This is a genomic window from Arthrobacter sp. 05T45 (assembly GCF_056395875.1).
In genome coordinates this window covers 57,672-112,337 of the sequence record NZ_JBFTKI010000010.1, presented here as the reverse complement: position 1 = coordinate 112,337, position 54,666 = coordinate 57,672, and the positions used below count along the sequence as shown (strand labels likewise).

Genomic DNA, 54,666 nt, shown 5'->3' with positions numbered 1-54,666 from the left:
AACCAGCTGATCGTGGGAACCACGACGGCGGCGCTCGCCGAGGCCGCGGAGCTCGCCGAACGCTCCGGCATGGAGGTGCCCGCCCTTTACGAGGTGCTCGCGGGCGGACTGGCGGGCAGCCGGGTCCTGGACATCGTGGGGCCACGGCTCGCCGCCAGGGACTACGAGCCCACCGGGCCCGCCAAGTTCATGCACAAGGACCTCTCCTTCGTGCTCGAGAGCGCCGCGGCCGCGGGTGCCGCAGTGCCGATGGCGGCCGCCGGCGCCGAGCTCTACGCTGCCCTGCTGCGCCAGGGGCTGGGGGACCGGGACCTCGCCGTCGTGCGGCAAACCATCGCCAATCTCAGCGACAACACACGTGACAACCCCAGCGACAAGCCAACAGCCAACACAGCAGCAAAGACCAATGAGGATCAGTGAACCATGAGTGGACTTTTTGACCTGACCGGGCGTGTGGCCCTGGTGACCGGTTCGAGCCGGGGGATCGGCAACGCCCTGGCCCGGGCCCTGGCCGACGCCGGCGCCACCGTGGTGCTCAACGGCATCAACCCCGAGCGGCTCAAGGCCGCCGAGGCCGCGATGGCCGCGGACTACGCGCCGGGCCGGGTGCACAGCTGCGCCTTCGACGTCACCAGCGACACCGGGGCCGCCCGGGGCATCGCCTGGGTGGAGGAGAACGTCGGCCCGCTGGACATCCTGGTCAACAACGCCGGCATCCAGCACCGGGTCCCGATGCTCGAGCTCGACGTGGTCGACTGGGAACGGGTGATCTCCACGGACCTGACCAGCGCGTTCCTGGTGGGGCGGGAAGCGGCCCGGCACATGATCCCTCGGGGCCGGGGCAAGATCATCAACATCTGCTCGGTCCAGACCGACCTCGCCCGGCCCACCATCGCGCCCTACATCGCGGCGAAGGGCGGCCTGCGGAACCTGACCCGGGCCATGACCGCGGAATGGGCCGCCTCGGGCCTGCAGATCAACGGGATCGCGCCGGGCTACATCCACACCGAGATGACCCAAAACCTCGTCGACGATGAGCAGTTCAACGCCTGGATCCTGGGCCGGACCCCCGCGCACCGCTGGGGGACCGTGCAGGACCTGGCCGGACCCGCCGTGTGGCTGGCCTCCGACGGGTCCGACTTCGTCAACGGCCAGACCATCTTCATCGACGGCGGAATGACGGTGGTGGTCTGATGGGCGGCGTGGCAGCACTTCCGGCCACGGCCGCGGCGGTGGTGGCCCACGCCGCGGGCGACCTGCGGATCGAGGACATCCCCGTGCCCGCGCCGGCCCCCGGTGAAGCCGTCATCGACGTGGCCTTCGGCGGCATCTGCGGCTCCGACCTGCACTACTGGCTGCACGGCGCCGCGGGCGAATCCGTCCTCAAGGCTCCCATGGTCCTGGGCCACGAGATCGTAGGGACCGTGATCCGCGCCGCCGCTGACGGCTCCGGGCCGGGGCCCGGCACGGCCGTCGCGGTGCATCCCGCAACGCCGGGCCCGGGCGGCGCCCGGTACCCGGCGGAGCGTCCGAATCTGTCGCCGGGCTGCACGTATCTGGGCAGCGCCGCACGGTTTCCGCACGCGGACGGAGCGTTCAGCCGGTATGTGAACCTGCCGGCCCGGATGCTCCGGCCGCTGCCGGCGGGGCTGGACCTGCGGACCGCGGCACTGGCGGAACCGGCCAGCGTCGCCTGGCACGCCGTGTCGCGCGCCGGCGACGTGGCGGGAAAGACGGCGCTGGTGATCGGCAGCGGTCCCATCGGGGCCCTGGCCGTGGCCGTGCTCAAACGTGCCGGCGCCGGCCGGATCGTGGCCGTGGACATGCACAAGCTGCCGCTGGAGATAGCCCGTGCCGTGGGGGCCGACGCGGTCCTCAAGGGGGACGACGCCGGGGCGATCGCCGCGGTTGAGGCGGACGTCGTCATCGAGTCCTCGGGCAGCCACCAGGGCCTGGCCTCGGCGATCACCGGCGCGGTCCGTGGCGGCAGGGTGGTGATGGTGGGGCTGCTGCCTTCGGGCCCGCAGCCGGTCCTGATCTCCCTGGCCATTACGCGCGAGTTGGAGCTGGTGGGCTCCTTCCGCTTCAATGACGAAATCGATGAGGTCATAGCGGCGCTCGCCGACGGCTCTCTGCGGGTGGACCCCGTGGTGACCCACACCTTTGGCCTGGACCGCGGACTGGAAGCGTTCGAGGTCGCCAGGAACGCGGCTGTTTCGGGGAAGGTGCTGCTGGACTTCAGGCGGGCCCCTGCGTGAGGAGCTCCGCCGTCGGGCCCGGGACGGCCAGTGGCGGGTTAGTGGCGCTCGACCGGGACAAACACCCGCGGCTGGTTCTTCCAGCTCGGCTCCATCTCCGAGATGGTCTCGCGCATGATCCGGTTCGAGGCCTCGCGGGCGGCGGCGGCATCCCCGGCGGCGATGGCCTCGGCGACCTCCACGTGCCAGCGCAGCGCCGTCTCGCGCGGGTGGTCCGGCATCAGGCCGTGGATGGTGCGGCCGGTCAGCGTCTCGGTCACCTGGCCCACCATGTTGGCGAACATCTCGTTTCCCGAGCCGGTCAGCAGCAGGGAATGAAACAGGATGTCCAGCTCGAGGAACCGGGGCACGTCCCCGGCCTGCCCGGCGTCGCGCATGGCGTGCGAGATCTCCACGAGTTCGCGGCGGAGCTCCTCGGGGGCGTTGGCCGCGGCCAGTTCGGCGGCCACCGGCTCGACGGCGGTGCGGAGTTCGGCCAGGGAGCGCAGCTGGGCGCCGCGGCCTTCGCCGGCCAGCCGCCAGCGGATCACGAGCGGGTCGAAGGGGTTCCACCGGTTCGAGGGCAGCACCCGGATGCCGACGCGTTTGATGGTCTCCACCAGGCCCAGGGACTGGAGGACCCGGACCGCCTCCCGGACCACCGAGCGGGAGACCTTGAGTTCGTCCTCAAGGTGCTCGGCAAGCATGACGTGCCCGGCCGGAAGCTCGCCGGCCACGATCCGGGTCCCGAGGTGCTCAATGGCACGGTGGTGGAGGCTGGTTGACATAGTCGTAAGCATAATGCGGTGGGCCCGGTCCGGGCCGACCGGAGGGGCGGACGCCGGTGATCATAGACTGTTTATGACGCGCAGCATTCCGCTCCGTGGGCGCGGCTTTCCCGCGGCCCGCGGAAATACATATGGTTTAAGGACAGCCACAATCCTCAAGAGTGGGTTCCGCCCTCCGCGGCGCAACCTGCCGAGTCCTAGATGAACGTCTGAGACGAATCGCCGTACACGTGGTCTACAGAAATCATCGTGTACAAAAATGAATTGGAGTTTTTGATGTCAGCACACATCGGTGTTACCGGCCTCGCGGTGATGGGGGCCAACCTCGCACGCAACCTGGCCCGGAACGGCTTCACCGTTGCCCTGCACAACCGGTCCGTGGAAAAGACAGACACCCTGCTAGCCAAGTATGGCGAGGAGGGCGACTTCATCCGCACCGAGACCCTCCAGGAACTCGTTGATTCGCTGGAGAAGCCGCGTCGCGTGCTGATCATGGTCAAGGCCGGCAAGCCGGTCGACTCCGTGATCGAGCAGCTCGAGCCGCTGTTGGAAGCGGGCGACATCATCATCGACGCCGGCAACTCGCACTACGAGGACACCCGCCGCCGCGAGGCTGCGCTCGCCAAGAAGGACCTGCACTTCGTCGGCATCGGTGTCTCCGGTGGCGAGGAGGGTGCCCTCAACGGTCCCTCAATCATGCCGGGCGGTTCCAAGGAGTCCTACGACGCCCTCGGCCCGCTGCTGGAAAAGATCGCCGCGCACGTGGACGGCCAGCCCTGCTGCGCCTGGATCGGCACCGACGGCGCCGGCCACTTCGTCAAGATGGTCCACAACGGCATCGAATACGCCGACATGCAGGTCATCGGCGAGGCCTTCGACCTCCTGCGCTCCGGCGCCGGGATCGAACCGGCCGAGCAGGCCAAGATCTTCGAAGAGTGGAACAAGGGCGACCTCGCCTCCTTCCTGATCGAAATCTCCGCCGAGGTCCTCGGCCACGTCGATGCGAAGACCGGCAAGCCGTTCGTCGACGTTGTGGTGGATGCCGCCGGCCAGAAGGGCACCGGCCGCTGGACGGTCATCTCCGCCCTTGAGCTCGGCTCCCCGACGTCGGGCATCGCCGAGTCCGTCTTCGCCCGGGCACTGTCCTCCCAGGCCGAGCAGCGCGTGCTGGCACAGGAGCTGCTGGCCGGCGGCGAGGCCGCCGTCGAGGTCCCCGAGAGCTTTGTCGAGGACGTCCGTCAGGCGCTCTACGCCTCCAAGCTGGTCTCCTATGCCCAGGGACTGGACATGCTCACCTCCGCGGCCAAGGAATACGGCTGGGACCTGAAGCTGGATGAAATCGCCTCGCTGTGGCGCGGCGGCTGCATCATCCGTGCGGAACTGCTCAAGGAGATCACCAAGGCCTACGCCGCTGCGGAGAAGCCGGCCAACCTGCTCTTCGCCCCGGCGTTCACCAAGGCGATCGCCGAAGTCCTCCCGGCCTGGCGCCGGGTGGTGTCCACCGCGGTGCAGCTCGGCATCCCGGTGCCGGTGTTCTCCTCCTCGCTGGCCTACTACGACGGCCTGCGCCGCAAGCGCCTGCCGGCCGCCGTCATCCAGGGCCAGCGTGACCTCTTCGGGGCGCACACCTACGGCCGCGTCGATGCCGAGGGCACGTTCCACACCCTCTGGGGCGAGGACAAGTCCGAGATCGAGGCAGTCGACACCCACTGACCCACCCCGTTCCGACGCGACGGCCGGTACTTTCCAGATACGCTGGGAGGCGCCGGCCGTCCGTGTTTCCGCACCGCTCCGACCCCAGGAGTTCAGCGCCCAAGGAGTTCAACTCATGCCCCAGCCCGTAGCGTTTGTCACCGGTGCCTCCACCGGCATCGGCTTCGAAACCGCGAAAAAGCTTGCCTCGGCCGGCTTCACCGTCTATGCCGGGGCCCGCCGGGTGGAGCTGATGGAGCCGCTGAAGGCATCCGGCGTCAAGGTGGTGGCACTGGACGTGACCGATGAGGCCTCGATGAGCGCCGCCGTCGGGGACGTGCTGGCCGCGCACGGCCGGATCGACGTCCTGGTCAACAACGCCGGCTACGGGACGTACGGTTCGCTCGAGGAGGTCGAGCTGGCTGAGGGCCGGCGGCAGTTCGACGTGAACGTCTTCGGTCTGGCGCGCATGACGCAGCTCGTGATCCCCGCCATGCGGGCCGCCGGTGCGGGCAGGATTATCAACATCTCATCGATCGGCGGCAAGATGTACGAGCCGTTGGGCGCCTGGTACCACGCGACCAAGTTCGCCGTGGAGGGCCTGAGCGATTCGCTGCGGCTCGAGCTCAAGCCGCACGGTATTGATGTGGCCGTCATCGAGCCGGCCGGGACGCAGTCCGAGTGGGGCGCCATTGCGGCGCAGGGGCTGCTGGCCAGCTCCGGAAACGGCCCCTATGCGGGCCAGGCCAAGGTGGTGGCGGCGGCGCTGGGCACCACGGACAACCCCGCAACGTCGTCGCGGCCCGAGCTCGTGGCCGAGGCGATCCTGCACGCAGCGACCGCCCGGCGGCCCAGGACCCGCTACCCGGTGGGTGCCAGCGCCCGCGGGATCCTGCTGCTGCGCCACCTGCTGCCGGACCGGGCGTTCGACGCCGTCCTGTGGAACATCTACAAGCGGTTCCCGGGTAGGGCTGCCTAGATACCGGTTCAGCCGGGAGCCGGTCCAGGGCCTGGTCTAGATCCGGTATTCGATCAGGTACTCGGCTGGGTCGACGGCGGGCTTCGTCTCGCGCTGCGCGTCGCGGTGCCGCCAGGTGGCCGGCACGCCGGTGACGATTGATTCGGCCGGAGCGTCCTTGACCACCACGGCGTTGGCGCCGACGGCGCTGTCCCGGCCGATGGTGATGGGGCCCAGGATCTTGGCGCCCGCGCCGATCACCACACGGTCTTCGATGGTGGGGTGGCGTTTGATCTTGGCGAGCGAGCGGCCGCCGAGGGTCACGCCGTGGTAGATCATGACGTCCTCGCCGATCTCGGCCGTCTCGCCGATGACCACACCCATGCCGTGGTCGATGAAGAAGCGCCGGCCGATCGTCGCGCCGGGGTGGATCTCGATGCCGGTCAGGAACCGGGCGAGCTGGGAGATCAGCCGCGCCGGGAACCGCAGCGCCGGGTTTTGCCACAGCCGGTGCGTCAGGCGGTGGAACCAGATCGCGTGCAGGCCGGAATAGGCGAAGAAGTTCTCAAAAGAACCTCGAGCCGCCGGGTCGTGGGACCGGGCGGCGTCGAGGTCTTCCTTCAGTCTTGCGAAGAAGCTCACAAAGACCTTTCTGGGCAATCGTGGGTCAGCGGACTTAGCCGCGGATGTCGTCGTACAGCACGGTGGAGATGTAGCGCTCACCAAAGTCACAAACCACAGCAACAATGAGTTTACCGGCGTTCTCCGGACGCTTGGCGAGCTCCAGGGCCGCCCAGACGATGGCGCCGGAGGAGATGCCGCCCAGGATGCCTTCCTTGATGCCGAGTTCGCGCGCCACCCGGACGGAATCTTCCAGCGTGGCGTCGATGACCTCGTCGTAGACGTTAGTGTCCAGGATGTCGGGGACGAAGTTCGCGCCGAGGCCCTGGATCTTGTGCGGGCCCGGGGCGCCGCCGTTGAGGATGGCGGAGTCCTTCGGCTCGACGGCCACGATCTGGACCTCCGGCTTGCGTTCCTTCAGGACCTGTCCGACGCCGGTGACGGTGCCGCCGGTGCCGACGCCGGCGACGAAGATGTCCACCTTGCCGTTGGTGTCGGCCCAGACTTCCTCGGCCGTCGTGCGGCGGTGGATCTCCGGGTTGGCCTCATTGGCGAACTGCTGGGCCCAGATGGAGTTCTCCGTGTTGGCCACGATCTCCTGGGCTTTCTCCACGGCGCCGCGCATGCCCTCGGAACCGGGGGTCAGGACAATCTCGGCGCCGTACGCGCGCAGCATGACCCGGCGCTCGGTGGACATGGTTTCCGGCATGGTCAGGATGACCTTGTAGCCGCGGGCCGCGCCCACCATGGCCAGCGCGATTCCGGTGTTGCCGGACGTGCCTTCGACGATGGTGCCGCCGGGCTTGAGTGCACCGGACTTCTCGGCAGCGTCAACGATCGCGACGCCGATCCGGTCCTTGACGCTGTTGGCCGGGTTGTAGAACTCCAGCTTGACGGCCACGGTGGCGTCAAGGCCTTCGGTCAGCCGGTTCAGACGGACCAGCGGAGTTCCGCCTACCAGCTGGGTTACATCGTCATAGATCGGTGCCATGTATGTATGCCTGTCTTTGAAGAGGGTTGACTGAGGTCAGCCTAACGAGCGCCTACAGGCCCTAGCTAAGCATTAAGCCATGCAGAGTAATATTTCCTCGCCTTGGCCAGCTTGGGGTTAATGATGACCTGGCAGTAGCCCTGCTCCGGGTATTTGGCGAAGTAGTCCTGGTGGATTTCCTCGGCCATATGGAACTGGGGCAGCCGGCTGACCTCGGTGACGATCGGGTGCCGCCACAGGGCCTGGTTCCGCTCGATCGCCTCCTCGAACAGGATCTTTTCCTCGGTGGTCTCGTAGAACATTGAGGAACGGTACTGGGTTCCGACGTCGTAGCCCTGCCGGTTCAGCGTGGTGGGGTCGTGGAGGGCGAAGAACATGTCCAGGATGACCTCGGCGGGAATGACGTCCTCGTCGAACGTCACTGCCACCACCTCGGCGTGGCCTGTGGTCCCGGAACACACAGAGTAGTAGTCGGGGCTGCGGTCATGGCCTCCGGTGTAGCCCGACACGACCGAGCTGACGCCCTTGGTTTTCTGGTAGACGGCGTCGAGGCACCAGAAGCAGCCTCCGCCGAGGACAAAAGTTCTCATGATCTCTTCAATGGTTCGAGGGCCCCGATGATTCCCCACCCACCTTACGAGAGTGTTACGAGTGACCGGGCCGCCCGCGGATAGGGTAAAAATGGGGGTATGGAACCTGTGAACACCGATGTTTCAGCGGAATCCGACCGCCCTGCTGCCGCCGTCGACGCCGGTACCGGCACCGGGGAGGACACTGGCGCCGCGACGCTGGGCCTGATCCAGCTGGCGGTGGAGGAGCTCTGGCCCGAATCCCTGGCCGAGGACTGGGACGAGGTGGGTCTGGTGGCCGGCCACCCGAACGCCGAGGTGCGCCGGGTCATGTTCGCGGTCGATCCGACAATTGACGTGATCGAGGAAGCGATCGACTTCGGTGCCGAGCTGCTCATCACGCACCATCCGCTGCTGCTCAAGGGCGTGACGTCCGTGGCCGCGAATACGGCCAAGGGCAAGGCCGTGCACCGCCTCATCGAGTCCGGGACCGCGCTGCTGACCGTGCACACCAATGGTGACTCCGCCGTCGGCGGCGTTTCCGACGTCCTGGCCGACGCGCTGGGCCTGCAGAACGTGGCCCCGCTGACGCCGGCCGCGAACGGGCTCCCCGAGGAGGGCATCGGCCGCGTCGGTGACCTCGACGAGGTCCTGACGCTGGGTGATTTCGCGGCCCGCGTGTACGGCATCCTGCCCTCGGTGGCCGGCGGCGTGCGTGTTTCGGGGGACCGGGACGGGCTGATCCGGCGGGTGGCTGTCTGCGGCGGCGCCGGCGATTCCCTCTTCGGCGAGGTGCGGGCGAGCAACGCGGACGTCTACGTCACGGCGGACCTGCGGCACCACCCTGCATCGGAAGCCCGGGAGGCGGCGGTCAACGACCGGCCGTACCTGATCGACGTTTCCCACTTCGCCAGCGAATGGCTGTGGCTGCCTGCGGCCGCCGAAGCGCTGGGCAATGTGCTCACCGACCAGGGCCACGACGTCGAGATCCGGGTCAGCACCACCAACAGCGACCCGTGGGACTTCATTCTGACTCCGGGCTAAGCCTGGCGTGCGAGGGGCCCCGGGTGAGCGTAGCGAGGCCGGGGAGTACGCTAGGCGCTAGAGTCTAAGGAGCGCCGGGACGGTGCCCGGCTTCGGCCGGATTGGATTTAGCGGAGGTAAATAGTGGCCAAGGCAGCACCGGCGGAACAGTTGAAGTTGCTCGAATTGCAGGGACTCGATGCCAAGCTCAAGTCCTTGTCCAACCGCCGGCGAAGCCTTGAAAGCGATTCCCGCATCACGGACCTGGAAGCCGCCCTCAGCGTGGCCAACGGTGAGCTCGGTGCCGCGAAGGTGGCCGTCCACGATGCTGAACTGGAGCTCAAACGCTCAGAGGCCGACGTTGAGCAGGTCGCCTCCCGGATCGAACGCGACGAGGCCAGGCTCAACAGCGGCACGGGGCTGTCCAAGGACCTCGTCGCCCTGCAGCGGGACCTCGTCTCCCTGAACAAGCGCCGCTCGGACCTCGAGGACGTGGAGCTTGAAGTCCTCGAACGGCTCGACTCGCTCCGCGCCCGCCAGGCGGCCCAGCAGCAGATTGTGGACGACATCCAGGGCTCCTTCGGCTCCATCCGTGCCGAGCTGGACGAGCAGCTGGCCGAGATCGCCGCCGAAGCCACGGTGGTGCGCGGGCAGCGTGCCGAGTTCGCCGCCGGACTCGACGCCGGAATGCTCGCCGTCTACGAGAAGACCCTGGCCAAGCGTGGCGTCGGCGCTGCCCGGCTCTTCCACGGCACCTCGGAAGGCTCCGGCATGCACCTGAGCCCGGGCGACCTGGCCGAGATCAAGGCCGCGGCCGAGGACGACATCGTGTTCTGCCCGGACTCCGGCTGCATCCTGGTGCGCTCGTCCGAGTGGGCCTAAGCACCCGCCTGCACGTCAGTTCGGCAGGATGATGTTCAGGGTGTGCGGCTTCCGGGCCGTGCCCTCAACGAGTTCGGCAACCCACTTCTCCGCCGCCGCCTTCTGCAGCTGTGCGGGGGTTTGGGGCGCCTTGCCCCGGCGGCTGAGCAAATGCCGTGCCAGTTCGCCCCGGGTGTGCTTGGCAAAGTGGCTGACCACCTTGCGCACGCCGGCGGTCTCGGTGAAGACGTTCACGGCCACCGTCTGTTCCGGCGGGGGAGTCCAGGCCGCGGCGTAGGTGCTGGACCGGCAATCCATTAACAGCTCACCCGTAGTTGCCGCCGCCAGTGCGTCGTTCAGTTGCGGCTTCCAGAATGAGGCGAGCCGTCCGACGTCGGGCAGCGAAGTCCCCATCGACAGCCGGTAGGCGGGCACGCGGTCGGCGAAGCGGATGGCGCCCCACAGGGCGGAGACCACCAGCACCGATTCGTCGGCCTTCCTCCGCTGCGCCGGGGTCAGCGTGTTGTAGCCGAGGGCGTCAAAGAGCACCCCGGAATACACCTGGTGGGCCGGGGCGGCAGGTTCCGCGTGCAGCCGTGTATTGCGTTCGACGTCGGCGCTCAGTGAAGCGCCGACGCCCAGCAGCGCCAGCGCGTCCTCGTGGGCGCTGACGGTGCCGAGCGCCTCCAGGACCTTGGCGCGGGAGCTGTTGAGGGCGGGAAAGCTCAAGGCGCCCCAGTCGGCGGCGTCCCCGCGCACAGCGGGAGTCTTGCCCTCGGAGGGCGGCAACAGAATTAGCACCGTACGATCCTACCGGCGGCGCGTGCCGTGGGTTCCGCGATAATTAGGTCTGGCGGTCGGGGCTACGCGGCCTTGATCGGTGGTGCCGGCGTCGTTGTCGGTGCCTCTGGCGTCGCCGTCGCCGTCATCGCCGTCTTGGCCACATGGTCCTCGCGTGCCAGGAAAGCGGCCAGTTCGGCGATGGTGCTCATCAGGGGCGCCGGGAAGACGACGGTTGAGTTCTTGTCCACCCCGATCTCCACAAGGGACTGAAGATTCCGCAACTGCAGGGCGACCGGGTGGGCCATCATCGTGTCAGATGCCGCGCCGAGCGCCACGGCGGCGATCGCCTCTCCTTCGGCCGAAATGATCTTGGCCCGCTTCTCCCTCTCGGCCTCCGCCTGCCGGGCCATCGCCCGCTTCATGCTCTCCGGGAGCTGGATGTCCTTGAGCTCGACGAGCGTCACTTCGACACCCCATTCCAGGGTCATCGCGTCCAGAATTATCCGAATGTCGCTGTTGATGCGCTCAGTCTCCGACAGCGTCTGGTCCAGGCTGTGGCGGCCGACCACTTTCCGCAGGGTGGTCTGGGCGATCTGGTTGATGGCCGCGGCCACGTCTTCGATCGCCACGACGGACTTCACGGAGTCGATCACCCGGTAGTACGCCACTGCCGAGATATCGACGCTGACGTTGTCCTGGGTGATGATGCCCTGTGACTGGATCGGCATTGTCACGATCCGCAGGCTCACAAGCTGAAGCCGGTCCACCACCGGGATGATGAACCGCAGGCCGGGCATCCGTACCGCGACCACCCGGCCCAGGCGGAACAGGACGCCCTGTTCGTACTGGCGCACAATCTTGATCGACATCTTGGCGAGAATAGCCACCAGGACGATGGCCAACAGCCAGATGATGATGGCGGTCCAGTTCATCGGGATCACTCTTCCTTGACTAGCAGGAACCCTGCTTAAATTCTCCCACCGGCAGCCCCGAAAGGCTGCGGTGCGGCTGTGCCGGCCGGGAGAACGTAGAATGGACAGCGGATGGGTTGACCAGGCGGCCGCGCGTCACGCAAGTGGCTCGAGGAACGTCCGGGCTCCGCAGAGCAGGGTGGTGGGTAACGCCCACTCGGGGTAACCCGCAGGCCAGTGCCACAGAGAACAGACCGCCTGCATGCGGCGTGTGCGTGCACAGGCCACAGGGCAGGTAAGGGTGAAACGGTGGTGTAAGAGACCACCAGCTTCCCGGGTGACCGGGAAGGCTAGGTAAACCCCACCCGGAGCAAGGCCAGACAGGACACGTTTGAGGGCTGCTCGCCCGAGTGTTCGGGTAGGCCGCTGGAGGGCGTCGGCAACGGCGTCCGTAGATGGATGGCCGCTACTCCCGCGCCGGCAACAGCGCGGGAACACAGAACCCGGCGTATCGGTCAACCCATCCACCCACTTGGCCCGGTCCGTTCCGCCGTGTGCCGCCTACCGGCGGCTGTGCACGCCAGCCCCGGATGCTTGACATCATGGCCGCGGAACTAACACACTTCAATCAACGCTTCAAGGAGCGGTAGCTTCGGCGATGGTTGAGGAGTCATAGTGCCGGACGATGCTGAGTACGACTATGTGATCGCCGGGGGTGGTACCGGCGGCAGCGTTCTGGCTGGCAGATTGAGTGAAGACCCCTCAGTCCGTGTGCTTCTGCTCGAGGCGGGCAGGTCCGACCGCCATCCCTTCATCCATATGCCCGCGGGCTTCCCGAGATTGAAGGGAGGACCGTACCAGTGGGCGTATAGCAGTGTTCCGCAAAAGCACAGCAACGGCCGGAGCATCCCGCTCCCTCAAGGCCGCGGGCTTGGCGGCGGCGGGTCCATCAACTCCCAGGTCTTCACCCGGGGAGTGGCTGGGGACTACGACGGGTGGGCCGGGGACTATGGATGTGAGGGCTGGTCCGCCGCCGAGGTGTCCAAGTATTTCATTCGCTCGGAGTCAAACACCAGGCTCTCCGGACCCCACCATGGAACCACCGGGCCGCTCGGCGTCTCTGACCTCCGGCGTCCGCACACGCTCTCGGCGGCATTCGTGCAGGCGGGCCAGGAGTTCGGGCTGCCCTACAACAGCGATTTTAATGGGGCGAAGCAGTTGGGCGTTGGCTTCTACCAGACCACCACCAGGAATGGGCGCCGGTGCAGCGCAGCCGTCGCGTATCTGAAACCCGCGCGCAGGCGGCCCAATCTCACTGTCCGCGTCAACGTGACCGTCTCCAAGGTGGTCATCAAGAATGGCCGCGCCGTCGGCATCCAGGCGATTGAAGGCGGAGTCGCGCGAACCTACGGTGCCCGGCGCGAGGTGCTGATCGCCAGCGGCGCGTTTGGCTCGCCCAAGTTGCTGCAGCTTTCAGGCATCGGCGACCCGGCAGACCTTGCTGCCGCCGGCATCGACGTGATCCACGCCCTGCCCGGGGTCGGGAAGAACCTGCAGGACCACCTTGACCTGGACATCATTTACGAACTCACCGATGACCACAGCCTGGACCGGTTCAATCGGGTGCGCCCGGCGACAATGCTGGCGGGCCTCGAGTATCTGGCTTTCCGCTCGGGACCGTTCGCGTCCAACCTCGTCGAGGCCGGTGGCTTCAGCTACGCCAACACAGATGAGAAGACCCCGGACCTGCAGTTCCACTTCCTGCCCGCGGCGAGGTCGGAGCCGGGCATTGCGTCGCTGCGGCCCGGATTCGGGGCGACGCTCAACTCGTACTTCCTGCGCCCCCGCAGCCGGGGGACAGTTCGCGTCGCGTCCTCAGATCCCACAATGACACCGCTCATCGATCCGAATTTCCTGGCGGATGACTACGATCTGGAGATGACGATCGCCGGGGTGCAGCAGAGCCGGCAGATCATGGAGCAGTCATCGATGGCGGCGTTCATTCAGAAGGAGCACATCGGCGACGGCTCCCGGGTGGCAACCCGCGACCAGTACGTGAATTTCGTGCGCTCCTACGGGCGGACCTCGTACCACCCGGTCGGCACTTGCGCCATGGGTACCACCGATGATTCCGTTGTCTCCCCGCGGCTGAAGGTCCACGGGCTGGAGGGATTGCGGGTCGTTGACTCCTCGATCATGCCCCGGCTGGTCAGTGCCAACACCCAGGCACCCACCATCATGATCGCGGAAAAGGCCGTCGACATGATCCTTGAGGACGCAGCGGGGCTGACGCCCGGCGCGGATGGTTTTGCCGACTTCGACGTGGCCCCGGACAGTGTGTGAGTCAATTCACGCGCAACAGGCACCCGACCCTGCCTGGCCGCCCGTAGAATTGATGGTGAACGTAGAAGTTCTGCCGCCGGGTCTGCGTTCGCAGCCGGCGGTTTTTCTTTGCGCTCGATGAGGCGCCCGGGGTGGACCGAATCCCCGCCGGTGCCCGGTACCGGACACCCTCCGGCGGCCGACTTCCCCCTACGAGGACGTAGGGGGTGGATTCTAGGAAGGTAGTTCTGTGAGCCAGACGTCAGATTCTTGTCTTGATACGTGGATGGGCCGTGAGGCACTCGCCGAGGCGATGATCCCCGTGATCGGCCGGCTGTACCGCGAGAACAACGTGGTGACCTCCATCCACGGACGCAGCCTGATCAACAAGTCCACCATGAATATCCTCAAGGCCCATCGCTTCGCCCGCCGGATGAGCAAGGAAGAACTGCGCCTCGAGGAGACCGCCCCGCTGCTGGAGGCCCTGACCAAGCTGGACCTCGGCGCCGCGGCGATCGACATTGCCCGCCTCACCGAGAAATACCGCGCCGAGGGCGACGGCGCCAGCCTGGATGAGTTCCTCCGCGCCGAACTCGCCGAGGTTGTCGGCAAGCGCGGCGGCGACGACCGCACCAGCACCGACGTCGTCCTCTACGGCTTCGGCCGCATCGGCCGGCTCCTGGCCCGGCTCCTGATCGAAAAGGCAGGCGGCGGCCACGGCCTGCGCCTGCGTGCCATCGTGGTCCGCCGCGGTTCAGACAACGACCTCAGCAAGCGCGCGAGCCTGCTGCGCCGCGACTCCGTCCACGGCTCCTTCGAAGGCACCATCAAGGTCGACCTCGAAAACGACACCATCACGGCCAACGGCGTCCAGATCCAGGTCATCTACTCGGACAACCCCTCCACGGTGGACTACACCGCCTACGGCATCCAGGACGCGCTCGTCGTGGACAACACGGGCCGCTGGCGCGACGCCGAGGGCCTGTCCCAGCACCTGTTGAGCAAGGGTGTTGCCCGCGTTCTCCTCACCGCACCGGGCAAGGGCGAGTTGAAGAACATCGTGCACGGCATCAACCACGGCACCATCGACGACTCGGACACGATCGTCTCGGCGGCGTCCTGCACCACGAACGCCATCACCCCTGTGCTCAAGGCGATCAACGACCGCTACGGCGTGGTGCACGGCCACGTGGAGACGGTCCACTCCTTCACGAACGACCAGAACCTGATCGACAACTTCCACAAGGGCGACCGCCGTGGACGCTCTGCCGCGCTGAACATGGTGATCACCGAGACCGGTGCCGCCAAGGCCGTGGCCAAGGCCCTGCCGGAACTGCTCGGCAAGCTCACGGGCAGCTCCATCCGCGTCCCCACCCCGGACGTCTCGCTGGCCATCCTGAACCTGAACCTGGAGAACGGCACCACCAAGGACGAGGTCAACGACTACCTGCGGGAAATGTCGCTGCACTCCGAGCTGCGCAAGCAGATCGATTACATCGATTCGCCCGAGGTTGTCTCCACGGACTTCGTCGGCTCACGCCGGGCAGGCATCGTCGACGGCCTGGCCACCATCTCCAACGAGAAGAACCTCGTCCTGTACGTCTGGTACGACAACGAGTTCGGCTACAGCTGCCAGGTGGTCCGCGTCATGGAGGAAATGGCCGGGGTCAACCCGCCGTCCTTCCCCGCCAAGGACGCTGCGTCCATCCTCGAGGCCGCAGGGCTGCCCGTCGAGGTCTAGTCAGGGCGAATGTCCCTGACCGGGACATGTTCCTCCTTTCCCGGCCGATGCACTGGAATCGGCCGGGAAAGGGAACCACAATGGAGCCATGGAACCGAACCCGGCTGTTGAACACGAGACCACCCTGGAACACGCGCTGGACGTCGCGCGGAGCAACGCGAAAGAAGCGAAGCGGCTGCTGGACGACGCCCTCGTCAAACGCCAGTCCGGTGAAGTCAACGACGACCGGGTGACCCAGCTCCAGGGCCTGCTGGATCTGGCCAACGAAGACCTGAAACGGGTCACACGGGAGCAATAGGCCCCCGCGTTCCGCCACCGGTCCCCAACACTGTGGACAACCGCCCGAGTGGCATGGCGTCCGCATAGGCTCAGGGCGTGCAGCCAGAACGCCGCGAGCGGCCGCCCACATGACCGTCACCTGGATGGATTTCCGCCGCGCCCGCCGCCACTCCCGCCAGGCCTGGATTCTCCTGGCCGCGGCCGGCCTGGCCGTCCTGGGCGGTCTGGTCTGGTTCTTCACGGCTGGCCAGTTTGCCGCCGCGGAGCCGCAAATCGCCGGCCCCCGCGAGGCCCCCGTCATTGCCCGAGGGTGGATGAACGCGGTGGACGCCGTCCGGGCCGTGCCGCAGGGAAGCGCTGCCGGCGTGCTCGACACCCTCGCGGTCAAGGGACGGTCGGCGAAGAACAACTATGACCGGGGCGCCTTCGGCCAGGCGTGGCTCGACGTCGACCGCAACGGCTGCGATACGCGCAACGACATCCTCCGCCGCGACCTGGCGGCCGCCGAATTCGTCAGTGGCTCCCGCTGCCAGGTGGCCGGCGGCACGTTCCAGGAACCGTACACCGGCCGCATGATCGCGTTCCGGCGCGGCGCCGAAACCAGTGCTGCGGTGCAGATCGACCACGTCGTGGCGCTGGGGGACGCGTGGCAAAAGGGCGCCCAGCAGCTCACCTCGCAGCAGCGTGAACACCTGGCCAACGATCCGCTCAACCTGATCGCCGTCGACGGTCCCGCCAACCAGGACAAGAGTGCCTCCGACGCCGCCACCTGGCTGCCGCCAAACAAGGCTTTCCGCTGCCACTACGTCGCCCGCCAAATTTCGGTTAAGGCGGCCTACCGGCTGTGGGTTACTGCGGCAGAGAAGGAGGCGATGAAACGGATCCTGGCCTCTTGCCCAGGGCAACAGACGATCGTGCCGCGCTGACGCGCCCGTCCCGGCTTCCGGGCTGGAGGACCCTTGCAGCCGTTCTGATGCACGGCGAGAATGGGCGCGGCGGGACAAACCGCGCGCCCCAAATGCTGGAACGGAAACCATGGCACATCGCACGGACAAATCAGGCAAGGGGCACGCCGGCCACAAGAAGGGCTCCGCACGGCGGCCGGCCCGGCTCGATGCCGGAATCTACGAGGCCGAACTTCTGCGGCTCCAGGCGGAACTGGTTGCCCTCCAGGAGTGGGTCCGGAGCACCGGGGCGCGGGTCCTCATTATCTTCGAGGGGCGGGATGCAGCCGGCAAGGGGAGTGCGATCAAGCGGGTCACCGAGTACCTGAATCCGCGGTTTGCCCGGATAGTCGCATTGCCGGCGCCGACTGAGCGCGAACGCGGTGAATGGTACTTCCAGCGCTATGTGGCGCATCTGCCGGCCGCCGGGGAAATCGTCCTGATGGACCGCTCCTGGTACAACCGCGCCGGCGTCGAACACGTGATGGGCTTTTGCACCCCGGCGGAGCACAAACGCTTCATGGCCCAGTGCCCGGTTTTTGAACGGCTCCTCATCCAGGACGGCATCCTCTTCTTCAAGTACTGGTTCTCGATCAGCCATGGGGAACAGGAGCGGCGGTTCAAATCCCGGATGGATGATCCCATGCGGCAATGGAAGCTCTCGCCGATGGACCGGGAGGCAATCCTGCGCTGGGAAGACTACTCAAGGGCCAAAGACGACATGTTCGTACAGACAGACACCGCGGAATCTCCCTGGTACGTGGTGGAAGCCGAAGACAAACGCCGGGCAAGGATCAACCTCATCGCCCACCTGCTCTCCAGCATCGACTACACCGACGTACGGACAGAACAGGTGACCTTGCCGGAGCGGCCGAAGGCCGTCAACTACACGCGCCCGCCGCGGGAACTGTTCCGCTACGTCCCGGACTTCGCGGCGAGCCTCGAAAGGCCGGCCAAGGACTGAGCAGGATCGATTGGCTCAGTAGACTGCAGCATGGACATTGTGAAATACGTGACACCGTTCCTTGGCGCCTGGCAGGGACAAAACCGCTTGCGGCTCATGCCCACGGACGACTACAAGGCTTCGGCGGCCACCGCCACGGTGACGGTGACCGCCGCACACTTCGCGAGTGTCGCCTACACCTGGTCAGACGGTGAGAGCCCGCAGGAAGGCCTCCTGATCCTGGCCGGCGGCGCGTCCGGCGCGGATCCCGCCACCGCTGTGTGGCTGGACTCCTGGCACACGGGCAAGGCGCTGATGCAGTTCTCCGGCACTGTGGGCGGCGACGGTGTCCTCCGGCTCAACGGCTCCTATGCGGCGCCGACCGGCCCGGACTGGGGCTGGCAGATCCACCTGCACCCGGCGGACGGCTCGGGCGGACGCATCACCATGCACAACCTGGTCCCGGGCGAGGACCCCTATCAGGTGGTGGAGCTGGTACTCGACCGGTAGGGTACCGGCATGGACATCATCCTCGTACCCGGATTCTGGTTGGACGCCTCGTCGTGGGCGGACGTCACCCCGCCGCTGACCGCGGCCGGGCACAAGGTCCATCCGTTGACCCTGCCGGGCCTGGAGTCGGCGGATGCGCCGCGCGCCGGGATCGGCCTGCGCACCCACATCGACGCCGTCGGGGCGAAGATCGATTCCTTCGACGCGCCGGTGGTCCTGGTGGGCCACTCCGGCGGCGGGGCCATCATCCACGGCGCCGTCGACGCCCGCCCGGACCGGGTGGCCCGGGCTGTCTACGTGGACAGCGGACCGCTGGGGGAGGGTGGGGTCATCAATGACGAACTCCCGGCCGACGGCGACGAGGTGCCGCTGCCGCCGTGGGAGCTCTTCGAGGACCAGGACCTCACCGACCTGACCGACGAGCTGCGCGCCATGTTCCGTGCCCGTGCCATCCCGCAGCCCCGCGGCGTGGCCCAGGACCGGCAGCAGCTCTCGGATGAACGCCGCTTCGAGGTTCCGGTCACCATCATCGCCTGCGAATTCCCGTCCTCGATGCTGACGGAAATGGTTGCCGGCGGCCACCCGTTCGTGGCGGAGCTCGGACGGATCCGCCAGGTCGACTATGTGGACCTGCCTACCGGACACTGGCCGCAGTTCACCAGGCCGGCCGAGCTCGGCGCCGCCATTCTGGCCGCCGTCGACCGCACCTAAAGGAACCGGCTGGCCGGGTCACTGCTGAACTGGGGAAATCCCGCCGAAATTCCCCACCTTTGGGACCCGCCGCCGGCGCGTCCCCCCAAACCGCCGGCGATTTCCTGCGCATCGGCGTCAAACGTGGGGAAATCCGCGTGCAGCAGCGCCCAGCCGCGGCCGTCAGTGGCCGAACGGGTCCGGGTCCACTCCCGGCATCCAGGTCAGGCCGGGAACGCCCCAGCCGCTGCGCTTGGCCTGCTTCATGGCCCGGCGGGCATAGCGGTCAATGAGCCGGTTGACGTAGAGCTTGCCGTCGAGGTGGTCGTACTCGTGCTGGATGACCCGGGCGAACCAGCCGGTCGCCTCGAATTCCACCGGCTTCCCGTCACCGTCGAAGCCCTGGACCCTCGCCCATTCGGCCCGCTTGAGCGGATACTGGCCGCCCGGGAAGGACAGGCAGCCTTCCTCTTCCTCGTCGGGGTCCGGCAGGGCGCCGGAGATCTTGGAAAGTGTCAGGACAGGGTTGACCACGACGCCGGTGGGCGCGGCGCCGTCGTCGTTGTCGTACTTGTACACGAAGAGCCGCTTGCCGACCCCCACCTGGGGGGCCGCCAGCCCGACGCCGTTCGCGGCGTCGTTGGTCTCGAACATGTCGGCGATCAGGCTGCGGAGCTCGTCGTCGAAGACTTCGACTTCCGCGGCCCGGCGGTGCAGCACGGGCTCGCCCCAGATCGTGATGGGCAGGACGGTCATATCAGGAATATTCCTCGGGTGCAGGTGGAGTCGCGGCGTCTCAGCCGGCGATGGTGCGGCCGACGACGTCGCGCATGATTTCGTTGGTGCCGCCGAAGATCGTCAGCAGCCGGGCGGCGAGGTAGGCCTGGGCCACCGGGTATTCCATGATGTAGCCGTACCCGCCGTGCAGCTGCAGGCAGCGGTCCGTGACGGACTTGGCGCGCTCGGACGCCCACAGTTTGGCACGGGCGGCGCCTGCGGCGTCGAGCTCTCCGGCGTTGAACGCCAGGATGGCCTGGTCCACATACGCTTCGGTGACCTCGACCTCCGTGAGGATGTCGGCGAGTTCGAAGCGGCTGTTCTGGAAATCGATGATCCGCTCGCCGAACGCGTTGCGGTCCTTCGTGTAGCGGACAGTCGCCTCGTAGGTGGCGCGCACGACGGCGGAGCTGGCCACGGCGATCGCCAGCCGGCCCTGGGGGAGCTGTTCGGCCGCGTACTGCAGGCCCTTGCCTTCCTCGCCGACGAGGTCCGCGTGCGGGACGCGGACGTTGTCGAAGAACAGTTCGGCCGTGTCGGAAGCCTTGAGGCCCATCTTGTCCAGCTGCTTGCCGGTGTTGTAGCCCTCGCCCTTCTGGACCATGAAAAGCGAGAACGAGTCGCGGTTTCCGCGTCCGGTGCCGCCGTCGGTGCGGGCAAGGACCAGGGAGGCGTCGCCGGAGATGCCGTTGCCGATAAACGTTTTCTGGCCAGTGATCAGCCAGTCGTCGCCGTCGCGGACCGCCTTGGTGCGGATGCCGCGCAGGTCGGAGCCGGCCCCCGGTTCGGTCCAGGCGACCGAGGTGACCTTTTCGCCCGAGACCATGCCCGGGAGCCAGCGGGCCTTGAGGTCATCGGAGCCGTAGGCCAGCAGGTGGGGGAGGACCATGTCATCGTGCAGGTGGAACGCCAGGCCGACCGCGAGGTGGTTGCTCTTGGCGAATTCTTCATCGAGCACTGTCCGGAAGCGGTAGTCGGACATCCCCATGCCGCCGAACTCTTCCGGCACGGCCAGGCCCAGCAGGCCCTGCTCGCCGGCAGCGGACCACAGTTCCCGGGGCATCATGTGGTCCTCGTCCCACTGGGTGTAGTGGGGAGCGACCGCGCGCGCGTTGAACTCGGCGGCCATCTCACGGAACATCTCGTGGTCTTCTTCAAACAGCTTGCGCTTCACTGCGATTCCTTCCCATACAGACAACAAAGGCCGCACCGGATAACCGGTGCGGCCTTTGGAAAAGGTCGGACAATCACTGCCGTCCTTCATGAGGGTGAGCGACGGGGGTTGAACCCGCGACCTCCTGGACCACAACCAGGCGCTCTGCCAACTGAGCTACGCCCACCATGTGCCATATCAGGCCCTCCGGCGAACCGGCTGGCTGGAAAGGCAACGACAAATAGCTTACCTGCTGTTTGGGGGTGGTTTTGCCACTTTTGCGATTTTCGCCGAAATTTCCGCGAAACGTGGCGCAGATTACTTTTCCGCGCCACGTCCCCGGCGACGTTTCACCGGCCCCGCTGCGCGGAGGGTAGGTGTGCGGCCGCTACTCCGCCGGGGTGGGCTCGGCTGGTTCGCCGCCCATGACGCGTTTGGCGATCCGCTGCGCCGTGGCACTGTCCGGGCCCGGCGCGGGGACAAACACGGCCTCGCGGTAATACCGGAGTTCGTCGATGGAGTCCTTGATGTCGCCGAGCGCCCGGTGGCCGCCCAGCTTGGCCGGGGACTGGAAGTAGGCCCGGGCAAACCAGCGGCGGGAGAGTTCCTTGATGGTGCTCACATCGATGACCCGGTAGTGCAGGTGCTCCACCACGTCGGGCATATCGCGGACAAGGAACACGCGGTCGGTGCCCACCGAGTTGCCGCCGAGCGGCGCCTTCCGGGGATCCGGCACCCATTTCTTGATGTAGGCGAGCACCGCTGCCTGCGCTTCGGCCATCGTCTTGCCGTGCGGAAGCTCCGCCAGCAGGCCGGAGCGTGTGTGCATGTCGCGGACAAAGTCGTTCATCTGGGCCAGCGCGGCGTCGTCGGGCTTGATCACGACGTCGACGCCGTCCCCCAGGATGTTGAGCTCCGAATCGGTCACCAGCGCGGCCACCTCGATAAGGGCGTCATTCTTGGTGTCCAGGCCGGTCATTTCGCAGTCGATCCAGACGATGCGTTCGTTAGTAATAGGCACCCGCCCAGCCTACCGTTCCGACGCCACAGAGCCGTCCGGTGCTAGGATTTCGAATACGCGGCCGCCGAATTATTTCGGCACTGATTTCTTCGACGCGGCGCCCCGGGCCGGACACTGCGGCCGGCTGTGGGCGGAATTGTGGCCCACAACAGATTGGACGATCCTGACATGACGGCGCCTGTGCCTGCGGCGGGGGAAACGGCTGCCGGTACGTCCCGCCCGTCCACGTCCCGCCCCTCCGCGTCCGGCCGGACCGCGCTCACCCCGGCTGTGTCCTCCACTGAGGGGGAAGGGGCCGTCGGCGACGTCGACAACCCGCGGTCCCCGATCCTTGCCGGGTTCCTGGGCTCGCTGTTCATGACGATCGGTTCGATCGGCGTCGGCTGGCTTGCCCCCGCGTCCGAACTCCGCCGCGTCCCGCTGTTCATCTTTATGCGCACCGAGGCCCTGGGCGTCGCCCTCTGCATTGTCCTGCTGGCCTTCGGCGGCATGCTGCTGGTCCGCGCCTGGCTGCGGCTCGGCCAGCGCGTCCGGGTCTGGGGGGCCGGCGCCCGCAAGGCCACGCTCCAGGCGACGGCGGCGTGGGGGCTGCCGCTGATGTTCTCTGTGCCGCTGTTCAGCCGCGACGTCTACGCGTATATCGGCCAGGGCCGGCTCATGGTGGAGGGCTTCAACCCCTACGAAAACGGCATTTCGGCGCTGTCCAACTACTTCCAGCTGGGCGCCGACAGAATGTGGACCGAAGCTCCCGTCCCCTACGGGCAACTGTTCCTGTGGATCGAACAGTTCGTGGTCTGGGCCACCAACGTGCACCCTGAAGGCAGCATCATGCTGTTCCGGATCGCGGCCCTGGTGGGCGTGGTCCTCTGCGTGATCTACGTGCCCAAACTGGCCGAACTGCACGGAGTGAACCCGAACCGGGCCCTGTGGCTGACGGCGGCCAACCCGCTGTTCCTCACCAACTTCATCGCCAGCGTCCACAACGATGCCCTCATGATCGGCCTGGCCCTGGCCGGCCTTTATTACTGCGCCACGCGCCGGGTCATCCTCGGAATCGTGCTGGTCACGCTCTCCATCTCGGTCAAGCCCATCACGGTGGTTTTCCTGCCGTTCATCGGCCTGCTCTGGGCGGGCAAGGGCGCCAGCTGGCCGCGCAAGTTCGTCTTCTGGGCCCTCACGGCCGGCATCAGCCTGGCCTTGCTGTATCTCATGAGCCGGGTCAATGGCTTCGGCTTCGGCTGGATCAACGGGTTGTCCGCCCCGGGCAGCATCTGGATCTGGTACGCGCCTGTTGGCCTGGTGGGCCTGATCGTGGCCTCCATCTCCAACGCCTTCGGGCTCGACGGTTGGGGACTGGCCAAGTGGGCGTTCGACGCCGGCAAGCTGCTCGCCGTCGGCATCGTCGCCTGGCAGATCTTCCGCGGCGACTACGACCGCCTGATGCGCCGGCTCACCCTGGCCTTCGCCGCCGTCGTACTGCTGTCCCCGATGATCCAGTCCTGGTACATCGTCTGGCTCATCCCGCTCTTCGCCGTCACGGGCATCCGCGACGACTGGCAGGTCAAGGCGCTCTACTTCATCGTGTCCTTCTTCATGGTGTACGCGATCTCGGACCAGCTCGACGTCTTCCCCTACCTGCAGACCGCGGATCTGGGCCTGGCCCTGGCGCTGGCCCGCAACGCCGCGGCGATCATTGCGTTGCTGTTCGCGCTGTACCTGATCTTCCTTGACCCGAAGACCAAGCTGCTGTTCACCAAGTCGGACGAGCCGGTCACGACGCGGCCGATCATCTAGGGCTGGTTCTGGCTAGGCCGCCAAGTTCCTGAGCGCTTCCTTGCGCGAGAGCGGACTGAGCTGGTCCGCATGCCGCCGCACGAACGCTTTCACCCAGGCCGGATCCGTCCTGGCGTACTGGCGCAGCGCCCACCCGATCGCCTTGCGGATGAAGAACTCCCGGTCCTCGAGATTGGCCTCGATCACAGCGGCCAGGAGCTCCGTGTCCGTGGCGCCCTTCGCCCCCAGCTGTGCGGTGATCGCGGCCCGCCGGACCCAGAAGTCCTCGTCCCGGCTCCAGCGTTCGAGCACCGGCGTCAGTTCTGCCCGGTGGGCCTGCAACAGGGCGCCCAGCCGGTGGGCCACCCCGTCCACCAGGTCCCACCAGGCTCCGGTGCGGATGATTTCCTCATAGAGGGCCAGCATGCTCAGTTCCCCGGCTGCGGGCTTGAGCCCCGTGAGCTCGATCGCGGCGTAGCGTTCCTCACGATGGCCGGCGTTGCGCCACAGCACAAGCACCGCGGACTGCAGTTCCGCCAGGCTGCCCGGCGGGTGGTCCGCGGCCGCGGCCCTGACAATGCTGCGAACCTCGGGAACCCGCACGCCCAGGGATGGCATCTGCGATTTCATGTAGGCCTGTGCCCCCGCGGCGCGGCCAGGATCGGCAGCAGCCTGGAGGCTGCCGCGGATCGCGTCTATGAGTTCCGTGGTGGTCATGAGGCCACTGTAGACACGCCGCGCCGGGCTTTAGAGTTGAAGCCAGCAAGCCGCGGCTCCGCGTCGGAAGGGAAAGCCATGTCCATGATCAAGAGTCCCGAAGAGATCGCACTGATGCGCGAGGCCGGCCGGGTGGTCGCCACCACCCTCGCCCGGGTCCGCGACGCGGCCGCCGTCGGCGTTTCGCTCAAGGAACTGGACGATGTCGCCGCGGCGTCAATCGCCGACGCGGGAGCCACTCCGGCGTTCCTGAACTACCGGCCGCGGTGGGCGTCAGTGCCGTTCCCGGGGGTCATCTGCACGTCCGTCAACGACGCCGTCGTGCACGGCATCCCCAATGAGTACCGGCTCCAGGACGGGGACCTCCTGAGCGTGGATTGCGGCGCGTTCCTGGCCGGGTGGTGCGGCGATGCGGCAGTCAGCTTCATCGTGGGGACCGTGGACCCGGTGGACCAGGCCCTCATCGACGCCACGGACGCCGCCCTGGCCAGGGGGATCGAAGCGGCAAGGATCGGGAACAAGATGGGGGATCTCGCCTACGCGATCGGCGGGGCAGCGCGCCGGGCAGGCTACGGGCTGCTCGCCGACCACGGCGGCCACGGGATCGGCCGGACCATGCACGCCGAGCCGCACGTGCCCAACGACGGACGTCCCGGTCGCGGCATCAAACTGACCGAGGGCCTGGTCATCGCCATCGAGCCAATGCTGATTCTCGGCCGCAAGGACGACTACTACCATGACGACGACGAATGGACCCTCCGCTCAGCGAACGGCCGCCGCGCCGCGCACAGCGAACACACCGTGGCCATCACCGCCGACGGGCCGGTGATCCTGACCCTGCCCTAGCGCCCGCGGTCCCTGCCGGGCCGGGGCACCGTCAGGCGGACGACGGCGCGTCCCGGCACCGCGCCGCTGACCACTTCGCCGCTGACTACTGTGAAGCCTGCCGCCAAAAAGAGTCCCAGCGTTCCGTGGTAGAGGTCTGCCGGGCCGGCCTTGGGCCGTTGCGCGGGGTCGACCGGATAACCCTCCACCACCGTGGCGCCGTGCGCGGCGGCGTGTTCGACGGCGGCGGCAAGCAACGCCCCCGCCACTCCGCTCCGTCGGTGGCCGGGGGAGACGACAAAGCAACTGACGGACCACACATGGTCCACGCCGGGATCCCGGGCGGCGTCAGGGGCCGACGCCAGCACCTTCGAGCGCAGGATCCTTGGGTAGCACCCGCGGGGCTCGACGGCGCACCAGCCCACCGGATTCCCGTCGCGGAAGGCCAGGACCCCGGGCGCCGGCTGGCCGCCGTCGAACTTGTCCCGCAACTGGTTCTTCCGCTCCTCCGGGGTGGACGCGGACCACTGCGGGCCGGTCAAGGCAAAGAACCGGCACCAGCATCGTGAGGGCTCGCCGCGGACGCCAAAGAGACGCTCGACGTCGGGCCAGTCCGCCGCGGCGGTGGTGATGGCTGCCTGGGCCCGGGGTTCTGCGTCGCGCATGGAAAGAGGGTAGCGCCTGGCGGTTTCCGCGTCAGCGCGTGCGCGTGCCCGGGCTGGCCTGGCGGCGGACGCGGTGCGCGGCGAGCCGGAGCTGGATGATGCGGGCGGCTCCGGCGATGGCGACCAGAACGCCGCCGCCGACGGCCGCGATGAACAAGGCGATGCCCAGCGGGACCGAGCCTTCGAGGCCAAAGAACTTCACCTGCACGTATTCCTGATTCTGCAGGATGAAAGCGATCAGCAGGATCAGCACCACGAGCGCGCAGGCAACCGCGGCCCAAACCATTCCCGCACGGGTGACCTGGCGCGTGTCCGGAGCGGGCGCCGGCGCGGGAGCCTGAGCCGTGGGTTCCTCGGGGCGGGAGGTTTCGGCGCGCCCCGCCGTCGTGGCGGCCACATCGGTGCCGGTCGCGGCCACGTCCGTGCTGAGGCCTTGCTCGGCGGACGAGGGCCCGGGCGTGGCGTCAGCGGACCCCGCGTACTGGGAGGTGGAGGCGTCGTCTGGATTGGTGGGGTCGAATCTGCGGGGTGTCTCGGTCATGGCGGCCGTACCTTTCGATTGCGGGCAGGGCGCACAGGCTATCCCTGCCGGCCTGCCAGTCCACTCAATACTAAGCGTGCTGAGGGCTGGCGGGGCTCAGGGCAGACGGTGTGCACGGTTCGGGCGATCTGCCCCAAGCCAGCATCTGTGCTTTGGAGCCCTGGCGGCGGCCGTCGGCGTCGTTCTTCCCGGCAGTCTTTCCGGGGAATGTTCCCGGAAAACCAGCGGCGCCCTCGGGGCAGTGCGGGCTGTTGGCACCGGCCCGGGGACGGTATAACGTCACAGCAAAGCGAATGCCTTGAAGAGGAGGCGCGGCCGTGACGATTATTGACAACGCCGTCTATGTGGACGGTCACCGGACCGCCGACCCGGAAGGGCTCGAGGAGACGTACTTTCTGCTGCGGCAGCGCCAGGGCATGGCCTGGATCGGGCTCTACCGGCCCGAAGCCGAGGAGCTGCGCTCCGTGGCCGAGGAATTTGACCTGAGCCACCTGGCCGTGGAGGACGCGCTCGCCGGCCACCAGCGGGCCAAGCTGGAGCACTATGGCGAGACGTTGTTCCTGGTGCTGCGGCCCGCGCGGTACCTGGACGATGTGGAGAAGGTCGAGTTCGGCGAGATCCATGTGTTTTCCGGCCCGGACTTTGTGGTGACTGTCCGCCGGGCGGAGTCTCCCGACCTGGCCCGGGTGCGCCGGCGGATGGAGTCCGAGCCGGAGTTCCTGGCACTTGGACCGGATGCGGTGTTGTACGCGATCCTGGACCAGGTGGTGGACGAGTACGAGCCGGTGGCGGCAGGGCTGGAAAACGATATCGATGAAATCGAAGACGACCTGTTCGCTGCCGACCCCGGCGTATCGCGCAGGATCTATGAACTCTCCCGCCAGGTCATCACGTTCCAGCGTGCCACGGCCCCGCTGGCCGGAATCCTGCAGAGCCTCATGGGCGGCGGACCGGACGGCGTACCGGACCCCGAACTGCAGGATCATTTCCGCGACGTCCTGGACCACGCCATCAGGCTGGGGGAGCGGGTGTCTGCCTTCCGGGCGTTGCTGCAGAACGCGCTGGCCGTCAACGCGGCCCTGGTTGCCCAGCGGCAGAACGACGAAATGCGGCTCCTGACGGAGTCGAGCTTCGCCCAGAACGAGCAGGTCAAGCGGATCTCGTCGTGGGCTGCCATCCTGTTTGCGCCGACGTTGATCGCGTCGATTTACGGCATGAACTTCCGCGACATGCCCGAGCTCGACTGGATCTTCGGCTATCCGATGGCACTCGCGCTCATGCTCGGCATGGGCGGGATCCTGTTCCTGACGTTCAAACACAACAAGTGGATCTGATGTTCTGGTTGAAATAGGAGTTGGCGTAGGAAGCGGCCCTGACCTTGCGTTGTCGCAGGTCAGAGCCGCTCTCTTGTGCCCCAGGAGGGAATCGAACCCCCGACCGGCGGATTAGAAGGCCGCTGCTCTATCCCCTGAGCTACTGGGGCGCGCTGGCGCCCACCGGCTGCTGCCGGTGACGCCTCAAAAAGTTTACAGTGCCGGACGGCCGGTGGAGGTCAACGCCGTCCGGTTGGCTGGCCCTGCCGGCCCTGACTTCTCCCCAACACGGTCCCTACACCGTCGCCGGCAGCCGGTTATCCACATGGCACAGCCGGGTCCTCCCCGGCCACGGTCCACGGCGGGATGCTGGAACTGCCCGGCAGGGCACGACAATTCGAGACAGGACATGAGAATGAGCGACAACATTACGGTCCGTGGCTTCGTCGCCTCGGAGATCAGAAGCTCGACCACACCCGGTGGCGTGGCCACGGCGTCCTTCCGGTTCGGCGCCACCGAGCGCCGGTACGACCGCGGCTCCAGCACCTGGGTGGATGGCAACACCAACTGGTTCACCGTCCAGGGATACCGGCAGCTGGCCGGCAACATTGGCTGCAGCATCAAGAAGGGCCAGCGGGTCATCGTGGTTGGCAGGCTGAAGATGCGGAGCTGGGAGAAGGACGGCAGGGTCTACCACGTCGCCGAAATTGACGCGGAGTCAGTTGGCCACGACCTCATGTGGGGCTCTGCCAACTTCACCCGCTCAGCCGCAGCCGGAAGCCAGGCGGCCGCCGGCCCCGGTTCCCCAGATGCGCCCGGTAGCGGTGACGGCGACGGCGGCGGACCGCAGAGCCAGCCAGGGGACGACGACGGGGACGGCGACCACGGTGCCGACCACCACGACCACGGGACCTTCATCCATGACGAGAGCGGTGAGGAGGAGGAGGTGGACCAGGAAACCGGAGAACTGAAAGGGGCCGCAGCCTGAATCCGCGGGGACCGGCGGGCAGCGCCGTGGAGGCCGGGACTGGGCACCGGAACGCCGGAACGCGGCACTGCCGCGTGGCAGAATTGCCCGATGCAACACGCCAGGATCGCTGCGGGACGGGCGGACCCCACCCGAACCGCGGGAGGGGACGCCCGTCGCGGCGGCTGGGCCGTTCCGGCCGCCGCAACCTTGGTGCTCCTGCTTTCGGCCTCCGCCTGTGCGACGCCGGCCGGCAGCAGCGGAGCCATGGCCTCTGAAGCCGCGGATTCTCAGGGGACACCTTTCGCAACGTCCCCGGCACCGGCACCGACAGCCACTGCGTCGCCGCTGGCGAAACCCGGCCTGAAACCCGACAGGGAATCCGCCATGAAGTCCACGGTCGAGGCGGTCCTGAACGCCGCCATCCGCGCCGGCGGTCAGCCCGAAACGGCGGGCATCCGCGCGTCGTTGCTTAACGCAGGGATTCCGGCCGACGCTGTGGAAGTCACAGCCGGGCGGACGCCCACCGGCCTGGCTGTCGACGCCGTCGAGGCCGGAGTGCGCGACGGCAGCGACTGCATCGTGGCCCAGATCCGCACCGGCACCGTCACCGTCGCTGTGCTGCCGGGTCTGGCCTCCGGCGGCTGCCTCGTGGGCGTCCGGGACTGAGCCGAACCCCCGGACGCCGTTAAGTGGCCGATCCGGGCTCACGGAATGTGAGTTATCCCGCCCGAACCACTAGATTTGTAGGCATGGCGGAATTTATCTACACAATGACCAAGGCCCGTAAGGCTGTCGGCGAAAAACTCATCCTCGATGACGTAAGCATGTCCTTCTTCCCGGGGGCCAAGATTGGCGTTGTCGGCCCGAATGGTGCCGGTAAGTCCACCATTCTCAAGATCATGGCCGGCCTGGACACTCCCTCCAACGGTGAGGCCCGGCTCAGCCCCGGCTACACGGTAGGCATCCTGCTGCAGGAGCCGCCGCTGAACGAAGACAAGACCGTCCTGGGCAACGTCCAGGAAGGCGTCGGCGAAATCTACGGCAAGATCCAGCGCTTCAACGCGATCTCCGAGGAAATGGCCAGCCCCGACGCTGACTACGATGCCCTCCTCGAGGAAATGGGACAGCTGCAGGAAGCGATCGACGCGGCCGACGCCTGGGACATCGATTCCCAGCTGGAACAGGCTATGGACGCACTGCGCTGCCCGCCCGCCGACGCCGACGTCACCCTGCTCTCCGGTGGTGAGCGCCGCCGCGTCGCGCTGTGCAAGCTCCTGCTGCAGAAGCCGGACCTGTTGCTCCTCGACGAGCCCACCAACCACCTTGACGCCGAGAGCGTGCTGTGGCTGGAGCAGCACCTCTCCAGCTACTCCGGTGCCGTCCTTGCCGTCACCCACGACCGGTACTTCCTCGACCACGTGGCCGAGTGGATCGCCGAAGTCGACCGCGGCCACCTGTACCCGTACGAGGGCAACTACTCCACGTACCTGGAGAAGAAGCGCGCCCGTCTGGAGGTCCAGGGCAAGAAGGACGCCAAGCAGGCCAAGCGCCTGACCGAGGAACTCGAATGGGTCCGGTCCAACGCCAAGGGACGCCAGACCAAGTCCAAGGCCCGTCTGGCCCGCTACGAGGAAATGGCTGCCGAGGCAGACCGTACCCGCAAGCTCGACTTCGAAGAGATCCAGATCCCGCCGGGCCCGCGCCTGGGCGGACTCGTGCTGGAGGCCAAGGGGCTCCAGAAGGGCTTTGATGACCGCACCCTGATCGACGGACTGTCCTTCAGCCTGCCCCGCAACGGCATCGTCGGCGTCATCGGCCCCAACGGCGTCGGCAAATCGACCCTCTTCAAGACCATCGTGGGCCTGGAACCGCTCGACGGCGGCGAACTGAAGATCGGCGATTCCGTCAAGATCTCCTACGCCGACCAGAGCCGCGGCGGCATTGACCCGAACAAGACCCTGTGGGAAGTCGTCTCCGACGGCCTCGACTACATCCAGGTCGGCCACGTCGAAATGCCGTCCCGCGCCTACGTGGCCGCTTTCGGCTTCAAGGGCCCGGACCAGCAGAAGAAGGCCGGGGTGCTCTCCGGTGGTGAGCGCAACCGCCTCAACCTGGCGCTGACCCTCAAGCAGGGTGGCAACCTGCTGCTCCTCGACGAACCGACCAACGACCTCGACGTCGAAACCCTCAGCAGCCTCGAAAACGCCCTGCTCGAATTCCCGGGCTGCGCCGTCGTCGTCTCGCACGACCGCTGGTTCCTGGACCGGGTGGCCACCCACATCCTCGCCTACGAAGGCGACGAGGAGAACCCGTCCAAGTGGTACTGGTTCGAGGGCAACTTCGAGTCCTACGAGGAGAACAAGGTCGAGCGCCTGGGCCCGGATGCGGCCAAGCCGCACCGCGTAACCCACCGCCGCCTCACCCGCGACTAAGCCCGCAAGGCTTACAGCGCCACGAAAAAGCCGGCTCCCGCCTGAACTGTTTCAGGGGGAGCCGGCTTTTTGTGTGCAGTGGACCTGTGTGCGGTGGGCCTGTGTGCCGTTGACGCCGTGTGCCAGCCGCTGCTGGGGAGTACTGGCAGCCCTCGGCCTTGCGGATCTGGTGCTGCAGCGCCCTCGATCAGACGGCGGCCTGCACGGCGCCCTTCTCGGTGTTCTTCAGGTCGGTGTTCTTGAAGTCGTTCGGGACGCGGATCATGCCCTCCTGGGCCACCGTCGCCACGTGCCGGCCGTCCCGGCTGAAGATTTTGCCCGTCGCGAGGCCCCGTGCGCCCTGGGCGCTGGGCGATTCCTGGACGTACAGGAGCCACTCGTCGACCCTGACCGGCCGGTGCCACCACATGGCGTGGTCAAGGCTTGCCACGGACATCCCCGGCGTAATCCAGCTCATGCCGTGCTTGCGGAGGATGGATTCGAGCAAGGTGTAGTCGCTCGCGTAGGCCAGGGCCGCCCGGTGCAGGCCGGCGTCGTCGGGCATCGGACCGAAAGTCTTCATCCACACGGCATTGCGGGCTTCCCGGGGTCCCTTGGCCGAGACATACAGCGCCGGATCGACGTGGCGGATGTCGAACGGCCGCTCGTAGGCCCAGTGCCGGGCCACGGGGTGATCGAACTTGCCCAGCAGGTCGGCCGTGCTCGGCAACGATTCGGGGTCCGGGATCCCGGCGGGCATCTCGGACTGGTGCTCGATCCCCTCGTCCTCGGCCTGGAAGGACGCGATCATCGACAGGATGGGCATGCCCTCCTGATAGGCGTGGACCCGGCGGGCCGAGAAGGACCGCCCGTCGCGCAGTCGCTGCACACCGAAGGTGATCGGCTTGTTGGCGTCTCCGGGCCGGAGGAAGTAACCGTGCATGGAGTGCACGCTGCGGTCCGGATCGACGGTGCGGCTGCCGGCTATCAGGGACTGCGCCAGCACCTGGCCGCCAAAGACGCGCTGCTTGGGCTGTTGCTGGGACGGACCCATGAAGATGTCCTCGTCCGTCCGGGCGCCCTCGAGCTCGCCGAGGTTGAGAAGTTGGATGAGCGAGGAGGTGGGGTCCTGGGTCGGGAGCCCCAGCAGTCCGGCTTCGGCTTCAGTCATGGTCTGACTCTAGACGGCGTCCAGCGCCGCTCCAAAGAAGCGCAGCCGGTAGAGTCAGTAGTGTGTCTGATGTCCTAACCCAGCCCCTGCAGTTCACCGATCCCCGCGACCTCGACGACCTGCGCACCTTCGCGACGCGCGCCAGGTCCATTGACGACGGCGCCATCCGGCTCCAGGCCGCGGGCCCCGTCCTGGCCGCCTACGTCTGCGTCCTGCGGCCCCGGCTCCTGGGCGAATCCACCCCCACCATCCTGGGCCTGCGGACCATGGCGCTGGCACAGCCGGCGGACACTGACGTGACAGTGCCGCTGTCCGCCGTGCTGGACCGCCTGGCACGGGCGGGGGAGCACGACGTCGAACTTCCCGTCCCGCCGGTGACCGTCAGCGAGTCGTGGGCCGGGATCGGCGCACCGCGCGCCGGCTGGGAACTGCTCGGCACCGTCCAGGACACCGCCCTGCGGACCGCAGCGGAGGCCGGGATCAGGGAGATCGCCGCGATCATCCCGGACAAGCCCGGTGCGTTGATCGTCAACAACGCCAGGGCAACGGTCTGGGGCCGGGAACTGCCCGACGCCGGCGGCCTGCCGGCCGGGGCCGCGTTCGCCGCGCTCACCCTGGGCTTCCTGGCAGAGAGCGAACAACGGCTCTACCGCGCCGGGCGCTGGTTCCGGCTCAGCGGCACCCGCGGCCACGTGCTGGTCCGGACCGGCACCGGGCTCTAGGAAGCTCCGGCGCCCTCCGCGCTCAGGCCTCCGACGGGCTGTTCACCATGGACAGGGCTGCCCGCTCCATGTAATCCCAGAGCGTTCCCTCATACAGCGGCGGCAGTTCCAGGGCATCCACCGCGGCACGCATGTGGAACAGCCAGCGCTCCTTGGCCTCCGGCGTCACCCGGAACGGCATGTGGCGCATCCGCAGCCGCGGATGCCCGCGCTCCTCGCCGTACGTCGTCGGCCCGCCCCAGTACTGTTCCAGGAACATCAGGAAGCGGCGCTTGGCCGGGCCAAGGTCCTCTTCCGGGTACATGGCGCGCAACAGCGGATCTGTTGCGACGCCGTCGTAGAAGACGTCGATGAGCTTCACAAAGGTCTCGTGGCCGCCCACGGCGTCATAGAAGTTGTCCGTGTAGCCGGGCTGGCTGAACGGATCGTTCTGCAGCAGCTGCCTGGGCTGGCTGGGTTCGCTGGCGCTGGGAATCGTCATTTCACTATTCTCCGGCCTTCTGCTGGGGTGCGCTGTCGGCCTCGTCCGCCGGGGACGTCTCGGGCGGAATGTACGTGCCCTGGGAGCGGTTGCCCACGCGCAGGATTTCGCCGTTGCGCAGGTACCAGATGGTGCCGTCGTCGGCCCGGACCCGGGTGATCCGCAGGTTCATGGCCTCGACCGTGCCCACCACCTCGGAAGTCTCGATAATGTCGCCAATGCCGTACTGGTCCTCGAAGGTAATGAAGATGCCGGCGAGGAAGTCGCGGATCAACTGCTGGGCCCCGAAGCCGATCGCCACACCGAGGATCCCGACGCTCGTCAGGATGGGAGCCACGTCCACGTTCAGGTACTTGAGCACGTACACGATGGTGAGGACGGCGATCAGGACGCCGACCACGCTGCGGAGCAGTGCGCCGATTGTCTCTGCCCGCTGGACGCGGCGTTCGTGGTCCAGGGCGCGGAACGCCGGAGCCACCCAGCGGAAGTGCGACTTCTTGAAGAGTGTGCTGCCCGCCGCGACCCGTTTGGTGATTCCGGTGATCACGAAGGATGCCACCAGCCACACGGCGACGCCGATGCCCAGGCTGATGAGGCCACCTGGCAGGTTGACAGCCGAGATGTCCGGTGCGGTGATGGGTTCGATGGTGGTCAGGCTGATCATCGGTGAGGGAAAACTCCTTGTTTACTGCAACCCTGCTGCCGGCCGGCAGCAGGGCTGGGCGTCCGGAAAGGCAGCTGGCGTTCGCCGGGCGCATAACGCTCTGGTCTACTTCAACATTAGCGCCGTAGCGTGGCCCCATGCGCATCCTGGTCCTTGGCGGCACCGTCTTCCTGTCAGCTGAAATAGCCCGGCAGGCCCTCGCTGCCGGTCACGACGTTACATGCCTGGCCCGCGGTACCGCCGCCGCGCCGCCCGACGGCGCCACCTGGCTGCGCGGGGACCGCGCGCAGGGGAAGGCCGCGTACCAAGGGGCCGCCGGCAGCGGCGGGTGGGACGCCGTCGTCGACGTCTCGCGGGATCCCGCCCAGGCGCGGGAGGCCCTCGAGACGCTGGCCGGCTCGGCCCGGCACTGGACCTTCATCTCCAGTTGCTCGGTCTACGCTGACCACTCAGTGGCCGGCGAGGCCGAAGACGCCCAGATGCTCCCGCCGCTGGCCCCGGGCACGGAACTGACCATGGATAACTACGGCGAGGCCAAGTCCGCGATCGAGCACCTGACCCGGGAACTGGCAGGGGGCAAGGCGCACCTGTGCCGCGCCGGCCTGATCGGCGGCCCCGGGGACGGCTCCGACCGCTACGGGTACTGGCCGGCCCGATTCGCCCGGGACAACGATCCCGTCCTGGTCCCGGACATCCCCGCCGACGCCACCCAGATCATCGACGTCCGCGACCTCGCGGCCTGGATCCTCACCGCCGCCGAAAACGGAACCACAGGGGCGCTGAACGCCGTCGGTGAGCCGGTGCCCTTTGCCGCCTACCTGGAGGAAGCCCGCCAGCTGGCCGACGCCGACTCAGAGGTGGTTGTCGCCCCCGAGGACTGGCTGGCGTCGCACGGTGCGAACTACTGGGCCGGCCCGGACTCGCTGCCGCTGTGGCTGCCGCCAGGCCACGAGGGCTTCGCGACCCGCAGCAACGACGCTGCCCGGACAGCAGGGCTGCGGCTCCGGCCCTGGATGGACACGCTGCGGGACACCCTGGCGGATGAACGCCGCCGCGGACTCGGCCGTGAACGCAAGGCCGGAATGAGCCCGGAGACGGAGCGCCGGCTGGTGTCCGAGTACCGGACAGAGGCCTCGGCCGACCCGGCTGACGGCGCCGCCTGAAAACTATTCAGTCAGCCTGGCCCTCCACCACAGCCGTCGGCTCGTGCAACACCGGGAAGTTCACGCTGCGGGCGATGAAACAGACCTTGTTGGCCTCCACGTGGAGTTCCTCGAGGACATCCGGTGCCGCCGCTTCCGCCACCGTCACCCGGGGCTTCAGCGTGACGGATTCGATCTGCCCGCTGCCGTCCCTGTTGGTCCGCATCAGGCCCTCGGCCCGGTCCTCGTAGGCCGTCACCACAACGCCGTGCTTCACGGCCACGTGCAGGAAGGAGAGCATGTGGCACTGCGAGAGCGCGGCCAGCAGGAGCTGTTCGGGGTTGTAGCGCTCCCGGTCCCCGTGGAAGGTCGGATCGGCCGAGCCGCGCAGCACCGGCAGCCCGGGGATCTCGACGTCGTGGTCCCGTGAGTAACCGCGGTACGAGGACGTACCGGCCCCGCGGTTCCCGGTCCAGCGGACGGTCAGCGCATAGTGATGTTCGTCAAGGCTCATGACTCCAGCCTAGAACGACAGAACCCCGGCGCCGCACAGGGGCGGCGCCGGGGTTCCAGGCTTTCGGGGGTCCGGTGCCTTGGCCGTTAGCCGACGTCGGCCTGGCGGGCGCGCAGGGCGCGGGCAACGCCGTCGCGGTTCTCCAGCATCATCCGGCGCAGCGCCGCACTGCCCTCCGGCAGCGAGGCCAGGAACTCATCCGTGCGGTCCACCGTGGCCTGCGTGGTCAGCTGGGCCGGGTAGAGCCCGACGACGATCTGCGAGGCCAGCGCGTGGGTGCGGCTTGCCATGATGCCGGGGACGGCCTCGAAGTACTTCTCGGCGTACGGCTCGAGCAGGGACGTGTCCAGGACCCGGGTAAAGCCGGTCACCGCGGAGCCCTGCAGGGCGTTGGACAGATCGCCCTTGACCACAATCGATTCCCAGGCCGCGGCCTTGGCCTCCGGGGTGGGGATGGCGGCCGTGGCCAGGGCCGCCGCGTTCTGGCCGTTGGAGGTGTTGTCGTGCTCCAGTTCCTCGTCGATCCGCTCCTGCCCGGCGCGGCCGCCTGCCACGAGGGAGGCCAGCAGCTCCCACCGCAGGTCCTGGTCCACGCTCAGCCCATCGAGGGAAAGTGAGCCGTCCAGGAGCCCGGAGACGGTGTCCAGCTGCCCGGCGCTGCGGGCCAGCAGGGCGTAGGACTTCACGAACTGCAGCTGGGCGTCCGAGCCGGCAGGCACCGCCGAGGCGAGCTCCCAGAGCTTGTCGGCCGCGGCCACGGCGGTCGCCTCCTGGTGCTCCTCGGCCACGTAGAAGGTCAGCGTGGTGGCCAGCTGCCGGAGCTGGACCAGGATCACGGAGGAATCGGATTCCTCGGCAATGTTGGCGAGGATCAGCTCCACGTACCCGCGGGCCGGGGACTCGCCGTCGCGCGCCGCATCCCAGGCCGAGCCCCACACGAGCGTGCGGGGGAGGCTCTGGCTGAAGTCCTTCAGGTGCGCCGTTGCGGTGGCGAGGGACTTCGGATCCAGGCGCACCTTGGCATAGGCGAGGTCGTCGTCATTGAGCAGGATCAGGTCCGGCTGGGCCAGGCCGGCCAGGGCCGGAACTTCGGTGCGCTCGCCGTCGACGTCGAGCTCCTCGCGGTGCACCCGCTCCAGCTTGCCGGCTCCGTTGAGGTTGTAGAAGCCGACCGCGAGGCGGTGCGGGCGCAGGGTCGGTTCGCTCTCGATCGCCGACTGCACGATGGCGAAGGAGTTGATGGTGCCGTCCGCGGCCGCCGAGATTTCCGGTGTCAGGGTGTTCACGCCGGCGGTCTCCAGCCAGAGCTGCCCCCACCGTTCCAGGTCGCGGCCGCTGGCCTTCTCGAGTTCGGCCATGAGGTCGCTGAGCTCGGTGTTCTGCCAGGCGTGCTTGCTGAAGTACTCCCGCACCCCGGACATGAATTGCTCCGGGCCCACCCAGGCGACGAGCTGGCGCAGCACCGACGCGCCCTTGGCGTAGGTGATCCCGTCGAAGTTCACCTCGACGTCCTGGAGGTCGTTGATCTCGGCGAAGATCGGGTGCGTGGTGGGCAGCTGATCCTGCCGGTAGGCCCAGGACTTCTCCACGGAGGCGAACGTGGTCCAGGCGTGGCCGAACTCGGTGTTCTCGACGGCGGCCAGGTGGGACATGTATTCGGCGAAGGACTCGTTGAGCCAGAGGTCGTTCCACCAGCGCATGGTGACGAGGTCGCCGAACCACATGTGCGCGAGCTCGTGCAGCACGGTGATCGCGCGGCGTTCCACCTGGGCGTCGGTGACCTTGCCGCGGAAGACGTAGCCTTCCAGGATCGTGACGGCCCCGGCGTTCTCCATGGCGCCGGCGTTGAACTCCGGCACGAAGAGCTGGTCGTACTTCTCGAACGGGTACGGGCAGCCGAACTGGGCCTCGAAGAACTCGAAGCCCTGCCGGGTGAGCTCGAAGATGTTGTCCGCATCGAGGTACTGCATGAGCGACTTGCGGGCGAAGATGCCCAGCGGGGTGACCTTGCCCGCCGCCGACGTGACCTCGCTGCGCACCGACTGGTACGGCCCGGCGATCAGCGCGGTGACATAGGAGGACAGCCGCGGTGTCGGCGTGAACTCCCAGACAGAGCGGGCGCCCCCATCCGCGCCGGGGATGGTCTCCACCGGCACCGGGGTGGGGGAGTTGGACACGACATCCCAGTGCGAGGGGGCGGTGACGGTGAACGTGAAGCTGGCCTTCAGGTCGGGCTGTTCGAAGACGGCGAACATGCGCCGCGAATCCGGGACCTCGAACTGGGTGTACAGGTAGACCTCGTTGTCCACCGGATCCACGAAGCGGTGCAGGCCTTCACCGGTGTTCATGTACGGGGCGTCGGCGACGACCAGCAGGTGGTTCTCGGCCTCGAGGTCCGGGAGCTGGATCCGGACGCCGTCGGAGACCTCGGCCGGATCCAGTTCACGGCCGTTGAGGCTCACGCTGTGCACGGCGTGGGTGACGGCGTCGATGAAGGTCGACGAGCCCGGCTTGGCCCGGAACTTCACGGCCGTGGTGGAGCCGAAGACCTTCTCGCCGCGGGTCAGGTCCAGGCTGACCTCGTAGGAGTCGACGTCGATCAGGGCGGCGCGCTCGCGGGCTTCGGCGCGGGTCAGGTTCATACCGGGCAAAGGGGCCTCCAGAAGAAGATGGATACTGCCGGCCGGCCGCGGCCGCGGCCGCCGGCGATACTGTGAAATTATTCTTTCACGTTAGCGGCCCTTGGCAAGTTAGCCCGGTCACAACCGGCCCCAAGGCCTCGGCATCCAGCCCACGATTTGCCACGAATGGCCGCTAAGCCGATGCCCTTAGCGGCCATTCGTGTCAGATGGGTGCGGTTGGGGCGGCCACGTTGACGTTGCCCCGGCGGTCTCTTCTTGCTCGTGGCGAGGTCCGGGCGCCGGACTACGTGCCTGATCCCACATTTGCTTCCCGTCCACCTCCTGACCTGCGCGCACGTCCCCAGATCCATCAAGGTGCGTCCGCGGTAGCGTTGGATCATGGGAAAGATCCGTGACTCCGTCGATGCCAGGGCGCTGCGCTTTGCCATCGGTTTCCCCCTGATGCTGGCGGCAGGATTCGTTGTGTGTGCGCTTCTGGTACGCCCGGATCTGCCCGAGCCGCTGGCCGTCCGCTGGACCGCCGCCGGTGCCGCCGACTTCGCGCCGTTCGTGACAGTCGCGGGAGCCGGAGCCTCGCTGATCGTGGTGATCGGCTGGGCCGTGCTGCTGCAGGCCGTGCCGCTGTCGCGCCCCGCGATGATGCGCCGCATCATGATGGGCGCCGGCCTGTCCATGAGCCTGTTCGTCACCACAGTCCTTGCCGCGGTGCTCGTGGGCCAGCTGGGCCTGCCCGATGCGCGGGGATCCCATGTGGACGCCTCGGTCCTGGCCCTCGGCAGCGGCGCGGCCCTCGGCCTGGGCATCGTGATGGGTTTTGTCTTCAAGGCCGACGAGCGCTGGTCCGTCGATGACGACGTCGCCGTCCGACAGGCGCTCGAGCGCGAACAGGATCCGGATTTGGCCAGGGACCGGGTCAGCCTCTGGGTCCACGCCCGCAGCTCCATCTTCGTCATGCTCGGCATCGCAACGCTTCTGCCGGCCGCCCTCCTGACCGTTGCCGTGCCGTGGCTGTCTGTCCTCCTGGTGGCGGCGGCCCTGGTGGCCGCGGCGTTCCTGGTGGCCCGGATCCGGGTTGACCGCGGCGGCCTGCACGTCTTCGCGGCAGGCTTCGTCCGGGTCATGGAGGTTCCGGCCGCGGCCATCGACGCCGCGACGCCCAGGGACGTCATGGCGGCGGACTATGGCGGGTGGGGTTACCGGACCCATGGCAACACCACCGCGATGCTGGTCAGCAGCGGCCCCGCGGTGGTCATCGACCGCTCGGACGGGCGCCGGCTGGCGGTGAGCGGCGGCAGTGCCACCGCGGCGGACAATATCGCCCAAACGCTGTCCCGGGTGGCGGACAGGGCCCGGCGGAACGGCGGGACCACCGCCGTGTAGCACGGCGGTGTCGGTCCGCGGTGTCGGTCCCCGGTGGAGTAGGACGGTGGAGTAGGGCGGCGGAGCAGGACGGTGGAGTACGACGGCGTGCCGGGCCTGTGTAACACGACCGTCCAGTGAGGGGTCCGGCGGCCTGCAGCAAGGTCCCGGGAGGCCCGGCCTAGTAGGCTTGGACCAGACCCCAACCGCCCCGGCCGCCGCCCGGCGCCGCAATCGAACGGAACAGCCGTGACCATTTCTGACCTGCCCCGCGTGCACATTGCCACCGACCACGCCGGAATGGAGCTCAGCGCCCACCTGGTCAGCCACCTCAGCGCCAAGGGCTATGAGGTGGTGGACCACGGACCGAAGGTCTACGACGCCCTGGATGACTACCCGTCGTTCTGCATCAACGCCGCCCTCGCCGTCGTCGCGGACCAGGAGGCCGGAACCCACGCCCTCGGCATAGTCCTCGGCGGCTCTGGCAATGGCGAGCAGATCGCCGCCAACAAGGTCAAGGGCGTCCGTGCCGCGCTGGCCTGGAACCTGTCCACCGCCCAGCTGGCACGTGAGCACAACGACGCCAACGTCGTCGCCGTCGGCGGCCGCCAGCACAGCGTCGACGAGGCCACGGAAATCATCGAGGCGTTCCTGGCCGAACCCTTCAGCAACGATGAGCGCCACGTCCGCCGGATCGGCAAGATCGCCACGTACGAGCGCACCGGCGAGGTCATCGACTAGTGCCGGAGGGGCATTCCGTCCACCGGCTGGCCCGCCAGTTCGGGGACGTCTTCGCGGGGGAGCGGCTCGCGGTCTCCAGTCCGCAGGGCCGGTTTGCCCAGGGCGCGGCGCTGCTGGACGGCCACACCCTCGTCAGTTCCGTGGCGCACGGGAAGCACCTCTTCCTGGAGTTCGGGCACGGGCTTCTCCTGCACGTACACCTGGGCCTCTATGGCGCCTGGGATTTCGGCGGTGACGCCACCTTCCGCGGCGCCTCCAGCATTGGCGCGCCCCGGAAGGTGGGGGAGCGGGAAGTCTACGACGACGCTGAGGCGGCCGGGCTGGCCGCATATGAGGGCCCGCCCGCGCCGGTCGGTGCCGTCCGCGTCCGGCTCGCCGGCGCGCACGGCTGGGCCGATCTCCGCGGCGCGACCACGTGCGAGGCGATCACGGACGCGGAAGCGGCGGCCGTAATGGCGCGGCTCGGCCCGGACCCGTTGCGGAACCTTCCGGGAGACCGGGACGCCTTCAGTGCCACCGTGGCAGCCAAACGCACACCGCTGGCGGCCCTGCTGATGGACCAAAAGGTGATTGCCGGCGTCGGGAACGTCTACCGGGCCGAACTCCTGTTCCGGCAGCGGCTCAACCCCTGGCTGCCCGGCGCCGAACTGTCACCGGACGCGGCCCGCCGGCTCTGGGACGACACCGCGGCCATGATGACCGACGGCGTCCGGGACGGCCGGATCATCACGACGCCGCCGCAGTACTGGAACGGGGCCGGAGCCGGCATATCCCGCGGCGTCCTGCCGGCCCCGGAGGAGGCACACTTCGTCTACCGGCGGCACGGACTCGGCTGCAGGGACTGCGGAACGCCGGTGGCGCTCACGGAGTTGGGCGCGCGGAAACTGTACTGGTGCCCGCGGTGCCAGCAGGCCTGATCGGGCAGACTTCCGCAAGGCGGGAAGCGGGCATCCGCGGGCATGCAGCAGCCACGAAAAAAGCCCCTCCGGAGAGGGGCTTTTTCGTCATATTTCTGAGGGGACGACGGGAATCGAACCCGCGTAATCAGTTTGGAAGACTGAGGCTTTACCATTAAGCTACGTCCCCGGGGATCTCACTGGAACTCCAGCAAAACTTCCGGGCGGCTGTTCAAGCCGGATACAACTAAACCCAATTCAAGGCCCCGGTGTCAAATGTGCAAATCGGCACAGTATGACCGTAGACTGTTCTGTGCACTTACGGGGTGTAGCTCAGCTTGGCTAGAGCGCCTGCTTTGGGAGCAGGAAGTCGCAGGTTCAAATCCTGTCACCCCGACTCTGCAAGCACTGCCAGCACGTGGCAATGCAGAACCCCATACCCCCCACACCAGGAGTACTTAGACTGTGAAGAGCGCTGTCGAGAACCTCACCCCCACGCGGGTCAAGCTCAATGTTGAGGTCCCCTTTGAGGAATTGAAGCCCAGCATCGCAGAGGCATACAAGACTGTTGCTTCGCAGATCCAGGTCCCCGGTTTCCGCAAGGGCAAGGTCCCCTCCAAGCTCATTGACCAGCGCGTTGGCCGCGGCTACGTCCTGGAGACGGCCATCAACGAAGGCCTCAACGGCTGGTACCAGGCCGCCGTGCAGGAAACCGGCATCCGCCCGCTGAGCCGTCCCGAGGTCGAGATCACCGAGGTTCCGGACCCGTCCGCCACCGACGGCGAGCTCAAGTTCCACGCCGAGGTTGACATCCGCCCCGAAATCGAACTGCCCGACTACGCCGGCATCAAGGTTGAGGTCGCCGCCGCCGAGTCCTCCGACGCCGACGTCGACAAGGCCCTGGACGAGCTCCGCGGCCGCTTCGGCACGCTGAAGTCCGTGGACCGCCCGGCCGCCGATGGCGACTTCCTGACGATCGACATCGCAGCCTCGATCGACGGCGCCGATGTTGACTCCGCTTCCGGCCTGTCCTACCAGGTTGGCGCCGGCACCATGCTCGAAGGCCTCGACGAGGCCGTCACCGGCCTCAGCGCCGACGAGGACGCCATCTTTGACACCACGCTGGTCGGCGGCGAGCACGCCGGCGAGTCCGCTCAGGTCAAGGTCACCGTCAAGGCCGTCAAGGAGCGCGAGCTCCCCGTCGCCGACGACGACTTCGCCCAGCTCGCCAGCGAATTCGACACCCTCGCCGAACTCCGTGAGGACCTCGCCAAGCAGGCCGCCGAGTCCAAGATTGTTGACCAAGGCGTCGAGGCCCGCGACAAGGTCCTGGACAAGCTCGTTGAGCTCGTCGAGGTTCCCGTCCCGGCGTCGATCGTCGAAGAGCAGCTCGAGCAGCACTTCAACGCCGAAAACGCCCACGGTGAAGGCGAGCACGACACCGAGGAGCACCGCGCCGAGGTCAAGGCCAACACCGAGCGCGCCTTCCAGAACGAGATCATCCTCGACGCCATCGCGGAGAAGGAAGAAGTCAACGTCAGCCAGAACGAGCTGATCGACTACATCGTCACCACCGCCAGCCAGTACGGCATGGATCCGAACCAGTTCGCCCAGATCATCGATCAGAGCGGCCAGGTGCCCATGATGGTTTCCGAGGTCCGCCGCCGCAAGGCACTGGCCGTCGTGCTGGGCCAGGCCGAGGTCACCGACTCCGAGGGCAACAAGGTTGACCTGAGCGACTTCGTCCGCCCCGGCGACGAAGCCGCCCCGGCCGCCGAGACCGTTGAGGACGAAGCGGCTTCGGCAGAAGCCAGCACCGAGGCCACGCCGAGCGATGACCCCGCAGCAGTGAAGTTCTAGCAGTCACTGAGACTTAGAACAGACGGCCCCCGGATCACCGATCCGGGGGCCGTCTGTTTTAAGCCCCCGCCTGCGGCCATGCCCGGCCGGCACGGTCTGTTCGGGAGCCGGGAAGGGCCCGCATCCAGGACCCGGCGCGCGGGGTCCCGGCAATCGTGCGCCGTCAGCGAACAGCCCGGCGCCAGCGAACAAAGCGGGCGTGAAAACGGTTAGTGTCGCTGTAGGAAAGTTCAGTGATGTCGTCCAGTGGCGTCACCGTCGCCAGCGAGAGGTAAGTACATATGTCACAGCAAGCAGGGACACCCCGGATGGCCACGGTCGATCCGGCAGCCCAGGATAACTACATTTACAACCGCCTGCTGAAAGAGCGCATCATCTGGCTCGGCTCCGAGGTCCGCGACGATAACGCCAACGCGATCTGCTCCCAGCTGCTGCTGCTCTCGGCGGAGAATCCTGAAAGGGACATCTACCTTTACATCAACTCACCCGGCGGCTCCGTCACCGCCGGCATGGCCATCTACGACACCATGCAGTTCATCCCGAACGATGTTGTCACGGTCGCCACCGGCCTCGCCGCGTCCATGGGCCAGTTCCTGCTCTCCTCCGGCACCAAGGGCAAGCGCTACGCCACCCCCAACGCCCGCATCCTCATGCACCAGCCCTCCGGCGGCATCGGCGGCACGGCGTCGGACATCAAGATCCAGGCCGAGCTGATCCTGCACATGAAGAAAGTCATGGCCGAGCTGACCGCGGACCAGACCGGCCAGAGTGTGGACACCATCCTCAAGGACAACGACCGCGACAAGTGGTTCACGGCCCCGGAAGCCCTCGAATACGGCTTCTTCGACAAGATCGCCGCACACGCCGGATCCGTGGCAGGCGGCGGCGGAACCAACGCCAACGGCTCCGGGAACAGCGGCGGCGCTGCGACAGCCACCGAGAACTGACCGGCAGGTAGACAGCAATGAATTCAGGAGCAATGAACATGAACTACAACTTCGGTTCGACTGCCGGCAACCTGCCGAGCAGCCGCTACGTGCTGCCCCAGTTCGAAGAGCGCACCCCCTACGGCTTCAAGCGCCAGGACCCGTACACCAAGCTGTTCGAGGACCGCATCATCTTCCTCGGCGTCCAGGTCGACGACGCCTCGGCCGACGACGTCATGGCCCAGCTGCTGGTGCTCGAGTCCACCGACCCGGACCGCGACATCACGCTCTACATCAACTCGCCTGGCGGTTCCTTCACCGCCATGACCGCGATCTACGACACCATGACGTACATCCGGCCCGAGATCCAGACCGTCTGCCTCGGCCAGGCGGCCAGCGCCGCCGCCGTGCTGCTCGCGGCCGGCACGCCGGGCAAGCGCCTCGCACTGCCGAACGCCCGCGTACTGATCCACCAGCCTTCGCTGTCCGGCGGACAGGGCGGGCAGGCCTCGGACCTCGAGATCCAGGCCGCCGAGGTCATGCGCATGCGCTCCTGGCTCGAGGACACGCTGGCCAAGCACTCCGGCCGGACGCCGGAACAGGTCAACAACGACATCGAGCGGGACAAGATCCTCACGGCCGCCGAGGCCATGCAGTACGGCCTCATTGACCAGGTCCTCGATTCCCGCAAGATCAAGCCCCAGGCAATCGCGCGCTAATCAGCAATCCGCGGCGCCGGTGCGGCATTTTTACTTGGCCGCACCGGCGTCCGCTTTCCACCCAACGGGCCCAAAGTGACCTAGAGTGGAACATGTCACAGCCAGCAGCAAGCTACTAAAGGGGTTCACACATGGCTCGGATTGGCGAGAGCACAGATCTGCTGAAGTGTTCTTTCTGCGGAAAGAGCCAGAAGCAGGTCCGCAAGCTCATTGCCGGGCCCGGCGTCTACATCTGCGACGAGTGCATCGAACTCTGCAACGAGATCATCGAAGAGGAACTCGCGGAAGTAGCTGACCTGGGCAGTTTCGAGTTGCCCAAGCCCCGCGAAATCTTTGATTTCCTGCAGGAATACGTGATTGGCCAGGAACCCGCCAAGCGTTCGCTCGCCGTCGCGGTGTACAACCACTACAAGCGGATCCAGGCCGGCCACGCGCCGAAGAGCGGCAGCCTCGCCGACGGCGTGCACCACGACGACGTCGAGATCGCCAAGTCCAACATCCTGCTGATCGGACCCACCGGCTGCGGCAAGACCTATCTGGCCCAAACCCTCGCCCGCCGCCTCAACGTCCCGTTCGCCGTCGCCGACGCCACGGCCCTGACCGAAGCCGGCTACGTCGGTGAGGACGTTGAGAACATCCTCCTCAAACTCATCCAGGCCGCCGACTATGACGTCAAGAAGGCCGAGCAGGGCATCATCTACATCGATGAGATCGACAAGATCTCACGCAAGAGCGAGAATCCGTCCATCACCCGGGACGTCTCGGGCGAGGGCGTGCAGCAGGCGCTCCTGAAAATCCTCGAGGGCACGGTGGCCTCGGTCCCGCCGCAGGGCGGACGCAAGCACCCGCACCAGGAATTCATCCAGATCGACACCACCAACGTGCTCTTCATCGTGGCCGGCGCCTTCGCGGGGCTCGAGGACATCATCGGTTCGCGGTCCGGGCGCAAGGGCATCGGATTCGGCGCCCCGCTCAACGAGGTCAAGAACACCACGGATTCCTACGGCGAGGTCATGCCGGAAGACCTGCTCAAGTTCGGGCTGATCCCGGAGTTCATCGGCCGGTTGCCCGTCATCACCACCGTCTCCAACCTGGACCGCGCTGCGCTCATCCAGATCCTCTCGACGCCGAAGAATGCCCTCGTCAAGCAGTACCAGAAGATGTTCCAGCTCGACGGCGTCGAGCTCATCTTCGAGGACGAGGCCCTCAACACCATTGCCGACCAGGCGCTGGAGCGCGGCACCGGGGCCCGGGGGCTGCGCGCCATCATGGAGGAAGTCCTGCTCCCGGTCATGTTCGACCTCCCCAGCCGCGACGACGTCGCCAGCGTCGTGATCACCGAAGAGGTCGTGACCAAGAAGGCGACGCCCACGATGATCGCCCACGACGAGGTCAAACGGCGCAAATCCGCCTGATCCGGAATATTAACGCGGCCAAGGTCGCTGTAATTTTTAGCGCGCCGTGTGCGTGATCCGCGCCGGCGCTTTCCCCGCAGACTTCCCTAAGGAGAACACCTGTGTCTGAAACCATGACCAACAAAGCCGACTTCTGGTTCGACCCGATGTGCCCCTTCGCCTGGGTCACTTCCCGCTGGATCGGTGAAGTCGAAGAAGTCCGCGACATCAAGACCGAGTGGCATGTCATGAGCCTCGCCGTGCTCAATGAGGGCCGCGAGGAACTGCCCGAGCAGTACCGCGAGTTCATGAAGAAGGCGTGGGCTCCGGTCCGCGTCATCACCGCCGCCGCTGAACAGCACGGTGCCGAATTCATCAAGGCGCTCTATGACTCCATGGGCACCAAGATCCACAACGAAGGCATCAAGGACATTGACGAGGTCATCGCCAAGTCGCTGGCCGAGGCCGGACTGCCGGCCGAGCTTGCCGCCGCGGGCCAGAGCGACGAATTCGATGCAAAGCTGCGCGCCAGCCACGAGGCAGGCATCTCGCTGGTCGGACAGGACGTGGGCACACCCGTCGTCGCCTTCAACGGCACGGCCTTCTTCGGCCCGGTCCTGACGCGCATCCCGCGCGGCGAGGAAGCAGGACAGATCTGGGACGCCACGGTGACCCTGGCATCCTTCCCGTACTTCTTCGAAATCAAGCGCAGCCGTACCGAAAGCCCGGTCTTTAACTAGGCCTGAACACGCCGGGCCGGGCCGCTGCCCGGCCTCCCGGGAGCCCCGGCAGAACTACTCCGATGTAGTTCTGCCGGGGCTCTTGTGCACAGCAGGCCGGAGGACAACAATGGAACTTACCCACTTCGAAAGAAGAGGGACGCAGGAACCAAAGATTCAGTGACACTCATCCGACGCAGCCTTCGGCAAAGTCAGATGATGGCTACCAGTGACGAGGTAGGAAGACCTGAAAGTCTAAGGATCCCGCCAGATTGTCTATGACGTCACGTGACAATCGAAAAGTCGAAGCCCCACCAACGGCTAACGCTGATGGGGCTTCCCCTTTGCCCAAAAACACCTTGCCCAAAAACACCTTGCCCAAAAACACCTTGCCCAAAAACAGTGCGGCCCAAAGCAGTGTGACCAAATTCGTCAGATCGCCGTCCAGGGGCGCTTCCGGGGTGCAGAGCGGGCATTGTTCAGGTGCGCACGACCCGGGAGGAGTCATGCGCACCTGCGGGTGCCCGGGGCCGGCTCCGCGTTGTCAGTCGCGGGGGTCAGCCGCGGGTGTTAGTCGCGGCGGTCTTCCCGGCGGTCGCCGCGGTCGTCACGGCGGTCTTCCCGCCGGTCGCCGCGACGGTTGATCCCGTGGGCGACGACAACGGCCCCGCCGACGGCGGCTGCGGTCCTGCGTCTGCGTCGTGCTGCCAGTGGCATGTCAGGCTCCTTCTATCGCTTCTTCAGGGGACTGGTCTTCGGCGTCGGCCTGGAAGGCGGCGATGACGGCCTGGGTCGGGATCCGGCCGCTGGCCACGAGTTGGCCGCCGGCCTTGCGGACTGCCGTGCCGAACGGGGCCGCCCACAGGTTCTCCCAGACGAGCACCGCGGCGGAGTGGCCGGGCGCGATCGTCTCGGCCAGGTCCATGACATCCTGCTCAGAGAGCACCATGGCCAGGTCGGCCTCGGCCGTGCGCACCTCGCCGAGCTCGCTCGGGTCCAGGTCGGAGATCTCCGCCGTCTCGAGCGTGCCGTCCTCCATCTTCCTCAGGAACACCATGTCGAGCACCCTGACGAGGTCACGCTGGACCAGGTCCTCCAGGAACGGGGCGATCTGGCCCTTGCCGAAATCGGGTCCGGGGAATTCAACGACGATCCAGTCGACCGGCCCCAGTTCATCGAGTGTCTCAGTCATGCGTATGACCTCCGCTTCTTCTTGGGGTTCGAGGCGATCCGACGGACCGCTGCACCTTCATTCTGTGCCCCCGGTGAGGTGCGGCGCCTCACCCGTGCCGGGTGACCTCACGCCTCAGCGGTAGGACTTGCTTGTGCTGCCCCGGTTTCCGGGCCGAAGGAACAAGCCCGGCGGCCCGGCTGTTGCTTCCAATGACGGGGCAGCGGTCCCTGTGCCGTGATCTCCGGGCAACCCGCCCGGTTGTACCCGGTTTTGTCCTGTCCCCACCTGCGAACATTGGAGCGCCATGCCTGTTACAGCCCATCTCGACTTGAACGTCAAAGCCGAAGCCCTGCCCACGGCGCCCGCGGTGCTCCGCGATATTCTCTCCGATACGCGCGCCTTTGACGGCTGCCTCGGCGTCGACGTGCTGGTCGACAGCGCGGATCCGGCGCATTTTCTCGTGGTCGAACAGTGGGTATCGATGGAACACGACGCCGCCTATCGCGCCTGGCGCGCAGGCGACGGCGCTAGCGGGCTGGCAGAACTCCTGGCCGCCCCGCCGGTGCTGACGCACTTCGAGACGTCCTTCGCGGTCTGAGCCTCCCCGCGACGCCGAGGGGGCCCCGCCGGATCAGAATTGCTTCTCTGAACCGGGCCGAGGGCCCCTTCGTGTTGTTTCCGCCGGAGACTACGCCTGGACGGGCGGCTCGGCAGGTGCCAGCACGACGTCGCTGACGGCCAGTTCACCCTCGCCGGCGACAAGCGCCAGTTCACGGGCGTTGGCCGCGGCCTTGAGGTCGGCGAGGCCGGCCTTGAGCTGGGTCGTGAGGGATTCCGAGGCCGTGATCGTCGCGGACAGCACCTCGGTGCGCTGCTTGACCTTGGCCTCGGACTTGGCCTTGCGAATGCCGCTGAGCGCGGTGCCCACCGTGGCCAGGAGGGTAGTGTCGCCGTCGACCGCGATGGCGGAGGGCCACTGGGCGCGGTGCACGGAACCGGTGCGCCACCAGCTCCAGACTTCCTCCGTGGCAAACGGCAGGAACGGCGCGAAGAGCCGCAGGAGGGTGTCCAGGCTCGTCGCGAGGGCGGCCAGCACGGATGCCTGCTGCTCCTCGCCTGCCGCACCGTAGGCACGGTCCTTGATGAGTTCCACATAGTCGTCGGTGAAGTTCCAGAAGAAGCTCTCGGTGATCTGCAGCGCCCGGGCGTAGTCGTAGCCCTCGAATGCCTTGGTCGCCTGCTCGACGACGTCGGCGAGCTGGGCCAGGACGGCCCGGTCTAAGGGGTTGCTCAGCACGGACAGGTCGCCGGAGACGACCGAGTCCTCGGTGGCGCCCAGGTTCAGGACGAACTTGGAGGCGTTGAGCAGCTTGATGGCCAGGCGGCGGCCGATCTTCATCTGCGCGATCTCGTAGGCGGTGTCCGCGCCGAGCTTGGCCGAGGCAGCCCAGTAGCGCACGGCGTCGGAGCCGTACTCCTCCAGCACATCCGTGGGCACAATGACGTTGCCCTTGGACTTGGACATCTTCTTCCGGTCCGGGTCCAGGATCCAGCCGGAGATGGCCGCGTGCTTCCACGGTGCGGTCTTCTGCAGCGCGTCGGCGCGGACGGCGGAGGAGAACAGCCAGGTCCGGATGATGTCATGGCCCTGCGGGCGCACGTCGAAGGGGTAGACCTTGGCGAAGAGCGCCTCGTCGGTGCTCCAGCCGCCCACAATCTGGGGGGTCAGGGAGGACGTGGCCCAGGTGTCGAGGACGTCCGCGTCGCCGGTGAAGCCGCCGGGCACGTCGCGCTGGGCTTCCTCGTAGCCGGGGGCCGCATCTGCCGCGGGGTCCACGGGCAGCTGCGCGTCCGACGGGACGATCGGTGCGTCGTATTCGGGGTTGCCGTCGGCATCCAGGGGGTACCAGACCGGTACCGGCACGCCGAAGAAGCGCTGGCGGGACACGAGCCAGTCGCCGTTGAGCCCCGAGATCCAGTTCTCGTAGCGGGAGCGCATGAAGGCGGGGTGGAACTCGATCTCGTTGCCGCGGCCGATCAGCCGTTCGCGCCGGTCCTCGTCGCGTCCGCCGTTGCGGATGTACCACTGGCGTGAGGTGACGACCTCGAGGGGCTTGTCGCCCTTCTCGAAGAAGTTCACCGGGTGCATGATCTTCTTGGGCTCGCCGTCAAGCAGTTCCGCGGCGGCCAGGAGCTCCACCACGGACTCCTTGGCACTGAACACCGTCTTGCCGGCGATGGCCGCGAAGTTGGCGCGGCCTTCTTCGGTGGTGATCCACTCCGGGGTCTCGCCGATGATGCGGCCGTCGCGGCCCACGATCGCGCGGGTGGGCAGCTGCAGTTCGCGCCACCAGGTGACGTCGGTGAGGTCGCCGAAGGTGCAGACCATGGCGACGCCGGAGCCCTTGTCTGCCTTGGCCAGCGGGTGGGCCTTGACCTCTACCTCGACACCGAACAGGGGAGAGGTGACCTTCTTGCCGAACAGCGGCTTGTAGCGCTCGTCGTCGGGGTTGGCCACGAGCGCGGCGCAGGCGGCCAGCAGCTCGGGGCGGGTGGTTTCGATGAAGATCTTTTCGCCGTCTTCGGTGAAGAAGGGGTAGCGGTAGTAGGCGCCAGCGACTTCGCGGTCTTCGAGCTCGGCCTGGGCCACGGCGGTGCGGAACGTGACATCCCACAGGGTGGGGGCCTCTGCCATGTACGCGTCGCCTGCGGCCAGGTTGGCCAGGAAGGCGCGCTGCGAGATGGCGCGGGACTTGTCATCGATCGTCCGGTAGGTCAGATCCCAGTCCACGGACAGGCCCAGGGTCTGGAACAGGTGCTCGAAGACCTTCTCGTCCTCGACCGCGAGCTCCTCGCACAGCTCGATGAAGTTCTTGCGGGAGATGACGTCGAAGTCGCGCTGGTTCTTGGCGGGCTCGGCCGGGGGGCGGTAGCCGGCGTCGTAGGCGATCGCGGGATCGCAGCGCACCCCGTAGTAGTTCTGCACGCGGCGCTCGGTGGGCAGGCCGTTGTCGTCCCAGCCCATGGGGTAGAAGACGTTCTTGCCGGTCATGCGCTGATAGCGCGCCAGGACGTCGGTCTGGGTGTAGGAGAACATGTGTCCCACGTGGAGGGATCCCGATGCCGTGGGCGGGGGAGTGTCGATCGAGTAGACCTGCTCCCGGGTGGTGTCCGGGTTGAACTTGTAGGTCCCTTCGCCAAGCCAGCGCTGCGTAAGCGCCTCTTCCAGCCCCTCCAGGGCGGGCTTGTCCGGAACGTTGATGGGGGCGGTGGTGGGCGTGTCTGTACCCTGATTGTCTTCAGCCATGGGCCAATTCTTCCACTAACTCCCATCCCCTGATGTACGGGATGCGGCCGGCGGCGGGATCTCCGGGTGTGGGCGCCGCCCAAGTAACGTGAAGTAGCATGCGCAGATGGGCAATTCTCAGGGTAATTCTGCCGGAACCTTCGTGATCAAGCGCATCTACGACGACCCTTCCGACGACGACGGCTGCCGGGTCCTGGTGGACCGGCTCTGGCCCCGCGGAGTCAGCAAGGAACGGGCCCACCTGGAGCTCTGGCTCAAGGACGTGGCACCGTCTGCACCGCTGCGCAAGGAATTCGGGCACATGCAGGAACGGTTCGCGGACTTCCGGGCGGCCTACGAAGCCGAGCTCGAGGGCAACCCGGCCGTGCAGACGCTGTACGGACTCGCGGCGGAGCACGGGAAAGTGACGCTGCTGTTCGGTGCACGGGACCCGGAGACCAACCATGCCCGGGTGCTGCAGGAGTTCCTGGAGCACGGCAGCAGCAGCAGGAAATGAGCCCGGCATTGCCGTTACTGTGGTGCCATGACTGAGGGAATCGACAACAACACACAAGAATTCACTGCAGCAGGAGCCAAAGCAGCAGTAGTCACCGGCGCCAGCACCGGAATCGGCGAGGCCACGGTGCGTGCGCTCCGCAAGGAAGGCTGGACCGTGTTCGCCGTCGCCCGCCGTGCCGACCGGCTCGAAGCGCTCGCCGCCGAAACCGGCGCCGTCGCCCTTCCCGCCGATGTGACCGACGACGCCGATGTGGCCCGGCTGCTCGATGAGGTGACCCGCGCCGGCGGCATCGACACGCTGATCAACATCGCCGGTGGTGCCCGCGGCGCCGACAAGGTCGCCGGGGCCAAAACCGAGGACTGGGAATGGATGTTCCAGGTCAACGTGCTGGGCAGCATGAAGCTGATCCGCGCGTTCCTGCCCATGCTGCGTGCCTGCGGCGAGGGAACCGTGCTGAACCTGACCTCCACGGCCGGGCTCGCGGCCTATGAGGGCGGCGGCGGCTACAACGCGGCCAAGTTCGCCCAGCACGCCCTGACCGGCGCCCTGCGGCTCGAAGAGGCCGAGCACAACCTCCGCGTGATCGAGGTGGCCCCCGGGCTGGTGCAGACCGAGGAATTCGCCCTGAACCGCCTCGGCGACCAGGACGCGGCGGCCAAGGTGTACCAGGGAGTCGAGAAGCCACTGACCGCCGAGGACGTGGCCGATGTGGTCCGCTACGCCGTCGTCGCGCCGCACCACATCAACCTGGACCAGATCGTGATCCGCCCGGTGGCGCAGGCGGCCAACTACAAGCTGATCCGCAAGAACCAGTAGGGCGGGGCCAGGAGCGGGGCCAAGGGCGGGGCAAGGGGCCGGGACATCCGGCTGCGACACCTGACGTTCACCGAGGCGTGGGGCGCAGGTCAGGCTGCGCTGGTCCGGAGTTGGCCGGGGTTGGGCAAGGTGGCGCATGCAACTGCACACCACCAGAGTGGAGAACTTTCCCATGCGAACCCCGACGAAGCTCGGCGCTGCCGTACTCAGCGCAGCCCTGCTCCTCGCCGCCGCTGCCCAGGCAAACGCTGCCCAGGCAAACGCTGCCCAGGCAAACGCCGCCGAGGCCCACGCGGCCGACACGAACCCCAACAGCCAGGGCAACCACTTTGACCTCGAGGCCCATCGAGGCGGCATCGGCTTGACTGTCGAGTCAACCCTGGCGTCCTTCGCCAAGGGGATCGAGACCGGCGTTTCCACCCTCGAACTGGACCTCCAGATCACCAAGGACGGCCACGAGGTCATCACCCACGACCGCAAGATCAGCGGCCAGAAGTGCCTGGATACGGCTCCTGTCACTCCGAACGACCCACAGTTCCCCTACGTGGGCAAATACATCAAGGACCTGACGTTCGCGCAGGTCCGCAGCCTGGACTGCGGCACCCTCACGCTGCCCCAGTTCCCGGGCCAGGTGGCCTCGCCGGGCGCCAAGATGCCCACGCTGGCCGAGGTCTTCGCCCTGGCGGACTCGCACCGCGCCAGCCAGGTGAAGTTCAACATCGAAACCAAGGTCGAGGCAGGGGCGCCGCAGGAAACGGCCCCGCGGGAGCAGTTCGTCGACGTCGCGCTCCGCGAAATCAAGGCCGCCCACATGCAGAGCCGAGTCTCAATCGAGAGTTTCGACTGGGGCTCACTGCGCCTGGTCCAGCAGCGCGATCCCCAGATCCGCACCGTGGCCCTGACCAACAAGGACTTCCTCCAGGCAGGCCAGCCCGGCAAGTCGCCGTGGCTGGGCGGTATCGACGCCGATGACTTCGGCGGTGACCTCGTCGCCGCAGCCTCGTCCCTGGGCTTCGACGCCATCTCTCCCGTGCACGGCACGCCGCAGGACGGCGCCGTGACGGATCCGGGCTATGTTCCCTACGTCACCGCCGACATGGTCCGCCGTGCCCATGCGGCAGGCATGCAGGTCATTCCGTGGACCGTTGATGACAAGCCCACCATGCGGGCGCTCATCGGTGCCGGCGTGGACGGGCTGATCACGGATTACCCGGACCGGCTCCGGGACGTGATGGCCGAGTCCGGCATGAAACTGCCGCGCAGCTAGTCCGCCGCGGGGACGGACAACGTGGCCAGGACCGCCGCGTGGTCCGTCCCGGCCACCGGCAGCACGGCATAGCCGCTGCTGCCCACCTGCGGGCTGGTCACGATGTGGTCGATCACCACGCCCGGCAGCGGGGGCCCGGCCATCGGCCAGGTCGGAACCAGCCGTGCCAGGGCGGCGGCGCCCGCGTCGACGCGGGGGCCGCCGGGCCCGGTGCCGTCAGGGCCCTGAAGGATCTGGCGGAACTCGGCGTGGTCGAGGGTGGCGTTGAAGTCGCCCAGCAGCAGCATGCTGCCGGGACGGGCGGCAAGGCGGCCCAGGGCAGCCAATTCACTCCGCCACTGCCCGGCCCGGCCCCACACCGGAGCCTTGGTGTGCACGTTGGTCACGGTGAGGGGGGCCGGCCGGCCGCCGGCGTCGAGCTCCAGCTGCACCGTTGGCATGTGGAAGGCGGAACCGTCCACGGAGTCCACCGGAATGATCGGGCGTGAGGAGTACACGGCGCCGCCGCCCGCGCCGTCCCTCGAGCGGCTGATCCGGTGCGGAAGCAGCGCGTCCAGCCCCTCCGCGTCCAGCCATTTTTCCAGGTCCGGGGAGAGTTCCTGGACGGCAAGGAGCCCGACACCG

The 54,666-nt window shown here is 67.3% G+C and carries 55 protein-coding genes, 4 tRNA genes and 1 other RNA gene (2 of these 60 running past the window's edge); 36 read left to right on the top strand and 24 right to left on the bottom strand.

Annotation, left to right across the window (positions count from 1 at the left end):
* The 3 genes in view from AC1DGD_RS12150 to AC1DGD_RS12140 are tightly spaced (at most 3 nt apart) and all read left to right on the top strand, a layout consistent with a single transcriptional unit that may run on beyond the window.
* On the top strand, nt 1-420 hold the end of the coding sequence (locus AC1DGD_RS12150) for an NAD(P)-dependent oxidoreductase (protein ID WP_476856941.1). It extends 543 nt beyond the left edge of the window; 420 of the gene's 963 nt are visible here — the last part of the coding sequence; its start codon lies beyond the left edge, outside the window; the stop codon is at nt 418-420.
* Nucleotides 421-423: 3 nt separating this feature from the next.
* The gene (locus AC1DGD_RS12145; RefSeq protein WP_476856940.1) at nt 424-1,194 is read left to right on the top strand and encodes an SDR family oxidoreductase; all 771 of its coding nucleotides are present in this window, start codon (nt 424-426) and stop codon (nt 1,192-1,194) included.
* Complete coding sequence (locus tag AC1DGD_RS12140; RefSeq protein WP_476856939.1) at nt 1,194-2,258, top strand: L-idonate 5-dehydrogenase; 1,065 nt, start codon at nt 1,194-1,196, stop codon at nt 2,256-2,258. Before AC1DGD_RS12145 ends, AC1DGD_RS12140 begins: the two co-directional genes overlap by 1 nt.
* Before the next feature lie 38 nt (nt 2,259-2,296).
* Here AC1DGD_RS12140 and AC1DGD_RS12135 read toward each other — a convergent pair whose 3' ends face one another.
* Nucleotides 2,297-3,025 (bottom strand): FadR/GntR family transcriptional regulator, encoded by a 729-nt coding sequence (locus tag AC1DGD_RS12135; protein WP_028277812.1) that lies wholly within the window; start codon nt 3,023-3,025, stop codon nt 2,297-2,299.
* A 276-nt stretch (nt 3,026-3,301) separates the two neighbouring features.
* Between AC1DGD_RS12135 and gndA the strand changes: the two genes are divergently transcribed.
* Entirely contained in the window at nt 3,302-4,738 is a 1,437-nt protein-coding gene (gndA, locus tag AC1DGD_RS12130) for an NADP-dependent phosphogluconate dehydrogenase (protein WP_476856938.1), read from the top strand.
* A gap of 115 nt (nt 4,739-4,853) precedes the next feature.
* Complete coding sequence (locus AC1DGD_RS12125) at nt 4,854-5,696, top strand: oxidoreductase (protein WP_476856937.1); 843 nt, start codon at nt 4,854-4,856, stop codon at nt 5,694-5,696.
* Nucleotides 5,697-5,732: 36 nt separating this feature from the next.
* Here the strand turns inward: AC1DGD_RS12125 and epsC are convergent, their stop codons facing one another.
* The 3 genes from epsC to msrA form a co-directional block, all read right to left on the bottom strand.
* Complete coding sequence (gene epsC / locus AC1DGD_RS12120; protein WP_018773413.1) at nt 5,733-6,317, bottom strand: serine O-acetyltransferase EpsC; 585 nt, start codon at nt 6,315-6,317, stop codon at nt 5,733-5,735.
* Between the two features lie 34 nt (nt 6,318-6,351).
* Nucleotides 6,352-7,287: a cysteine synthase A gene (gene cysK, locus AC1DGD_RS12115; RefSeq protein ID WP_459385078.1), complete on the bottom strand. Its 936-nt coding sequence runs from the start codon at nt 7,285-7,287 to the stop codon at nt 6,352-6,354.
* Nucleotides 7,288-7,352: 65 nt separating this feature from the next.
* Nucleotides 7,353-7,877 carry a peptide-methionine (S)-S-oxide reductase MsrA gene (gene msrA / locus AC1DGD_RS12110; protein ID WP_476856936.1) on the bottom strand — a complete coding sequence of 175 codons (525 nt, stop codon included), beginning with the start codon at nt 7,875-7,877 and terminating at the stop codon, nt 7,353-7,355.
* A 99-nt stretch (nt 7,878-7,976) separates the two neighbouring features.
* Between msrA and AC1DGD_RS12105 the strand changes: the two genes are divergently transcribed.
* Both AC1DGD_RS12105 and AC1DGD_RS12100 read left to right on the top strand, forming a co-directional pair.
* Nucleotides 7,977-8,900, top strand: coding sequence for a Nif3-like dinuclear metal center hexameric protein (locus AC1DGD_RS12105; RefSeq protein ID WP_476848985.1), 924 nt, complete (start codon nt 7,977-7,979; stop codon nt 8,898-8,900).
* A 123-nt stretch (nt 8,901-9,023) separates the two neighbouring features.
* Complete coding sequence (locus AC1DGD_RS12100; RefSeq protein WP_243177190.1) at nt 9,024-9,761, top strand: zinc ribbon domain-containing protein; 738 nt, start codon at nt 9,024-9,026, stop codon at nt 9,759-9,761.
* Nucleotides 9,762-9,776: 15 nt separating this feature from the next.
* On the opposite strand, the gene AC1DGD_RS12095 is transcribed toward AC1DGD_RS12100, so the two are convergent.
* Complete coding sequence (locus AC1DGD_RS12095; RefSeq protein WP_476856935.1) at nt 9,777-10,541, bottom strand: YaaA family protein; 765 nt, start codon at nt 10,539-10,541, stop codon at nt 9,777-9,779.
* Between the two features lie 62 nt (nt 10,542-10,603).
* Nucleotides 10,604-11,455, bottom strand: coding sequence for a slipin family protein (locus tag AC1DGD_RS12090; protein WP_223917477.1), 852 nt, complete (start codon nt 11,453-11,455; stop codon nt 10,604-10,606).
* A gap of 112 nt (nt 11,456-11,567) precedes the next feature.
* Here AC1DGD_RS12090 and rnpB point away from each other — a divergent pair.
* The 8 genes from rnpB (at nt 11,568) to AC1DGD_RS12050 (ending at nt 18,884) form a co-directional block, all read left to right on the top strand.
* An RNA gene (gene rnpB / locus AC1DGD_RS12085) (RNase P RNA component class A) lies at nt 11,568-11,961 on the top strand.
* Nucleotides 11,962-12,109: 148 nt separating this feature from the next.
* Nucleotides 12,110-13,777, top strand: coding sequence for a GMC family oxidoreductase (locus AC1DGD_RS12080; RefSeq protein WP_476856934.1), 1,668 nt, complete (start codon nt 12,110-12,112; stop codon nt 13,775-13,777).
* Between the two features lie 229 nt (nt 13,778-14,006).
* Nucleotides 14,007-15,497 carry a glyceraldehyde-3-phosphate dehydrogenase gene (locus AC1DGD_RS12075; RefSeq protein ID WP_476856933.1) on the top strand — a complete coding sequence of 497 codons (1,491 nt, stop codon included), beginning with the start codon at nt 14,007-14,009 and terminating at the stop codon, nt 15,495-15,497.
* Nucleotides 15,498-15,585: 88 nt separating this feature from the next.
* The gene (locus AC1DGD_RS12070) at nt 15,586-15,795 is read left to right on the top strand and encodes a hypothetical protein (protein WP_018773403.1); all 210 of its coding nucleotides are present in this window, start codon (nt 15,586-15,588) and stop codon (nt 15,793-15,795) included.
* A gap of 109 nt (nt 15,796-15,904) precedes the next feature.
* Nucleotides 15,905-16,702: an HNH endonuclease family protein gene (locus AC1DGD_RS12065; RefSeq protein ID WP_476856932.1), complete on the top strand. Its 798-nt coding sequence runs from the start codon at nt 15,905-15,907 to the stop codon at nt 16,700-16,702.
* A gap of 109 nt (nt 16,703-16,811) precedes the next feature.
* On the top strand, nt 16,812-17,684 hold the full coding sequence (gene ppk2 / locus AC1DGD_RS12060; RefSeq protein WP_476856931.1) for a polyphosphate kinase 2: 873 nt from the start codon (nt 16,812-16,814) through the stop codon (nt 17,682-17,684).
* A gap of 30 nt (nt 17,685-17,714) precedes the next feature.
* A complete protein-coding gene (locus AC1DGD_RS12055) occupies nt 17,715-18,173 on the top strand; it encodes a DUF1579 family protein (protein ID WP_230011585.1) in 459 nt (152 codons plus the stop codon).
* Nucleotides 18,174-18,182: 9 nt separating this feature from the next.
* The gene (locus AC1DGD_RS12050) at nt 18,183-18,884 is read left to right on the top strand and encodes an alpha/beta fold hydrolase (protein ID WP_476856930.1); all 702 of its coding nucleotides are present in this window, start codon (nt 18,183-18,185) and stop codon (nt 18,882-18,884) included.
* A gap of 162 nt (nt 18,885-19,046) precedes the next feature.
* Here the strand turns inward: AC1DGD_RS12050 and def are convergent, their stop codons facing one another.
* The 4 genes from def to orn form a co-directional block, all read right to left on the bottom strand.
* Nucleotides 19,047-19,619, bottom strand: coding sequence for a peptide deformylase (gene def, locus AC1DGD_RS12045; RefSeq protein WP_476848995.1), 573 nt, complete (start codon nt 19,617-19,619; stop codon nt 19,047-19,049).
* Nucleotides 19,620-19,659: 40 nt separating this feature from the next.
* Nucleotides 19,660-20,814, bottom strand: a complete 1,155-nt coding sequence (locus tag AC1DGD_RS12040) for an acyl-CoA dehydrogenase family protein (protein ID WP_476848996.1) — start codon at nt 20,812-20,814, stop codon at nt 19,660-19,662.
* Nucleotides 20,815-20,907: 93 nt separating this feature from the next.
* Nucleotides 20,908-20,980 (bottom strand) — tRNA-His (locus AC1DGD_RS12035).
* Nucleotides 20,981-21,181: 201 nt separating this feature from the next.
* The gene (orn, locus tag AC1DGD_RS12030; protein ID WP_476848997.1) at nt 21,182-21,814 is read right to left on the bottom strand and encodes an oligoribonuclease; all 633 of its coding nucleotides are present in this window, start codon (nt 21,812-21,814) and stop codon (nt 21,182-21,184) included.
* Between the two features lie 168 nt (nt 21,815-21,982).
* Here orn and mptB point away from each other — a divergent pair, with 168 nt between their 5' ends.
* Nucleotides 21,983-23,608 carry a polyprenol phosphomannose-dependent alpha 1,6 mannosyltransferase MptB gene (mptB, locus tag AC1DGD_RS12025; protein ID WP_476856929.1) on the top strand — a complete coding sequence of 542 codons (1,626 nt, stop codon included), beginning with the start codon at nt 21,983-21,985 and terminating at the stop codon, nt 23,606-23,608.
* A 12-nt stretch (nt 23,609-23,620) separates the two neighbouring features.
* Here the strand turns inward: mptB and AC1DGD_RS12020 are convergent, their stop codons facing one another.
* Nucleotides 23,621-24,304: a DNA alkylation repair protein gene (locus AC1DGD_RS12020; RefSeq protein WP_476856928.1), complete on the bottom strand. Its 684-nt coding sequence runs from the start codon at nt 24,302-24,304 to the stop codon at nt 23,621-23,623.
* 78 nt (nt 24,305-24,382) lie between these two features.
* Here AC1DGD_RS12020 and map point away from each other — a divergent pair, with 78 nt between their 5' ends.
* Complete coding sequence (gene map / locus AC1DGD_RS12015; protein WP_476856927.1) at nt 24,383-25,150, top strand: type I methionyl aminopeptidase; 768 nt, start codon at nt 24,383-24,385, stop codon at nt 25,148-25,150.
* On the opposite strand, the gene AC1DGD_RS12010 is transcribed toward map, so the two are convergent.
* Together AC1DGD_RS12010 and AC1DGD_RS12005 are read right to left on the bottom strand one after the other, a co-directional pair.
* Complete coding sequence (locus AC1DGD_RS12010; protein WP_476856926.1) at nt 25,147-25,794, bottom strand: GNAT family N-acetyltransferase; 648 nt, start codon at nt 25,792-25,794, stop codon at nt 25,147-25,149. The two genes, map and AC1DGD_RS12010, sit on opposite strands and share 4 nt — an antisense overlap.
* 31 nt (nt 25,795-25,825) lie before the next feature.
* On the bottom strand, nt 25,826-26,335 hold the full coding sequence (locus AC1DGD_RS12005; RefSeq protein ID WP_476849002.1) for a LapA family protein: 510 nt from the start codon (nt 26,333-26,335) through the stop codon (nt 25,826-25,828).
* Between the two features lie 317 nt (nt 26,336-26,652).
* Between AC1DGD_RS12005 and AC1DGD_RS12000 the strand changes: the two genes are divergently transcribed.
* Nucleotides 26,653-27,669, top strand: coding sequence for a magnesium and cobalt transport protein CorA (locus AC1DGD_RS12000; RefSeq protein WP_079554707.1), 1,017 nt, complete (start codon nt 26,653-26,655; stop codon nt 27,667-27,669).
* Between the two features lie 76 nt (nt 27,670-27,745).
* On the opposite strand, the gene AC1DGD_RS11995 is transcribed toward AC1DGD_RS12000, so the two are convergent.
* Nucleotides 27,746-27,818, bottom strand: a tRNA-Arg gene (locus AC1DGD_RS11995).
* A gap of 245 nt (nt 27,819-28,063) precedes the next feature.
* On the opposite strand from AC1DGD_RS11995, the gene AC1DGD_RS11990 reads away from it, so the two are divergent.
* From AC1DGD_RS11990 to ettA, 3 genes are all read left to right on the top strand, one after another.
* Complete coding sequence (locus tag AC1DGD_RS11990) at nt 28,064-28,636, top strand: single-stranded DNA-binding protein (protein ID WP_476856925.1); 573 nt, start codon at nt 28,064-28,066, stop codon at nt 28,634-28,636.
* Between the two features lie 90 nt (nt 28,637-28,726).
* Entirely contained in the window at nt 28,727-29,284 is a 558-nt protein-coding gene (locus AC1DGD_RS11985) for a DUF6993 domain-containing protein (protein WP_476856924.1), read from the top strand.
* A gap of 83 nt (nt 29,285-29,367) precedes the next feature.
* Nucleotides 29,368-31,050, top strand: coding sequence for an energy-dependent translational throttle protein EttA (gene ettA, locus AC1DGD_RS11980; RefSeq protein WP_026266424.1), 1,683 nt, complete (start codon nt 29,368-29,370; stop codon nt 31,048-31,050).
* A 187-nt stretch (nt 31,051-31,237) separates the two neighbouring features.
* Here ettA and AC1DGD_RS11975 read toward each other — a convergent pair whose 3' ends face one another.
* Nucleotides 31,238-32,200, bottom strand: coding sequence for an acyl-CoA thioesterase (locus AC1DGD_RS11975; RefSeq protein ID WP_476850152.1), 963 nt, complete (start codon nt 32,198-32,200; stop codon nt 31,238-31,240).
* A 62-nt stretch (nt 32,201-32,262) separates the two neighbouring features.
* Between AC1DGD_RS11975 and AC1DGD_RS11970 the strand changes: the two genes are divergently transcribed.
* Nucleotides 32,263-32,922 (top strand): DUF8185 domain-containing protein, encoded by a 660-nt coding sequence (locus AC1DGD_RS11970; RefSeq protein WP_476856923.1) that lies wholly within the window; start codon nt 32,263-32,265, stop codon nt 32,920-32,922.
* A 22-nt stretch (nt 32,923-32,944) separates the two neighbouring features.
* On the opposite strand, the gene AC1DGD_RS11965 is transcribed toward AC1DGD_RS11970, so the two are convergent.
* Nucleotides 32,945-33,403, bottom strand: coding sequence for a globin (locus AC1DGD_RS11965; protein WP_079554696.1), 459 nt, complete (start codon nt 33,401-33,403; stop codon nt 32,945-32,947).
* A gap of 4 nt (nt 33,404-33,407) precedes the next feature.
* Nucleotides 33,408-34,067, bottom strand: coding sequence for a mechanosensitive ion channel family protein (locus tag AC1DGD_RS11960; RefSeq protein ID WP_028277840.1), 660 nt, complete (start codon nt 34,065-34,067; stop codon nt 33,408-33,410).
* Between the two features lie 137 nt (nt 34,068-34,204).
* On the opposite strand from AC1DGD_RS11960, the gene AC1DGD_RS11955 reads away from it, so the two are divergent.
* Nucleotides 34,205-35,230, top strand: coding sequence for an NAD-dependent epimerase/dehydratase family protein (locus AC1DGD_RS11955; protein ID WP_476856922.1), 1,026 nt, complete (start codon nt 34,205-34,207; stop codon nt 35,228-35,230).
* A gap of 7 nt (nt 35,231-35,237) precedes the next feature.
* On the opposite strand, the gene AC1DGD_RS11950 is transcribed toward AC1DGD_RS11955, so the two are convergent.
* Together AC1DGD_RS11950 and pepN are read right to left on the bottom strand one after the other, a co-directional pair.
* The gene (locus AC1DGD_RS11950) at nt 35,238-35,723 is read right to left on the bottom strand and encodes an OsmC family protein (protein WP_476856921.1); all 486 of its coding nucleotides are present in this window, start codon (nt 35,721-35,723) and stop codon (nt 35,238-35,240) included.
* Nucleotides 35,724-35,809: 86 nt separating this feature from the next.
* Entirely contained in the window at nt 35,810-38,365 is a 2,556-nt protein-coding gene (gene pepN / locus AC1DGD_RS11945) for an aminopeptidase N (RefSeq protein WP_476856951.1), read from the bottom strand.
* Nucleotides 38,366-38,743: 378 nt separating this feature from the next.
* Between pepN and AC1DGD_RS11940 the strand changes: the two genes are divergently transcribed.
* The 3 genes from AC1DGD_RS11940 (at nt 38,744) to AC1DGD_RS11930 (ending at nt 41,382) form a co-directional block, all read left to right on the top strand.
* Entirely contained in the window at nt 38,744-39,745 is a 1,002-nt protein-coding gene (locus AC1DGD_RS11940) for a hypothetical protein (RefSeq protein WP_476856920.1), read from the top strand.
* A 228-nt stretch (nt 39,746-39,973) separates the two neighbouring features.
* Nucleotides 39,974-40,465, top strand: coding sequence for a ribose-5-phosphate isomerase (locus AC1DGD_RS11935; RefSeq protein WP_018773378.1), 492 nt, complete (start codon nt 39,974-39,976; stop codon nt 40,463-40,465).
* Nucleotides 40,465-41,382, top strand: a complete 918-nt coding sequence (locus AC1DGD_RS11930; protein WP_476856919.1) for an Fpg/Nei family DNA glycosylase — start codon at nt 40,465-40,467, stop codon at nt 41,380-41,382. Before AC1DGD_RS11935 ends, AC1DGD_RS11930 begins: the two co-directional genes overlap by 1 nt.
* A gap of 98 nt (nt 41,383-41,480) precedes the next feature.
* Here AC1DGD_RS11930 and AC1DGD_RS11925 read toward each other — a convergent pair.
* A tRNA-Gly gene (locus tag AC1DGD_RS11925) sits at nt 41,481-41,551 on the bottom strand.
* A gap of 132 nt (nt 41,552-41,683) precedes the next feature.
* Here AC1DGD_RS11925 and AC1DGD_RS11920 point away from each other — a divergent pair.
* From AC1DGD_RS11920 to AC1DGD_RS11895, 6 genes are all read left to right on the top strand, one after another.
* Nucleotides 41,684-41,758: transfer RNA gene (locus AC1DGD_RS11920), tRNA-Pro, on the top strand.
* A 68-nt stretch (nt 41,759-41,826) separates the two neighbouring features.
* Entirely contained in the window at nt 41,827-43,221 is a 1,395-nt protein-coding gene (tig, locus tag AC1DGD_RS11915; protein WP_476850146.1) for a trigger factor, read from the top strand.
* Nucleotides 43,222-43,529: 308 nt separating this feature from the next.
* Nucleotides 43,530-44,168 (top strand): ATP-dependent Clp protease proteolytic subunit, encoded by a 639-nt coding sequence (locus AC1DGD_RS11910; RefSeq protein ID WP_028277848.1) that lies wholly within the window; start codon nt 43,530-43,532, stop codon nt 44,166-44,168.
* A gap of 38 nt (nt 44,169-44,206) precedes the next feature.
* Nucleotides 44,207-44,866 (top strand): ATP-dependent Clp protease proteolytic subunit, encoded by a 660-nt coding sequence (locus AC1DGD_RS11905; RefSeq protein WP_026266422.1) that lies wholly within the window; start codon nt 44,207-44,209, stop codon nt 44,864-44,866.
* A gap of 131 nt (nt 44,867-44,997) precedes the next feature.
* Complete coding sequence (gene clpX, locus AC1DGD_RS11900) at nt 44,998-46,281, top strand: ATP-dependent Clp protease ATP-binding subunit ClpX (protein WP_476856918.1); 1,284 nt, start codon at nt 44,998-45,000, stop codon at nt 46,279-46,281.
* A gap of 113 nt (nt 46,282-46,394) precedes the next feature.
* The gene (locus AC1DGD_RS11895) at nt 46,395-47,000 is read left to right on the top strand and encodes a mycothiol-dependent nitroreductase Rv2466c family protein (protein WP_459386006.1); all 606 of its coding nucleotides are present in this window, start codon (nt 46,395-46,397) and stop codon (nt 46,998-47,000) included.
* Between the two features lie 549 nt (nt 47,001-47,549).
* Here the strand turns inward: AC1DGD_RS11895 and AC1DGD_RS11890 are convergent.
* Nucleotides 47,550-47,696 carry a hypothetical protein gene (locus AC1DGD_RS11890; protein WP_155855732.1) on the bottom strand — a complete coding sequence of 49 codons (147 nt, stop codon included), beginning with the start codon at nt 47,694-47,696 and terminating at the stop codon, nt 47,550-47,552.
* A 1-nt stretch (nt 47,697) separates the two neighbouring features.
* A complete protein-coding gene (locus AC1DGD_RS11885; protein ID WP_243177222.1) occupies nt 47,698-48,171 on the bottom strand; it encodes a DUF6325 family protein in 474 nt (157 codons plus the stop codon).
* Nucleotides 48,172-48,457: 286 nt separating this feature from the next.
* On the opposite strand from AC1DGD_RS11885, the gene AC1DGD_RS11880 reads away from it, so the two are divergent.
* Nucleotides 48,458-48,751 (top strand): putative quinol monooxygenase, encoded by a 294-nt coding sequence (locus AC1DGD_RS11880; RefSeq protein WP_290370347.1) that lies wholly within the window; start codon nt 48,458-48,460, stop codon nt 48,749-48,751.
* Between the two features lie 90 nt (nt 48,752-48,841).
* Here AC1DGD_RS11880 and valS read toward each other — a convergent pair whose 3' ends face one another.
* The gene (gene valS, locus AC1DGD_RS11875) at nt 48,842-51,460 is read right to left on the bottom strand and encodes a valine--tRNA ligase (protein ID WP_476856917.1); all 2,619 of its coding nucleotides are present in this window, start codon (nt 51,458-51,460) and stop codon (nt 48,842-48,844) included.
* A gap of 106 nt (nt 51,461-51,566) precedes the next feature.
* Between valS and AC1DGD_RS11870 the strand changes: the two genes are divergently transcribed.
* The 3 genes from AC1DGD_RS11870 (at nt 51,567) to AC1DGD_RS11860 (ending at nt 54,042) form a co-directional block, all read left to right on the top strand.
* A complete protein-coding gene (locus AC1DGD_RS11870; protein WP_476856916.1) occupies nt 51,567-51,956 on the top strand; it encodes a DUF488 domain-containing protein in 390 nt (129 codons plus the stop codon).
* Nucleotides 51,957-51,983: 27 nt separating this feature from the next.
* Nucleotides 51,984-52,775 (top strand): SDR family oxidoreductase, encoded by a 792-nt coding sequence (locus AC1DGD_RS11865; RefSeq protein ID WP_223917446.1) that lies wholly within the window; start codon nt 51,984-51,986, stop codon nt 52,773-52,775.
* Nucleotides 52,776-52,947: 172 nt separating this feature from the next.
* On the top strand, nt 52,948-54,042 hold the full coding sequence (locus AC1DGD_RS11860) for a glycerophosphodiester phosphodiesterase (protein WP_476856915.1): 1,095 nt from the start codon (nt 52,948-52,950) through the stop codon (nt 54,040-54,042).
* On the opposite strand, the gene AC1DGD_RS11855 is transcribed toward AC1DGD_RS11860, so the two are convergent.
* A protein-coding gene (locus AC1DGD_RS11855) for an endonuclease/exonuclease/phosphatase family protein (RefSeq protein WP_476856914.1) crosses the window boundary here: on the bottom strand, nt 54,039-54,666 show its 3' portion. It continues 434 nt past the right edge of the window; 628 of the gene's 1,062 nt are visible here — the last part of the coding sequence; the start codon falls outside the window, past its right edge — the gene reads right to left on this strand; its stop codon occupies nt 54,039-54,041. The two genes, AC1DGD_RS11860 and AC1DGD_RS11855, sit on opposite strands and share 4 nt — an antisense overlap.

Bases quoted from the DNA above. Each gene is read 5' to 3' on its own strand.
- AC1DGD_RS11955 (WP_476856922.1), top strand. From the start codon at position 34,205: ATGCGCATCCTGGTCCTTGGCGGCACCGTCTTCCTGTCAGCTGAAATA.
- msrA (WP_476856936.1), bottom strand. From the start codon at position 7,877: ATGAGAACTTTTGTCCTCGGCGGAGGCTGCTTCTGGTGCCTCGACGCC.
- AC1DGD_RS12055 (WP_230011585.1), top strand. From the start codon at position 17,715: ATGGACATTGTGAAATACGTGACACCGTTCCTTGGCGCCTGGCAGGGA.
- AC1DGD_RS11965 (WP_079554696.1), bottom strand. From the start codon at position 33,403: ATGACGATTCCCAGCGCCAGCGAACCCAGCCAGCCCAGGCAGCTGCTG.
- ettA (WP_026266424.1), top strand. From the start codon at position 29,368: ATGGCGGAATTTATCTACACAATGACCAAGGCCCGTAAGGCTGTCGGC.
- AC1DGD_RS12090 (WP_223917477.1), bottom strand. From the start codon at position 11,455: ATGAACTGGACCGCCATCATCATCTGGCTGTTGGCCATCGTCCTGGTG.
- AC1DGD_RS11890 (WP_155855732.1), bottom strand. From the start codon at position 47,696: ATGCCACTGGCAGCACGACGCAGACGCAGGACCGCAGCCGCCGTCGGC.
- AC1DGD_RS11975 (WP_476850152.1), bottom strand. From the start codon at position 32,200: ATGACTGAAGCCGAAGCCGGACTGCTGGGGCTCCCGACCCAGGACCCC.
- AC1DGD_RS11910 (WP_028277848.1), top strand. From the start codon at position 43,530: ATGGCCACGGTCGATCCGGCAGCCCAGGATAACTACATTTACAACCGC.
- AC1DGD_RS12010 (WP_476856926.1), bottom strand. From the start codon at position 25,794: ATGCGCGACGCAGAACCCCGGGCCCAGGCAGCCATCACCACCGCCGCG.
- AC1DGD_RS11950 (WP_476856921.1), bottom strand. From the start codon at position 35,723: ATGAGCCTTGACGAACATCACTATGCGCTGACCGTCCGCTGGACCGGG.
- AC1DGD_RS11865 (WP_223917446.1), top strand. From the start codon at position 51,984: ATGACTGAGGGAATCGACAACAACACACAAGAATTCACTGCAGCAGGA.
- AC1DGD_RS12145 (WP_476856940.1), top strand. From the start codon at position 424: ATGAGTGGACTTTTTGACCTGACCGGGCGTGTGGCCCTGGTGACCGGT.
- AC1DGD_RS11940 (WP_476856920.1), top strand. From the start codon at position 38,744: ATGGGAAAGATCCGTGACTCCGTCGATGCCAGGGCGCTGCGCTTTGCC.
- cysK (WP_459385078.1), bottom strand. From the start codon at position 7,287: ATGGCACCGATCTATGACGATGTAACCCAGCTGGTAGGCGGAACTCCG.
- clpX (WP_476856918.1), top strand. From the start codon at position 44,998: ATGGCTCGGATTGGCGAGAGCACAGATCTGCTGAAGTGTTCTTTCTGC.
- AC1DGD_RS12125 (WP_476856937.1), top strand. From the start codon at position 4,854: ATGCCCCAGCCCGTAGCGTTTGTCACCGGTGCCTCCACCGGCATCGGC.
- AC1DGD_RS11905 (WP_026266422.1), top strand. From the start codon at position 44,207: ATGAACTACAACTTCGGTTCGACTGCCGGCAACCTGCCGAGCAGCCGC.
- def (WP_476848995.1), bottom strand. From the start codon at position 19,619: ATGACCGTCCTGCCCATCACGATCTGGGGCGAGCCCGTGCTGCACCGC.
- ppk2 (WP_476856931.1), top strand. From the start codon at position 16,812: ATGGCACATCGCACGGACAAATCAGGCAAGGGGCACGCCGGCCACAAG.
- AC1DGD_RS11990 (WP_476856925.1), top strand. From the start codon at position 28,064: ATGAGCGACAACATTACGGTCCGTGGCTTCGTCGCCTCGGAGATCAGA.
- pepN (WP_476856951.1), bottom strand. From the start codon at position 38,365: ATGAACCTGACCCGCGCCGAAGCCCGCGAGCGCGCCGCCCTGATCGAC.
- AC1DGD_RS11860 (WP_476856915.1), top strand. From the start codon at position 52,948: ATGCGAACCCCGACGAAGCTCGGCGCTGCCGTACTCAGCGCAGCCCTG.
- AC1DGD_RS12105 (WP_476848985.1), top strand. From the start codon at position 7,977: ATGGAACCTGTGAACACCGATGTTTCAGCGGAATCCGACCGCCCTGCT.
- AC1DGD_RS12050 (WP_476856930.1), top strand. From the start codon at position 18,183: ATGGACATCATCCTCGTACCCGGATTCTGGTTGGACGCCTCGTCGTGG.
- AC1DGD_RS12135 (WP_028277812.1), bottom strand. From the start codon at position 3,025: ATGTCAACCAGCCTCCACCACCGTGCCATTGAGCACCTCGGGACCCGG.
- AC1DGD_RS11895 (WP_459386006.1), top strand. From the start codon at position 46,395: ATGACCAACAAAGCCGACTTCTGGTTCGACCCGATGTGCCCCTTCGCC.
- AC1DGD_RS11960 (WP_028277840.1), bottom strand. From the start codon at position 34,067: ATGATCAGCCTGACCACCATCGAACCCATCACCGCACCGGACATCTCG.
- AC1DGD_RS11870 (WP_476856916.1), top strand. From the start codon at position 51,567: ATGGGCAATTCTCAGGGTAATTCTGCCGGAACCTTCGTGATCAAGCGC.
- valS (WP_476856917.1), bottom strand. From the start codon at position 51,460: ATGGCTGAAGACAATCAGGGTACAGACACGCCCACCACCGCCCCCATC.
- AC1DGD_RS12020 (WP_476856928.1), bottom strand. From the start codon at position 24,304: ATGACCACCACGGAACTCATAGACGCGATCCGCGGCAGCCTCCAGGCT.
- map (WP_476856927.1), top strand. From the start codon at position 24,383: ATGTCCATGATCAAGAGTCCCGAAGAGATCGCACTGATGCGCGAGGCC.
- AC1DGD_RS12140 (WP_476856939.1), top strand. From the start codon at position 1,194: ATGGGCGGCGTGGCAGCACTTCCGGCCACGGCCGCGGCGGTGGTGGCC.
- mptB (WP_476856929.1), top strand. From the start codon at position 21,983: ATGACGGCGCCTGTGCCTGCGGCGGGGGAAACGGCTGCCGGTACGTCC.
- AC1DGD_RS12065 (WP_476856932.1), top strand. From the start codon at position 15,905: ATGACCGTCACCTGGATGGATTTCCGCCGCGCCCGCCGCCACTCCCGC.
- gndA (WP_476856938.1), top strand. From the start codon at position 3,302: ATGTCAGCACACATCGGTGTTACCGGCCTCGCGGTGATGGGGGCCAAC.
- AC1DGD_RS11880 (WP_290370347.1), top strand. From the start codon at position 48,458: ATGCCTGTTACAGCCCATCTCGACTTGAACGTCAAAGCCGAAGCCCTG.
- AC1DGD_RS11985 (WP_476856924.1), top strand. From the start codon at position 28,727: ATGCAACACGCCAGGATCGCTGCGGGACGGGCGGACCCCACCCGAACC.
- AC1DGD_RS11885 (WP_243177222.1), bottom strand. From the start codon at position 48,171: ATGACTGAGACACTCGATGAACTGGGGCCGGTCGACTGGATCGTCGTT.
- AC1DGD_RS12070 (WP_018773403.1), top strand. From the start codon at position 15,586: ATGGAACCGAACCCGGCTGTTGAACACGAGACCACCCTGGAACACGCG.
- AC1DGD_RS12005 (WP_476849002.1), bottom strand. From the start codon at position 26,335: ATGACCGAGACACCCCGCAGATTCGACCCCACCAATCCAGACGACGCC.